Origin of the sequence: Pseudomonas sp. S36 (genome assembly GCF_016647875.1) — a bacterium.
In the GTDB taxonomy this organism is placed as follows: domain Bacteria; phylum Pseudomonadota; class Gammaproteobacteria; order Pseudomonadales; family Pseudomonadaceae; genus Aquipseudomonas; species Aquipseudomonas parafulva.
In genome coordinates, this window is sequence record NZ_JACVVG010000001.1 from 57192 (window position 1) to 114463 (window position 57272).

The window sequence follows — 57272 nt, forward strand, 5'->3', positions numbered from 1 at the left end:
GAGGGGTCACCATGAACAGCCCTTACCTACCCGGCCGGTACCCGGCTGTGCGCCTGCGCCGCACCCGTGCAGATGACTGGACACGGCGCGTGGTGGCCGAACACTCGCTGTCGGCAGACGACCTCATCTGGCCCATATTCGTCATGGACGGGGTTGGCAAACGAGAGCCCATTACGACCATGCCTGGGCAGTGGCGGGTGTCACTGGACCAGTTGGTCGCCCATGCCGAGGCGGCGGTGGCGCTGGGCATACCGGCCGTTGCGCTGTTTCCTTGCCTGGCCAGCGAAAGCAAGGATGCCGAAGGCACACAGGCGTTGAACCCTGACAACCTGATGTGCCGGGCAGCCAGGTTGCTCAAGGCCGCGTTCCCTGCCCTTGGCCTGATAGGCGATGTCGCGCTCGACCCCTATACCGACCACGGGCATGACGGTGTGATACGCGGTGGCACGGTGGCGAATGACCCCAGCGTGGAGCTGCTGGCAAAACAAGCGGTTGTGTTAGCCGAGGCTGGCTTCGATACCTTGGCCCCCTCCGACATGATGGATGGACGCATTGGCGTGCTCAGGGCTGCGCTGGACCATGCCGGCTTGCAGCACGTACGGCTTATCGCCTACGCAGCCAAATACGCCTCGGCCTTCTATGGCCCCTTCAGGGACGCACTGGGCAGTGGACAGGCGCTGCGTGGCGACAAGCTCACCTACCAGATGGACCCGGCCAACAGTGACGAGGCGCTCAGGGAAGTGGCCCTGGACCTGCAGGAAGGTGCCGACATGGTCATGGTCAAGCCGGGCATGCCCTATCTCGACATCATCCACCGGGTAAACACCACCTTTGGCGTGCCCACATTGGCGTACCAGGTCAGCGGCGAGTATTCCATGATCAAAGGTGCCATCGACAATGGCTGGCTGGACCCGGAACGCGCGGTGTTGGAAGCCCTGCTGGCCTTCAAGCGTGCCGGCTGCAGCGCAATACTGAGCTATTTCGCGGTGGATGCCGCCCGGCTGCTGGCACGCGACCGTCTTTCACTGCCAAAGACAAAGTCTTAATGCTTCAAGGCTATTTTTCTCTTTCAGCGACAGGAATACCCTGACCCTCTTTCCTATTGCTCAAGGCCAGCCCCATGAAATCTGTCGTTTACTCGCAACCCGGTCTCCCGATCGAGCATGCGCAATCGCTGTATGACGCAGACCTGCCCACCCCTACACCAGGCGCCCGTGACCTGTTGGTAGAAGTGAAAGCGATCGCGGTGAACCCGGTTGACACCAAGATCAGGGCCAGCCGTGGTGGCGACACGCCGCAGGTGCTGGGCTGGGACGCCGTTGGCGTGGTGCGCGAGGTGGGCGCTGATGTTTCGTTGTTCAAGGCGGGCGACGAGGTGTTCTACGCCGGTGCCATCGACCGCGCGGGCTGCTACAGCGAGTTTCACGTGGTCGACGAGCGCATCGTTGGCGCCAAGCCGCACAGCCTGACTGTAGCGGAGGCCGCCGCCCTGCCCTTGACCGCCATCACCGCCTGGGAACTGCTGTTCGACCGCCTGCGCGTCGAAGAGCAAGGCGGCCAAGGCCAGCGCCTGCTTGTCATTGGCGCCGGCGGTGGCGTAGGTTCGATACTGGTGCAACTGGCCAGGCGCCTGACCCAACTTACCGTAATCGGCACGGCCTCACGCCCGCAAACCCGGCAATGGATCAAGGACCTTGGCGCACACCATGTGATCGACCACAGCGCGCCGCTGGCGCCGCAGTTGCGCGAACTGGGGTTGGAGCCCATCGACCACGTGATCAGCCTGACCCACACCGACACCTATCTGGAGCAGTTGGTAGAGGTACTGCGCCCTCAGGGGCAACTGGCCCTGATCGATGACCCGGCACAGCTGGATGTGATGCCGCTCAAGCGTAAGTCGTTGTCGCTGCACTGGGAATTGATGTTCACCCGTTCGCTGTACCAGACCGACGACATGATCAAGCAGCACCAATTGCTGTGCCGTGTCGCGCAACTGGTCGATGACGGGGTGCTGAAGACCACCTTGGGCGAGCATTTTGGCAAGATCGATGCGGCCAACTTGAAACGCGCTCACGCGGTGATCGAAAGCGGCAAGGCGCGGGGCAAGATTGTGCTTGAGGGGTTCTAACCCTTAATCGATGCGCAAGCGCTCGCTGTGTACGCGCTCGACTGCAGCCACGATTTGCGCCACAGCCACATCGATGGGCCCGTCGTTGTGGCACAGCAGCCAGCCATGCTCTTGAGCGGCGAGTGTGAACGCGGCCGTGCACGCTGCCTGCTCCTCCAAGCTATGGATCACGGTGCTGCCCAGCCCACGGGTGCGTGAGGCAGCCCTGGCCCAGGAAACCTGCGGGGCCGTGACTACGGCGATGTGCAGGTCGGGTACCTGTACACCGTATTGCCGGTTCAGTTGCAGAATCTGGCTGAACGGCAGGGTTCGGCGAAACGCTGCGTCAGACGGGTACCAGCGGTCAATCAGGATGATGCTGTCTTGGGGTTGCCGGGGCAGGACGTGCCGGGTGATCCAGGCCCGGCTGTGCGCCAGGCGCTCGCACACACGCAGCTCCAGCTCGGCGCCGGGTTGCCGGGCAAGCTGATTGACCAAGGCCATGGTGTCGCCCCGTGCCGGGTCGCACTTGCGCTCACAGAGCCTGATTACCTTCCTGCCGCCTGCCCTCAGCGCTTGGGTCACGGCTTCCAGCAATGTGGTCTTGCCGGTGCCTTTGGGCCCGTCCATGGCAATGAAAAGCGGTCGGTTCATTAGGGTTACCCGTTGAGCAGTGGGCGGCATGAGACCACCGAACCCCGTGTTCAGACAAGCCAACCGTCCATTCAAACAGCTGACCGTCAAAAAAACCGCTAGCCCCGCAACCGTCAGCTATGCCCGGGCCAGCCGGCCTGCTAGGCTGACCAAGGCGGCCCAGCGGGCAGCCTTTACATTTTTCACAGGCCTGGCTAATGACCTCCGACCCACTGGTAAACCTGAGCAACTGCGACCACGAGCCCATCCAGATTCCAGGCAGCATCCAGCCCCATGGCTGCCTGCTGACCTGCGACGCGTCCGCAACCATCCTCCTGCGTCATTCGCTGAACGCCCCGCAACTGCTGGGGGTAGAGGGTGCCATCAATGGCCAGAAGCTGGACGCCGTCCTCGGTGCCGAACTTGCTCATACCCTGCGCAATGCCCTGGCACGCCTGCGCGAAGGCTCCCGCCCTGCGCTTCGCTTCGCAGAGGTGCTGCCCAACGGCGTGGCTGTGGACGTCACCGCCCACCTGTACAAGGGCAATGCGCTGCTGGAGTTCGAGCTGGCCGGCCAAAGTGGCGCCGAACCCGTCGAGCTGGCCCGCACCCTGATTGCCGAACTGCGGGAAATCGACAAGACCAACCGCCTGTTCCGTGATGCAGCGCGCTTTGTGCGGGCGGTGCTGGGCTATGACCGGGTGATGATCTACCAGCTGGACAGTGACGGTGCCGGCAAGGTCATCGCCGAAGCCAAGCGCAGCATTCTGGAGAGTTTTCTGGGGCAGTACTTTCCGGCGTCCGATATTCCGCCCCAGGCACGCTCGCTGTACCTGCGCAACCTGATCAGGGTCATCCCGGATGTGGGCTTCGAGCCAGTCGCCATTGAACCTGTGCTGGACGCTTCAGGTGAGCCGCTGGACCTTTCGTACGCGCACCTGCGCAGCGTCTCCCCCGTGCACTGCGAGTACCTGCACAACATGGGTGTGGGCGCCTCGATGTCGATTTCCGTCATCGTCAAAGGTGAGCTGTGGGGGCTGATTGCCTGTCATCACTATTCGCCGCGCACGTTGAACATGGGTCAACGCGTGGCAGCGGAGATGTTCGGTGAGTTCTTCTCGCTGCACATCGAGACCCTGCACAGCCGGCAAAAGCTCGAAGCCGCCGTGCAGGTGCACGAAACCCTCGACGTGATGCTGCGCGATGCCAACCATGCCGCCGATATGGACATGTTCTTCCAGGGGCGTCTGCCGCGCCTGATGGCGCTGATACCGTGCGATGGCATTGGCCTGTCGTTGCAGGGGCGCTGGTCGTCCTCCGGCACGGTACCGCCAAAAACCGCGCTACCCGAATTGTTGCGGTTTGCCGACGGCATCACCGAAGGCAGAACCTGGGCATCCCACCGCCTGGCAACGGCTCATCCGGCAGCCCAGGCGTACTTCACCGAGGTGTCCGGGGTGCTGATACTGCCTATATCGCAGCGCCCGCGAGACTACATCATCTTCTTCCGCAAGGAGGTGGTGGAAACCCTGGACTGGGCGGGCGACCCTAATAAAACCTACATCAGCGGCGCCTTGGGTGACCGCCTGACGCCACGCAAAAGCTTTGCCATCTGGAAAGAAACGGTCCACCAGCAGTCATTGCCCTGGACGGAGCAGGACCGTCAGTTCGGCGATGCCATCCGCACTGCCATCGTCGAAGTCGTGCTGCACAACAGCGAGTTGCTGGCGAGCGAGCGGTCCAAGGCCGAGGTGCGCCAGCGCATTCTCAACGAAGAGCTGAACCACAGGGTCAAGAACATCCTGTCGCTGATTGGCGCGCTGGTCGCCCACCCTACTTCCGAAAGCCAGACGCTCCAGGGTTATGTGGCCACGCTGCAGGGGCGGATCCAGGCACTGGCACTGGCGCACGACCAGGTGGTGCGCGGCGACGGCGGTGGGCGGCTGGCGATGCTGCTGGACGCGGAGCTGTCGCCCTACCGCACCGCCAGTGGGGTGATCGAGCTGCAGGGGCCGAACGTGATCCTCGATGCACGGGCCTATTCGGTGATGGCGTTGGTGCTGCATGAACTTGCCACCAACGCGGCCAAGTACGGGGCGTTGTCGCGCCCGGGCGGCACTCTGTCGGTCAGCTGGGCACTGGATGAGGCAGGCGCCTGCACCATCGAGTGGCAGGAACGCGGCGGCCCGCCCGTGCGCGCGCCCAGCCGCAATGGTTTTGGCTCGGTGCGGATCAGCCGCAGCATCCCCTTCGACCTGGGCGGTACCAGCCAGGTCGAGTATTGCCCGGAGGGGCTGCGTGGTTGTTTCACCATCCCCGATAAACACCTGGCGCTTGGCGAGGCGGAGGCTGCGGCGACAGCCGGCACAACGGCGGCATCGTCCGGGGAGCGCTTTGCGGCTCGGGCGGGTTTGAACGTGCTGATTCTGGAGGATCAGCTGGTGATTGCCGTAGGCCTGGAGCAGATTTTGACCGACGCGGGTGTGGACTGCGTAATGACGGCGAGTTCCGAGCACGAAGCCATGCAGTTGCTGACAGTGGGCCAGCCGGATGCAGCCATCCTGGATGTGAATCTGGGGCGGAGCACGTCGATTTCCGTGGCTGATGAGCTCACGCGCCGTGGGATACCCTTCCTGTTTGCCACCGGTTACGGCGACGGCATCAGCATCCCCGCGCACCTGAAGCACATCCCGGTCACGCGCAAGCCGTACGACACCACCACCATCCTGGCAAACCTGCAGAGCTTGTTGAAGCCACAGTAACCCTGTGGGAGCGGGTTCATCCGCGAAGCAGGCAGCGCGATACATGGCACCGGCTTCGCCGGTGTTCGCGGCTGAAGCCGCTCCCACAGAGCCTCCTAAAATCAATAGGTTATGTGAACTTCATGAGAACAGATCTAGCTGGCAACCCGGGCGCAGAGCACCCGGAAAGAGGCAGGCGGCGGGCCGCGTTCACCCACCACCTTGATCTCAGATAGCCAATGCGCGCTCGCGCAGTTCGCTGTTGAGAATGCGGTCGTTCTCGCTGTAGTCGACCGGGCAGTCGATCACATGCACGCCTGGGGTCTTGATGCAGTGCTCCAGCAACGGCAGCAAACCTTCAGCGCTTTCCACACGGTGGCCATTGGCACCGTAGGCCTCGGCATACTTCACGAAGTCCGGGTTGCCGTAGTCCAGGCCGAAATCGGTGAAGCCCATGTTCGCCTGCTTCCAGCGGATCATGCCGTAGCCGTCATCGCGCAGAATCACAACGGTCACGTGCATGCCCAGGCGTACGGCAGTTTCCAGCTCCTGGCTGTTCATCATGAAGCCACCGTCGCCACACACCGAAATCACCGGGCGGTCCGGGTACACCAGGTGCGCCGCCATGGCCGACGGCAAGCCGGCGCCCATGGTCGCCAGGGCGTTGTCCAGCAGCACGGTGTTAGGCTTGTGGGCCTTGTAGTTGCGGGCGAACCAGATCTTGTAGATGCCGTTGTCCAAGGCCACGATGCCTTCGGACGGCAGCACGCGACGGATGTCGGCCACCAGGCGCTGCGGGTAGACCGGGAAGCGGTCGTCGTCGGCGCCTTCGGCGGTCTGCGCTTCGTTGGCCTCGCGAATGGCCATCAGGCGCGCGAAGTCCCAGTGGCTGGTATCGGTCAGGGCCTCGCCAATCTGCCACACGGCGTTGGCGATATCGCCGATCACTTCCACCTGCGGGAAGTACACCGCATCCACTTCAGCCGAACGGAAGTTGATGTGAATAACCTCGGTGCCGCCGCGCACCATGAAGAACGGCGGCTTCTCGATCACGTCGTGGCCGATGTTGACGATCAGGTCGGCTGCTTCGACGGCGCGGTGCACGAAATCACCCGAAGACAACGCGGCGTTGCCCAAAAAGCGTGGGTGACGCTCGTCCACCACACCTTTGCCCATCTGCGTGGTGATGAACGGGATACCGGTCTTGTCGATCAGCTGCTTGAGGACCTTGGCGGTCATCTTGCGGTTGGCGCCGGCGCCGATCACCAGGATCGGGTTGCGGGCGTTCTGCAGCTTCTGCACGGCTGCCTCGATGGCCTTGTGCTCAGCCAGCGGGCGACGGTGCAGGCTGGGGGGAATCGGCAGGCTGTCGGTCTGCTCGGCAGCGATGTCTTCCGGCAGCTCCAGGTGCACGGCACCGGGCTTTTCTTCTTCTGCCAGGCGGAAGGCTTCACGCATGCGCGCCGGGATGTTGTCAGCCGAGGCGAACTGGTGGGTGTACTTGGTGATGGGGTCCATCATGCCGCACACGTCGATGATCTGGAAACGGCCCTGCTTGGACTTCTTGATCGGCTTCTGGCCGGTGATCATCATCATCGGCATGCCGCCCAGATAGGCATAGGCACTGGCGGTGACCAGGTTGGTAGCACCGGGGCCGAGGGTAGACAAGCTGACGCCGGTCTTGCCGGTCAGGCGGCCATAGGTGGCCGCCATGAAGCCTGCGGACTGCTCGTGGCGGGTCAGTACCAGCTTGATCTTCGACTTGCGCAGGGATTCGAGCAGGTCGAGGTTTTCCTCACCAGGGATGCCGAATACATACTCGACACCTTCGTTTTCCAGACATTGCACAACGACATCGGCGGCCTTGGCCATTTAGGGTACTACCTCGAAATCTTGGAGGAATTGCGGCTTGTTAAAGCGGCGTGACTGAGATGTTGCAGGATGTCTCAGTGCCGCGCATCGTAGGCCTTCGCGTTAATAATATTAAATATATTGTTATGATGCTCAGCATCACAAAACGTTATGAATGGTAAACCCCGCCGATGAACCTCAAAGCACTGCGCTGCTGCGTCGAAATCGTACGTCAGGGCAGCTTCACCAAAGCGGCCCAGCACCTGCACATCGCCCAGCCAGCATTGAGCATGGCGGTGACGCGCCTGGAAGAGGAGCTGGGCGTCAGCCTGTTCAACCGCACCACCCGCAAAGTGGTGCTCACGGCCGAAGGCGAGCAGTTTCTGCCGCGCATTGCTTCGGCCCTGCGGGAGATGGACGTGGCCCGCCAGGAACTGCGCGACATGGCCGACCTCAAGCGCGGTGAAGTGCGCCTGGGCATCCCGCCGATGTTCGGCCTGCACTATGTGCCCGGCCTGATGAATGCCTTCCGCCGCCTCTACCCTGGCATTGCCATGACCGTGTTCGAGGGCAGCGCCGAGGACATTGGCCAGCGCCTGGAGCAACGTGACATCGACCTGGCCTTGCTCGAATCCAGGCGAGTACCCCCTGACAAACAGTCGATCCTGCTGGGCAGCGACGAGATGCTGGCCTGCATGCACCCGGACCACCCCTACGCCGGTAAAGACAGCCTGACGGCCGAGGACCTGCGCAACACCGACATGGTGGTGTTCGACCGCACCTTCGTGCAGCGCCAACTGCTGGATGCGTTTTTTGCAGAACACGGCATCACCTACCAGGTAGCCCTGCAAAGCAACTTTGTGTCGCTGGTGGTGCAGGCGGCACTGGACAACCTTGGCGTCGCGACATTGCTGCGCTCGGTCCAACTGCGGACCCCCGGCATCGTCGGGGTGCCGTTCAAACCCGCGCAGCAGATGAGCTTTCGCCTGTGCTGGCGGGCCGGGGAGTACTTATCGCTGGCCAGTAAACGGTTCATCGACTTTGCCGCGCAAAGCCAATACCTGGAGCGTTGAGCGGCAAGAGCACATTTGTACTCCTATCTGCACTTCCCTCCTTTCCCACGGTCAGACCGTAGGCCTGCCGTTAGACACGCTCGACGTCAAGGCCCATGATTCTCTAAGATTAAACTTTATCGTTTCAGCTTGTTGCATTAAGGACCACGATGTCAGTTCAGCAATTACCCCCGCTGCCCACCAAAGGCACCGTCGCCAGGATGGAAGCCGCCATGGCCCTGGGCAGCTTTGCCATCGGAACCGGCGAATTCGCGATCATGGGCCTGATGCCCGATATCGCCAGCAACCTGCAGTTGAGCGAGCCCCAGGTTGGCCACGCCATCAGTGCCTACGCGTTGGGGGTGATGGTGGGCGCCCCGACCCTGGCGATACTGGGGGCCAAGTTGCTGCGCAAGCACATGCTGCTGCTGCTGATGGCGCTGTATGCACTGGGCAACCTGGCCACTGCCTTTGCGCCCTCCTTCGGTGGCCTGGTGGCGTTCCGCTTCGTCAGCGGCCTGCCCCACGGCGCCTATTTCGGCATCGCCGCCGTGGTCGCTTCGAGCATGGTGGCCAGCAACCAGCGGGCGGGGGCTGTGGCACGGGTCATGATGGGCCTGACGCTGGCCATGCTGCTGGGCAACCCGGTCGCCACCTTCCTGGGCCAATACTTTGGCTGGCGTTCTGCGTTCGTGCTGGTGGGCGTAATTGCCCTGTGCACCATCGCCATGGTCTGGCGCTTCGTCCCCCAGCGGCACGATGAAGTGCGCAGCGACCCGCGCAAGGAGCTCAAGGCCTTCACCCTGCCCCAGGTGTGGATGGCGCTGGCCATCGCGTCCATTGGCTTCGCCGGCATGTTCTGCGTGTTCAGCTACCTGGCACCCACCATGCTGGAAGTCACCCGGGTAGCCCCGCAGTGGATCCCTTTTGGCCTGGCCGCATTCGGGCTGGGCGGTATCATCGGCAACATTGCCGGCGGCAAGCTGTTTGACCGGCTGCAGTTCCGGGCGGTGGGGCTGGTGCTGGCCTGGTCCATCGCCGTACTGCTGTTCTTTACCGTCGCTGCCCACGCCCTGTGGAGCCTGCTGCTCGGCGTTGGCCTGGTGGGCACCATGATCGCCCTGGCAGCCCCGTTACAGATCCGCCTGATGGACATCGCCCACGAGGCGCCAAGCCTTGCCGCTGCCTCGAACCACGCGGCCTTCAACCTGGCCAACGCCCTGGGCCCCTGGCTGGGCGGTATGGCCATCACGGCAGGCATGGGCTGGACCAGCACCGGTTTCATTGGCGCGGCTACCGCCCTGGCAGGCCTTGGGCTGTACTTCATCGCCCGGCGGATGAAGGGCGGCCACTGAACCTTACCAGGGTCAGGCAGCCGTCCACGCAGCCTGACGCGCCAGTACCGATTCGGCGCGCTCCCCCACCAGTTCGGCATACACACCCGGGGCTGTGGCGCCCTCGGTACTGATCACAAGCAGTCGTGCTTCAGGGCCAAGGGCCAGGCCCGCTGCAACGTCGGGCGCTTGTTCAAGCAAGTGCATGGCGCCTGCCAGCCCGGCCACGGCGGACTCACCCGCCAACACCGGTATGTCACCTTCACTGCCGGCTGCCAGGCGGCGCATGGCAGCTACCGCTTCAGCATCACTGACGGTCATGAAGGCATCGACGCTGGGTTGCAAAAAGCGCCACGCCAGCGGGGATGTCTCGCCGCAGGCCAGCCCCGCCATCACCGAGTCTACCGACCCGGTAGCCCTGGCCGGTTCACCGCGCAGCGCGCTCTGGTACAGGCAGTCGGCCTGTTCGGGCTCAACCACCACGAACACCGGACGATGCTCCGCATAGAGTTCCCACAGGTAGCTGACAACGCCTGCCGCCAGGCCGCCCACCCCACCTTGCAGAAAGACATGGGTGAACGGTGGCTGCCCGGCGTTGGCTTCGACGACTTCTGCAGCAATGGTGGCGTAGCCCTGCATCACATCCCGCGGGATCACCTCATAGCCTTCATAGGACGTGTCGGACACCACGTGCCAGCCGTTGCTGGCGGCCAGCGCAGCGGCGTGTGCCACCGACGCGTCATAATTGCCGGCAATACGCACGATCAGGGCACCGTAGGCGGCAATGGCGCGCTCACGCTCGATGCTCACGTGCGCATGCAGCACGATCACACAGCGGCAACCTATGCTCTGCGCGGCCGCCGCCAGGGCCCGCCCGTGGTTGCCATCGGTTGCACTGACAACGGTGAACTCGCTGAGCAACTGAGCGTGGTGCCCCGCAAGCACGCCATACGGGTGCATGCGTTGCAGGGGGAAGCTACCCAGCACCAGGCGCAGCAGTGCGATAGGCGCACCCAGTGCCTTGAAGCTGCCCAGTTCCGAGCGCACAGACTCATCCTTGACCGCTACCTGGGCAACACCCAGTTCGGCGGCTAGGCCGGGCAAGCTGTACAGCGGGGTGGGCTTCTGGTTCAGGCGAGCCCACCCGCCCAGCCAGTGACGGCTTTGCTGGGCGATGGCGATGCTCATCACCGCTTGAAGGGCACGTGGGTAAGGCTGGCGGCAAGCGTTGGGGTTACGAACGAACATGCAGTACGGCTCCTGCTGGCAAGCCAGCGATAGCAACAGTCAGTGAAATACCCACACAGGCGTGGCTCAGGCCCTGCTCAGGCGCTGGACCACCACGTCCAGCAGCACGTTGGCGCCCTGGATCAACAGCGCGTCATCGGTGTGCTCGCGCGGGTTATGGCTGATACCGCCCTGGCTGGGCACGAAGATCATCGCTGCCGGTGCCGTGCGGGCGATCATCTGCGCGTCATGGCCGGCACCTGACACCATGCGGCGATGGCTCAAGCCCAGGCGGGCCGCTGATTGCTCGATGGCATCCGCCAGGCCTGCGTCGAACACCACTGGCGCAAACCGCGCCAGGCGCTCATTGCTGATGCTGACCTGCTCGCGTTCCGCCAGGTCGGCCAGCAGCTGTTCAAGGCGCGCTTCGGCAGCCGCCAGGCGGCCTTCGTCAGGATCACGCAGGTCGACCGTGAACGTTGCCTTGCGCGGGATGACATTGATGACGTTGGGTTCGAACTGCATGCAACCGACCGTTGCCAGCGTGGTTGGGCAGTCCGTTGCCAGGTCACGCAGCGCTGCCACCACCGCACAGGCGACGAACCCGGCATCATGCCGCAATACGGTAGGGGTGGTGCCGGCGTGGTTGGCGTGGCCCTTGACCTGCACCTGCTGCCACGAAATACCCTGCAGGCGCTCCACCACGCCAATCTGAACGCCTTCTGCCTCCAGGATCGGGCCTTGCTCGATGTGCAGCTCGACATATTCATGGGCAGCAATCGCCCCTGGCTCAAGCGGGCCGGCGTAGCCAATGCGTGCCAGTTCGTCGCCAAAGCGGGTTCCGTCACTGCCTACGGTGTCCAGCGCTTGTTGCAGCGCCAGCCCCCCAGCATGCACCAGCGAGCCCATCATGTCGGGCTGGTAGCGCACGCCCTCCTCGTTGGTGAACGCGGCGACGGTGAGCGGGCGCTCGGGCAGCCGCCCAGCCACCCGGTAGGCGCGCTGTACCGCAAGGCCCGCCAGCACGCCGTAGCAACCGTCCAGGGCGCCGGCGTTGGTGACCGTGTCGATGTGCGAGCCCATCATCAACGGCGCTTGCCCGGCGCCTTTGCCGCGCCCAGGCAACGTGGCGAAGATGTTGCCAATGCGATCCACCTGCACGTGCAGGTCAAGGGCCTTCATCCAGCCCACCAGCATGTCCCGCCCGGCCTTGTCTGCATCGGTCAGCGCGATGCGGGTGCGGCCGCCCTGGTAAGGGTCCGCGCCCACCTGGCCAAGCGCGTGAAGCTGCCGCAGCAGCAGTGCGCCATCCAGGCGCAGTGCAGGTTCCGTGTCCATACTGTTCTCCGCCCATGAGGATTTACTCGAATGGGGAGATTCTATTCACTGCCAGCGCAATAAAAGCTTGATTATCGAGTGCTTGACGCACTTTCATTACGCATTACCTTCAGTTTGACCTGGACGCGCATCATGCCCCTCGATCACTTCGACCTCGCCTTGCTCGATGCGGTACAGCAAGACGCTACCACCTCGCAAATGCAGCTGGGCACCCAAGTCAACCTGTCCTCGGCCGCGGTCAACCGCCGCCTGAAAAAAATGACCACCGATGGCGTGATCACAGCAACGGTGGCCCAGGTGGACCCCGTGCAACTGGGCTACGTACTGACCGTGATCACCGAGGTTGAGGTGGAGAACGAGCGCCTGGACCTGCTCGATGCCATGAAACGCACCTTCCTGGCCTGCCCTCAGGTGCAGCAGTGCTACTACGTCACTGGCGCCTACGACTTCGTGCTGATCCTGCTGGTGCGCAACATGGAGCAGTACACCCAGCTCACCCGTGAGCTGTTTTTCGAGAACAACAACGTCAAGCGCTTCAATACGCTGGTGTCCATGAGCAACGTCAAGACCGGTGTGCGCGTGCCGACGGCGTAACACCCTTCGTTTGCCACCTTCGGGGAATTTGCCTACAAGCCCGATGTCGGTACGCTGACCCCTCATTAGCGCCCCTGAAGGAGACAACGATGCAATACGTGAAGCTGGGTAGCACCGGGCTGGACATCTCCAGGCTGTGCCTGGGCTGCATGACCTTCGGTGAACCGGATGCCGGCACCCACCCCTGGACGTTGGGTGAAGAGGCCAGCCGGCCGATCATCCGCCATGCGGTGGAACAAGGCATCAACTTCTTCGACACCGCCAACAGCTACTCGGCCGGCACCTCGGAAGTGATCGTGGGCAAGCTGCTGAAGGAATTCACCCGCCGCGACGAAACCGTCATTGCCACCAAGGTGTTCTACCCCGCCAACATGTGGCAAGGCGCCAGCCGGCCCAACGAGCAAGGGCTGTCGCGCAAGGCCATCATGACCAGCATCGACGCCAGCCTGACGCGCCTTGGCACCGACTATGTCGACCTTTACCAGATCCACCGCTGGGACTACCACACGCCCATCGAGGAAACCATGGAAGCCCTGCATGATGTGGTGAAGGCCGGCAAGGCCCGCTACATCGGCGCCTCATCGATGTATGCCTGGCAGTTCGCCAAGGCGCAACAGGTGGCGGCCAGCCACGGCTGGAGCCGGTTTGTGTCGATGCAGAACTACCTCAACCTGCTGTACCGCGAAGAAGAGCGCGAGATGATCCCCCTGTGCCTCGACCAAGGTGTTGGCCTGATGCCCTGGAGCCCCATGGCACGCGGCCGCCTGACCCGGCCCAATGGCCAGCAGACCGAACGCACGCGCACTGATATTTCCGGCCAGTCGTTCTATGAAAAAACCGAGCTGGAGGACGGCCGGGTCATCGACGTGGTCGAGCAGATAGCCGGGGAACGCGGAGTGCCCATGGCACAGGTGGCGTTGGCGTGGGTGCTCGGCAAGGCCGGTGTGTCGGCGCCGATCGTCGGCGCCTCCAAGCCCGCGCACCTGGACGACGCCCTGGCCGCGCTGGCGCTGCACCTTGGCGAGGATGAAATCGCGCGTCTGCAGGCCCCTTACGTGCCCCACGGGGTAACCGGGTTCAAATAAGCCTGGTGCACAGGGCCCGCTGGCGCCTCGCGGCCAGCGGGCTGTTCAGCCAGACATAAAGCATTACAATGCGCGACCCTGTTAAAACCGCGTGTTGTTTAGCCATGAAATCATTGCGTTACGCCCTGAACCTCCTGCTGCTTCTGAGCTTCGCAGCTTGGGCAAACCCGCCCTCCACCTTCACCGAAGCCAAGGTTGTGGCCAAGCAGCGGGTCTATATGGACCAGGCCAGCAGCCCCATGGGCGAGTTGTACTGTGGCTGCCAGTGGACCTGGGTGGGCAAGTCTGGCGGGCGCATCGACGCCGCCTCCTGCGGCTACCAGACGCGCAAGCAGCAGAACCGCGCCGAGCGTACCGAGTGGGAGCACATCGTGCCCGCCCATACGTTCGGCAACCAGCGCCAGTGCTGGAGAAACGGCGGCCGTGAGCATTGCGTAGACACCGATCCGGTATTCCGCGCCATGGAAGCGGACCTGTTCAACCTGTACCCGGCCGTGGGTGAAGTAAACGGCGACCGCAGCAATTTCAACTATGGCATGGTCGCCGGTAATGCTGGCGAGTACGGGCGGTGCACCACCAAGGTCGACTTCGTGCAGCGCGCCGCCGAGCCCCGTGATGAAGTGAAAGGCCTGGTAGCACGCACCACGTTTTACATGTTCGACCGCTACCGGCTGAACATGTCGCGCCAGCAACAGCAGCTGCTGATGGCCTGGGACAAGCAACACCCGGTTTCGGCCTGGGAAAAGGAACGTGACCGGCGCATTGCCGCAATCATGGGGCACGCGAACCCGTTCGTGACTGGCGAACGCCAGTGGACCGCCAATTACCAGCCCGCGGGCGACGGCGTGGTGCAGGCTGTGCCAGCAGCACGCCAGCCAGCAGGCCAGGCCCGTGCCGTCGCAGTCGGCGCGGTGCTTGGCAACCGCAACAGCCATGTGTATCACCTGGCCTCTGGCTGCCCGGGCTATCACCAGGTCGCGTCGAAGAACCAGGTGAACTTCGCCAGCGAAGGCGAGGCGCAGGCCGCCGGTTATCGCAAGGCCGGCAACTGCCGCTGACCCGCCAAGCCCGTCACAGCCAGGGCCCGACGCTTAGCCATTCACCAGGTTGGCTGGCCGTTCGCCCCGCAACGCGCTGAGCAGGTTGTCTACCGCGCAGCGGGCCATGGCCTGGCGGGTTTCTTCGGTGGCCGAACCGATATGCGGTGTGGCCACTACCTTGTCCAGTTTCAGCAACGGCGAGTCGGCCGCCAATGGCTCGTGCACGAACACATCCAGGCCGGCGCCGCGCAAACGCCCGGCCTGCAACGCCTCGGCCAATGCTGCTTCGTCCACCACGCGCCCCCGGGAGATGTTCACCAGAATGGCCTCAGGCTTCATCAGGGCCAGCTCCCGCGCACCGATCAGCCCTTCGGTACTGGCACTGAGCGGCACCGTGAGGCACACGAAGTCTGCCTCGGCCAGCAGCGCGTCCAGGTCGCGCCGGTGGGCGTTGTATCGCGCCTGCACCTCAGGCTTGGGCCGCTGGCTGTGATACACCACGCGCATACCGAAACCCGCCGCTGCGCGCCGGGCCAGGGCCTCGCCAATACGCCCCATGCCCACGATACCCAGTGTCTTGCCGTGCACGTCGCAGCCGAAATGCGCGGGCCCCAGGCTCGCCTGCCAGTGGCCCTCGCGCACCCAGTTCGCCAGCTCCACCACGCGCCTGGCTGTTGCCAGGATCAGCGCAAAGCCCGTGTCTGCGGTAGTTTCGGTGAGTACGTCCGGGGTGTTGGTGAGCATTACCCCGCGCCGGTCGAGGTCAGCGATATCGTAGTTGTCCACCCCTACTGACACGCTGGCAATCACCTCGAGGTTGGGCGCGAGGTCCAGCAGGCTGGCATCCAGGCGCAGGCTTGCGCCCAGCAGCCCTTGTGCGCCCGGTAATGCCTCGCGCAGCCTGGCCAGCCCATCGGGCTGGGCCAAGTCTATGAAGGTCACCTCCACGTGCTGCTCAAGGCGCGCGAGCAAGTCTGGTGAAAGGCGTTTGTACAGCACGATGCGCTTGTTCATGATCGCTTCCTAGTGGTTCACCGCCAGCCGCGGACGCTGACGCTTGGCCCGGCCGGAGGTAGTTGAATTGTTGAGGGCCGCGGTGAGTGCCACGGCGCACAGCAGTGCACCGCACATGAACAGGTACGAAGCGCCCGGGCTGCCTGTGGCGCCGTTCAGATAACCCACCAGCCAGGAGCCGCCGAACGACCCCAGCGCACCCATGCTGTTGACCAGGGCCATGGCGCCGCCGGCCACGTTGGCCGGCAGGATTTCCGGCACGATGGCGAAGAACGGGCCGTAGGGTGCGTACATGCAGGCACCCGCCACCACCAGCAACCCATACGACAACCAGAAGTGCTCGCTGCCCAGGGCATACGAGCCATAAAAGGCGATGGCGGCGATCAGCAGCGGTGGCCAGACGAAGCACTTGCGCTTCTGCAGGCGGTCCGATGCCCACGACACACCCACCATGGCCAGTACCGCCGCCAGGTAAGGCACCGAGGCCAGCCAGCCGGCTTCGACGATATCCACGTTGGCAGCCTGCTTGAGGATGGAGGGCAGCCACAGCACGAAGCCGTACACGCCAATGCTCCAGCAGAAGTACTGCAGCGACAGGATGATCACTTGCCGCGACCGGAACGCCTCACGGTAGTTCTTCACCGGCGGTATGCCCTGCTGCTCGGCAGCCAGTGCGTGCTGCAGGTCGCGCTTCTCCGTGTCGCTCAGCCAAGTGACCTGGGCCGGGCGATCGTCCACCAGGTGCCACCAGCAGAACGCCCAGATCACCGCCGGCAGGCCTTCGATGATGAACATCCAGCGCCAGTCGAAATGCTTGATGAGGTACCCCGAAACCACCGACATCCACAGGATGGTCACCGGGTTGCCCAGCATCAGGAACGTGTTGGCCCGTGAGCGCTCGGCACGGGTGAACCAGTGGCACAGGTACACCAGCATCGCCGGCATCACGGCCGCCTCGACCACGCCCAGCAGAAAGCGGATGCCGATCAACATGTAGACGTTGCTGACCATGCCCGTGAGCGTGGCGAGCCCGCCCCAGAGGATCAGGCAGACAAAGATCAGCTTCTTGACGCTACGCTTCTCGGCGTAGATGGCCCCAGGCACCTGGAAAAAGAAGTACCCGAGGAAGAAAAGTGCCCCCAGCAGCGACGACAGCACGGGGGTGATGCGCAAGTCATCGGCCATGCCGGAGGCCGCTGCGAAGCCGTAATTGGCGCGGTCCAGGTAAGCAAGGCTATAGGTGAAGAACACGATGGGGATGATGTACCACCAACGGCGTGGGGCCAGGCTTTTGCTGTTCATGGGGTGGTTCTCCTGAGCTTCTTGTTTTTGTCGCGACAGGTGATTGGTTGGGGCAACTTCAGGGCTGTGGCAGCCGTTCGTAGGCCTCCAGTTCGTGGCGCCAGGGCAGGCCCTCCATATCGCCCCGCGACTGCACGGCGCGGCTGCCGCACCAGTTGCCACGGGCAACCGCCTGGCCGATGTCACGCCCTTCCAGCAGCGCGCTGAGCACGCCGACGGCAAATGCGTCACCCGCACCCACGGTGTCCACAACCTGGGGGGCGCGTACGGCCGCGACCTGGCCTTCGCTGCTGGCACTGCGGAAATAGGCGCCCGCGTCCCCCAGCTTGATCACCACCAGCTCGACGCCAAGGTCCAGGTAGAAGCCGGCGATGTCGGCCGGGGTCTGCTGGCCGGTGAGCAAGCGGCCCTCCTCAAGGCCCGGCAGCACCCAGTCGGCCTTTGCTGCCAGTGCATTGGTCTGCTGCACCATGGTGCGCAGGTCCGGCCACAGCGAGGGGCGCAGGTTGGGGTCGAAGGAGACGCTGCGCCCGGCACTGCGCATGGCATCCACCAACGTGTGCGACAGGCTGCGGCAGCCCTCGGACAGGGCCAGCGGAATACCGGTAGCGTGCAGATGCCGGGCCTGCAGCCAGCCCGGCTGCAGCAGGGCCGGGGTCATGTGACTGGCCGCCGAGCCCCGGCGGAAGTACTCCACCGCGGGGTCACTGCCATCGTCGCAGCGGCCCTTGAGCTGAAAGCCAGTGGGGTGAGCCGGGTCTATCTGTACGTCCGAGCAGTCCAGGCCTTCGCCACGCAGGTTGTCCAGCACAAAACGGCCCAACGAGTCGTCCCCTACCCGGCTCACCCATCGTACGCTGAAGCCCAGGCGTGCCAGGCCAATGGCCACGTTGCTGTCGGCCCCGGCAATACGCTTGTTGAAAAGGCTGACACTGGCGAGGTCGCCCAGTTGCTCGGCTACGAACATGGCCATGGTTTCACCAAAGCACAGCACATCGTGTTTAAGCATGGCTCACCTCCTCGGCCCGTGCGCCCAGCCCCAGCACGGCCAGGTGGCGCACCTGGTCGCGGGTCACCTGCAGCAGGTCATCGCCCACCAGGGGGTACTCCACGGCACGCACTACACCGGGGCTGAACTGCGCCAGCAGCCGGTCCCAGGCCTGCAGGTCGGCCACTTGCGGTGGCGCCGCTGCCAAACGGCCGTCGGCAAGCTGCCGGACAGCTTTGCAGTGCACGTACTGCACCCAGCGGCCCAGCTGGCTGGCAGCCTGTTCCACGGCTTCGCCCTGCCACTGCCAGTTACCGATGTCGAAGGTCATGCCCACCCCGAGCCCCGCTTCATCCGCCCGTTGGAAGAACGCCAGCAGCGCTGCGATGCGGCCACCTTGAGAAGTCTGGTCGTTTTCTACCAGCAACCTTGGCCCCTGCGCTGGCACCAGCTCACGCAAGGCCGCCAGGTCGCAGCCGGTGTGGTAATGCCCCAGGGAGACCTTGACCGCTGCTGCACCCAGTTCGTGCGCAATGTGCAGCTTCTGGGTCACTCGTGTATCGGGCTGGCCGTCTGGCGCCCACAGCTCCAGCGGCGTGGAATACACACAGTCCAGGCCGGCCCCGGCGATGACGGCGCCCAGGGCAAGTGGGTCTGGCAGGCAGGAGAACAGCTCTTCGCGCAACTCCACCCGTCTGGCGCCGGCCCGTGCCAGCAGATCGATGAATTGCTCCTGGCCACGCTGGCGAACATAGTCCGCGCCGTAGCTGGAGAGGCTGATTGAAACGGGGATCGGGTGCATTGTTATTGTCCTTGTGAAACCGGTTTCATTTTTCGCCAGCAGTATTCGCCGAAGCGGAGGCTGCCGGTAGTTAGCGTGGGGAAGTCGAGCCTCGTATCAGCAAGGAGGCTTTGAAGTCGATGCGCCTGGCGATGCCGCTGTCGCCCTGCAGCCGGCCCAGCAGGCTGTCGAACGCCGCCATGCCGATGCGTTCGGTGGGCTGGGCCAAGGCCGTGATGCCGCTGCCGACCAACGGGTACCAGTCCAGGTCGTCCAGGGCGATAAGGCCGACGTCTGCAAACAGATCACGGCCTGTAGCACGCAGGCTGCGAGTGACCTCCAGGGTGGCGACGCCGTTGCAGGTGAAGATGGCCTGCGGGCCATGGCCGCTCTGCGCAAGGAATGCTGCGAGGCCCGCATCGAGGCCAGGGCCTGTGTGCAGGACCTGCTGGCGCATGCCGGGGCGTTGACCGACACAGGTGCCGACGGCTAGAACCCGCTCCGCCCGCGAGCTGGTACCGTCCAGCGGCTCGGTAACGGCCAGGATGTCCCGGTAACCGCGGGCATGCAGGTGCGCGATGGCCTGCTCCACGGCGTCGAGGTTGTCCAGGCCAACCAGGTCCACCTTCAGCTCGGGCAGTTGTCGGTCCACCAGCACCATGGGCATGTCCCGCATGAGGTTGAGCAACTCGCCAGGCTGATGGCCGAGGGTGTTCACGATCAGCCCCTCGACGTTGTACGACTGCAACGCCCGCAGATGATGGCGCTCCTGTTCGTCGTCACGGTTGGTGTTGCACACCACCAGGCTGTAGCCGTGCTGGCGGCAGGCGGTTTCAACGCCATGCATCACCGCCACTGAATACGGGTTGAGGATGTCGGCAACCAGCATGCCGATCAACCGAGTCTGGCCCCGCTTCAGGCCACGGGCCATCTGGTTGGGCCGGTAGCCCAGCTGTTCGATGACCTGCGCCAGCCGCGCGGCAGTGGCGTCGGCCAGCAACTGCCGGTCGCCGCCGATATAACGCGACACGGTTGCCTTGGATACCCCGGCAACACGGGCGACTTCGCTGATGGTGACTCGTTCGCGGGCATGGGCAGGCGCGTCGGTCATGGCAGTTCCTGATCATTATTGTTAGGGCGATGAAACCGGTTTCAATACACCAAAAACCGGCCTGTTCGTCAATCTGCCATCTGTCGGGTCACACCTCGGAAGGGCCTAGTGGTCCGTCACCTGCCCCAGGTCATCGCCTGATGTCTGGCGCATGTCGCTGGTGCGCAGGTCAGCTACATCGCCGGGCTTGACGGTACCTGCCTGGTTGCCCCAACTGGTGCGGATGAAGTTGACCACGTCCGCCACCTGCTGGTCATTCAGCCGCCAGGCGTAGGCTGGCATGGTGAAACTGGAGGGTGCCGCATGGGTTGCCGGCAGCGTGCCACCCTTGAGCACCAGGTGAATCAGCGAGGTGGCATCGGCGGTCTGCACCACGGGATTGCCGGCCAGTGCCGGGAACACACGGGTGTAGCCCTTGCCGTCGGTGCGGTGGCAAGCCGCGCAGTTGTCGATGTACACCGCAGCACCTGCCTTGCTGTCATCGCCCTGCCACAAGGCATCGGCCACCTTGCTGTCGTATTGATGCGGTTTGTCGTTCGGGTTGCTTGGCGGCAAGGTTTTCAGGTAACGGGCAATGGCGGTCAGGTCGGCATCGGTCATGTACTGCATGCTGTGCTCCACCACGTCACTCATGCCACCGAATACCGCGCTGTTGTCACTGCGGCCGGTCTTGAGAAACTGCACCAACTGGGCTTCGCTCCAGCTGCCCAGGCCGTCCTTGTGATCACCGCGCAGGTTCTTGGCAATCCAGCCCTCCAGCGGCGCGCTGCCGGCCAGAAACGCTTCACCTTCCTGTGGGTTCAGGGCTTTCTCCTGCATGGTCAGTGCCCGTGGGGTGTGGCACGCGCCGCAGTGGCCCAGGCCTTCGACCAGATACGCCCCGCGGTCGATGACCGGGTCACTGGCCTGGGCCGCCTGCCAGGGCTTGGCATCTGGTGCGAACAGGCCACGCCAGATCGCCAGCGGCCAGCGCATGCTCAGCGGCCAGGGGATGTCGCTGTCCCTGTTGGGCTCGGCCACCGGCTGCACGCCGTGCTGGAAATAGGCATACAGCGCCTGCATGTCGGCTTCGGTCAGGCGCGCGTAGGACGGGTACGGCATGGCCGGGTAAAGCGTGCTGCCGTCCTTGGCGATGCCGCGGCGCAACGCCTGGTCGAAGTCGTCGAAGCTGTAGCGCCCGATGCCTTCGGGCGACGGCGTGATGTTGGTGGAGTAGATTGTGCCGATGGGGGTTTCCATGGGCAGCCCGCCCGCAAATGGCTTGCCGCCCTTGGCCGTGTGGCAGGCCACGCAGTCGCCCGCGCGGGCCAGGTATTCACCTTGCTGCACCTGTTGCGGGTCGGGCTGCGCCGCTTGCGCGCAGAGCCCGGTGCCCATCAGCAAAGTTGCGATCAACATTCTGTTCATGTTCATCGCTCCTTAAACCGCCACCAGCGGGCCGGGGTTCTTCAGGTACTGCTCCCGAATGGCCCGGGCGGACCAGTACGTCAGCGCGGCCACCAGCCCGGTCGGGTTGTAGCCAAGGCCCTGAGGGAACGCAGAGGCGCCCGGGACGAATACATTGTGCACATCCCAGCATTGCAGGTAGCGGTTCAGTGCACTGGTGGCAGGGTCGGTCCCCATGATCGCACCACCGTTCAGGTGGGTGGTCTGGTAGCTGGCGGTGTTGAAATGTTCTTTCACCTGCTTGCCCAGCACGGCGATGGATTTAGGGTTCATCGCTTGGGCGATTTTGCTCAGCTTGTCGACCATGAACTGGTTCATGCGAATGTCGTTTTCCTGCCAGTCGAAGGTCATGCGCAACAGTGGCAAGCCGTAGGCATCGCGGTAGGTCGGGTCCAGGTCCAGGTAATTACCCCGGTAGGACTGATGTGCGCCATGGGCGTCCATCGACAGTTGATGGGTGTAGTAGTCGGCGGTGGCCTTCTTCCAGGCACTGCCCCAGGCAGGTGTACCCGGGGGGTTGGCGACACCGGCAATCGGCCGCGAGCCTGCCTGGTTCACCCACATGGGTGAGCCGCCGATAAAGCCATGGGGGCCATGGTCGAAGTTGTCGGCATTGAAGTCGTCGATGGCAACGCCGTTGCCACCTGCACCGATGAAGTTGTTGGTGTGCACGTCCTTGTCGAAAAACGCTTTGACCGTGCCCATGTTCTGGTAAGCGAAGTTGCGCCCGACCACACCTTCGTTCTTCAGAGGGTCGTAAGGCTTGCCGATCCCGGACAGCAGCATCAGGCGCACGTTGTTGAACTGGAACGCGGCCAGGATCACCAGGTCGGCCGGTTGCTCCAGTTCACGGCCCTGGGCGTCGATGTAGGTCACGCCGGTTGCACGTTGCTTGCTGTCGTCCAGGTTCACCCGCAGCACGTGGGCATTGGCACGCAGCTCGAAGTTAGGCACCTGGCGCAATGCCGGCAGAATGTTCACGTTGGGTGAGGCCTTGGAATACATGTAGCACACGTAACCGCTGCAGAAACCGCAGAAGTTGCACGGTCCCATCTGCGCCCCGTAGGGGTTGGTGTAAGGGCCCGAGGTGTTGGCCGACGGCAGGTTGTAGGGGTGATAGCCCAGGGCCGAGGTGGCCTGCTGGAACAGCTGGGCGGATACCACGTTCTTCTGCGACACCAGCGGGAATGGGTTGGAGCGGTCCGGGGCGTATGGGTTGCCCCCCTTGCCCCGCCCTACCACTTCGCCCTTCACGGTCCAGGCTTGACCGGAGGTGCCGAAGACCTTCTCGGCAAAATCAAAATACGGCTCCAGTTCTTCATAGGTAACGCCGAAGTCCTGGATAGTCATATCCTGGGGGATGAACGACTTGCCATAGCGCTCTTCGTAATGGCTGCGCATGCGCAACTCGATCGGGTCTACACGAAAGTGCACACCGGACCAATGCAGCCCGGCACCGCCCACACCTTTGCCCGGCAGGAAAGCGCCCAGTTGCCGGTACGGCAAGGCTACATCGTTGACCGTGTGGCGTATGGTGACCGTTTCCTTGGACAGGTCCAGGAACAGTTTCTTGCGCACGCTGTAGGTGAGCTCGTCGATCACCTGGGGGTAACTGCCGTCTGGGTAGGTGTCCTGCATGGGGCCGCGCTCCAGGGCAACCACCTGCAACCCTGCCTCGGTCAGTTCCTTGGCCATGATGGCGCCGGTCCAGCCAAACCCGACGATCACCGCATCCACTTTCTTCAACGTGTTTGCCATGGTTCAGGCCCTCTCCCCACGAATGGACACCGGTGGGAACGGGTAGCGCTCGTTGCGCTCGGCCCAATCCATGAAATCGGCGCGGGCACCGGGGAACCCGATCTGCTTCCAGCCGACCATGCCTTTGTTACCGCCATGCACGGGGTCGCAGAAAAAACCCTCTCGGGTGTTTTGCAACAGCAGGCTGAAGAAGGCCTTGGCAGGTACGTCCTGCAATACCAGGTCGCCCGCCTCCAGCGCGGCGAGCACACGGTCCTGCTGGGCGGCGCTTTGTTCATGGAACGGCTTGTTGCCCTGGGCCTTGCACCAGCCCAGCACACCGGCGATACCTAACCTGTAGATCTGCTGCGGGTTGAGCTGCAACTGGTAACCCAGCTCGGGTGCGGCGTCTGCATTGAAGGGGCCTTGCATGTACCATAAGGCGCCGCTGGCGTAGGGAGTGCCCATCTGCCGGTCGATATACTCGGCGGCACCGGCCTCCAGGGCGCCGGCGCCCAGCTCGTCAGCCGGGATCAGGCGGCTCACCGCGGCTTGGAGGAAAGCGTATTCGTCCACGGTGAAAAATGCCGGCTGGTACTGGGCGGCGTCGGTTTTTTCTGGCACGTTGGGGCTGCGTGCTGGCTCAGCTATCACCGCACTGGCGCCCAAGCCCAGGCCGGTACTGGCGACCGTTACCACAGGTATCAGGGTCAAGGTCTTGCGCAGGAAGTCCCTGCGGGGGTTGTCCGGTACGTGCTCAGACATTTCTAATCCTCATCATCGGTAAGCGGCCTCGGCCGGGGCCAAAGATCAAGACCGCTCACTGACGAACGGCGTTCAGAAACATTTTGAGTTTAATGTCGCATTGACACCAATAGGTTTGCATGAACCGCGATATTGACTCGGCGGAGAGATTTGACCACTGATGATTCAGTCCGACCTTGACCTGTTCGGCCCACAGCCGCATCGCCTGGCCAGCCATACAGTGCTGTTGCCAGGCTTCGCCCTCCCCGACCTGGAGGCGATGTTGGACGCCCTGCGCCCGGTGCTGCGGGCTGCGCCGTTCCGGCACATGCGCACCCCCGGCGGCCTGCACATGGCGGTGGCGCTGACCAACTGTGGTGAGCTGGGCTGGGTCAGTGATGCCAACGGCTACCGCTACAGCCCCACCGACCCCGTCAGTGGCCAGCCATGGCCGGCGTTGCCCGATGTGCTCACTGCGTTTGCCTCGCGCAGCGCGGCTATCGCCGGCTTCGACGGGTTCGTTCCAGACGCATGCCTGGTCAACCACTACCAGCCAGGCACCCGCCTCACCCTGCATCAGGACCGCGACGAGCGCGATTTCGATCAGCCTATCGTGTCGGTTTCCCTGGGGCTTCCGGCCGTGTTTCTATTCGGGGGGCAACAACGGGCTGACAAGACCCAGCGCATCCCGCTCAGCCATGGTGATGTACTGGTTTGGGGCGGCGAAGACCGTCTACGCTTCCACGGTGTGCTGCCGATCAAGCCCGGGGTTCACCCGCGCATGGGCGAGCGCCGGATCAACCTGACCTTCCGCAAGGCAGGTTGTGGATAGTGCATTAGCCGAAACGTGTGCCACCTGGCACCACCGTCAGCTCACAGGAGACTGTCATGACCCAGCATCACGCCGTCCCGCCACTTACCACCAGAGGCAACCGACCATGAAGATGCCAGGCCGCGCCCCCAATGCATCGGTGCAACTGGATTACGTGCGCGACACGCTGTTTGGCCCGGTGGCGCTGAGTGTGGAGTGCCAGTGCCAGCTGGCACCGCTGAGCCTCCAAGGGCGACCTGCGTTGCGCATGCATATTTGCCCGCCGCTGCCAGACAAGGTCGACAGGGCGCACAGCGTTGCGTTCATGCTGGACGGGCGCAGCTACCACGGCGTAGTGCGCGACAAAGGCAAATGCGGAGACGGCGGCCTGAACCTGCTGCTGGAGCTGCGCTAGCGGCTAAAGCGCGTACATCAATCGGGCGTGATCAGGCAATCGCTTTCGCCCGCGCAGGGTTGTTGCAGCGCAGCGCATGCAGCTGCCCAACCAGGTTCACCAGGTCGCGGCAGCTGTTGAGGCTGTGCAGCGGTACACCGCTCAGGCTCACACCGCGCTCGAAGTTCTGGCCCTGGGCAAGGCGGATGGTCAGGTTGTTACCGTCAGCGCAGCTGATTTCACAACGATCAGGCAGGCAGGCATGCTCGATCATCTGCCGCATTTCCAGCATAGAAACGCCTATCAACGACATGGTACGACCCTCTCTGGCGATGGCCTGTTTAATGTAGTTACGCCTGTAGCAGGCTGAGCGCCAATTGATAATGAGCATCTTTGGCCAAACGTCGATGCGCTGCAGTGATGAGCATGCAGGGGTTCATCTAGCACCTTAGCTGAAGAACCCCTGGGGTGAGGTTAGGTTCGGGCAGAATCATCACCCTGCGACGAGCGGTGCATCAATGTGAAGCACCACCACGGTCGCCCTGCATTTGCCCGAATTTGCCGGCCTGGAAAGCCTCGAAAGACTCGATGATCTCGGCCTGGCTGTTCATCACGAACGGGCCGTAACCCACAATCGGCTCGTCGATCGGCTCGCCACTGAGCAGCAGAACGCTTGCAGTTCCTGCTGCTTCAAGCTGCAGATCCTGCCCTGCCGGGTCAAACAGCACCAGGCTCGAAGGCCCCGCCTGTTGCGCCCCGTTGATAGTGACCGTGCCCTGCAGCACCACCAGGGCTGCATTGCGGCCAGCGGCGACGGGTAGCGTGACGCTCGCCCCTGCCTGTAGGCGCATGTCCCATACATCCATCGGCGTGAACGTGCGTGCAGGGCCCAGAGCGCCCTGGTAGCTGCCGGCGATCACGCGCAGGCTCCCGGATTCGCCGCCCAGCGGCACCACCGGGATATCCTGCGCCAGCAGGGTCTGGTAGCCCGCTGCCGCGCGCTTGTCACGGGCGGGCAGGTTTACCCACAGCTGCACCATCTCCAGCGTTCCACCCGTTTGCGCAAACCGCGGCGAATGAAACTCTTCATGGATGATGCCGTCGGCGGCCGTCATCCACTGCACATCACCGGGGCCGATGAAGCCGCCAGCCCCTGTCGAGTCGCGGTGCTCAAGCTCGCCCTGGTACACGATGGTTACCGTCTCGAAGCCACGATGGGGGTGCTCACCCACCCCGCGCCGGGCCTGGGTGGGTGAAAAGGTGTGAGGGCCAGCATAGTCCAGTAGCAAAAACGGGCTTATATGGCTGGCCAGGTTGTCGTAGGTGAACAGGCTGCACACCGGGAAACCATCACCCACCCAGTGGGGTTGGGGGCTGCGGTGGATACCGAGAATCGTTTTCATGGGGAGGTCCTCATTGGCTGAGAACACCTTAGCAATGGTGCCTATGGCTGAGTAGCCTGCCGCTATGGCATGCATCGTCCCACTTATGGGACAGTGCCGAGCAAAAAACCGGTCGCCAGATCAGCAGCATTGCCTGGGTCTTCCTGCATGAAGCAATGCCCGCCCGCCACTTGCCGGGCACTCACATGCCTGTTGAGGCTCGCCAGCCGGTTTGCCGAGACCGGCACGAAGGGGTAGGTATGTTCCCCGTACAGAATGCGCGTGGGGACGGCGATGCGTAACAAAGTTGGCCACAGGCGCCGGGGGAATGAGCTGAAGATCTCCACCTCGCGGCTGGGCCGGCACTTAAGCACCACGCCCTTGTCGCATTCGCCCAAGGCATGGTCGATGTAGGCTTGCAGCGCCGCATCGTGCCAACCTTTGAAAATGCCCCGCCCCTGCAGCGACGCGTGCGCCGAAGGCCGGTCAGGCCAGAAGCTGCGCCGCCGCGCAGCCTGGCGTGCCATGGGGTGTTGACGGTGCAGGCCAACCACCCTTGCTGCACCCAGCACAGCCAACATGCGCTTGCTGAACAGCACCGGGTCCAGTAATACGGCGCGCTGGAACAGCTGGGGCTCAGCCGCCAGCATCAGGCTGGTAAGCACGCCGCCAAAACTGTGCCCGAGGGCCACGCGTGGTACCTCGCCATACTCGCCCCGCCCGCCTTCGAAGGCCTCGACGGCCAGCGCAGCGGTGCGGTTCTAACCGCGAAACACGCCACCGTGGTCGCTGTCGCCATGCCCTTGCGCGTCACTGAGCCACAAGTCGAAATGGCCGGCCAGGCGCGCCAGCATGGGTTGATAAGCCAGGCTGCAAAAGCCATTGCCGTGCAGAAAATGCAACAGCGGTCGCCCACTGGCTTCTGTGCGCCAGCCACGCAGGGTGAAGCCCTCGTCGCATTGATGGGACCATGGAATCAGCTGCATCGCGGCGCGCTACCTGTAGTGCTAGTGAAACGCCGATTCTACAAACAGCAGTGGGTACAGCGAAATCACCAGCAGCAGGGCCATCAGGACATTGAACAGCATCAGCCAGCGCGGGTTCTGCAACACGCTGCGCAACGCGCTGCCAAACATCACCCAGATGCCGACGCTGGGCAAGTTCACCAACGCAAACAGCGCTGCGATCACTACCACGTTGGTGACGTAGCCTTGAGCGGGTGTGTACGTGGTGATCGCCCCCACCGCCATCACCCAGGCTTTGGGGTTGACCCACTGGAAAGCAGCCGCCGCCCAGAAGCCTATTGGCTTCCTCCCTTTGCTGGCCGTTGCGCCCACAGGCCCGGCGTTAGCAATCTTCCAGGCCAGGTAGAGCAGGTAGGCCGCACCCGCGTAGCGCAGCACGGTATACAGGGACGGCCACGCCTTGAACACTTCGCCCAGGCCAAGCCCCACCGCCAGCACCATCGCCATGAAACCGATGCTTACGCCCATGGCATGCGGGATCGTGCGGCGCACCCCGAAGTTCACCCCGGAGGCCAGCAACATGGTGTTGTTGGGCCCCGGGGTGATGGACGAAACGAAGGCGAACAGGATAAAAGCAGCGAGCAGGTCGACAGAGGCAAACATGGCCAGGCATTCCAGTAGGTGCGGTATGCCGTCACACTACCGGAGTCCGCCACCCGAGCGACCGGTACAGTTACCTTTAATTAATGAGATACACCTCACTGTATTGCCAATTTCGAAACAGGGGTATTCACCATGAGCGTGGTCATTCGCCCGGCGGTGCGCACCGATGCGCAGCAGATTTTGACCTTCATCACCGAACTGGCGGAGTACGAGCGTGCCCGGCACGAAGTGCTGGCCACCCTGCAGGACATTGAACGCAGCCTGTTCGATGAGCACAGCACCGTGCAGTGCCTGATCGGCGAACGTGACGGCCGGGCCATTGGGTTTGCCGTGTATTTCCAAAGCTATTCCACCTGGCTGGGGCGCAGCGGCATTTACCTCGAAGACCTTTACATCACCCCGGATCAGCGCGGGGACGGTGCCGGCAAGCAGATGCTCAGGTACATCGCCCGGGAGGCCGTGGCCCATGGCTGGGGCCGCCTGGAGTGGAGCGTGCTGGACTGGAACGAGCCAGCCATCAAGTTTTATGAGTCGCTGGGCGCGCAGCCGCAGGATGAGTGGGTGCGCTACCGCCTGGAGGGGGAGCAACTGCAAGCGTTTGCCCGTGACGGCTTGCCGGTTTGACAGGCAATTGACGGCTGGCCCACCTCGTGCTTTTCTAATGCCCTGTGCAAGGTGCCCCCTATGGGGGTGAAACGGGAAACCGGTGCGTCACAGGCCTGCAACAGGGCCTTGACCAAGCCGGTGCTGCCCCCGCAACGGTAAGCGAGCGAAGCGTCTGTACCACTGTGCCATCACCCCTGGCATGGGAAGGTGACGTTTTCAAGGAGCCAACCTCCTCCTCGCCAGCCCGGAGACCGGCCTTGCGCCTATGAACACCCCGCGGTGGGCGGGCGCTGTCGCATTCCCCTGGGCCCCGCCCGGGGCTGCCGCGCTTGCCCGTTGCCCACAAAAAGCAGAGGAACGCGTCATGCCCGTCACCAGCGCCAACACCCCAAGTATCGCCACCCCCGTCACACTCAGCCAGCGCATTGCTGTTGCGGTAGGCGCCAGCCTGCTGGGGCTGTGCCTGGTCTACTTTGCCGGCTTTTCGCATATCGAAGCCGTACACAACGCTGCCCACGACACGCGCCACAGCGCCGCCTTCCCCTGCCACTGAGTAACCGCCAATGATCACGCGTATCGCCCGTACCGCGGGTTTCAGCGGGTTGCTTGCGGCCCTGTTGCTCACCCTGCTGCAAAGCTTCTGGGTCAGCCCGCTCATCTTGCAGGCCGAAACCTACGAAACCGCCGCCCCCGCCGAACAGCACACCCATGGCGAGGGCGCAGCGGCGCACGAACACAGTGCTGAGGCCTGGTCGCCGGAAGATGGCTGGCAGCGAGTATTGTCCACCACCGGTGGCAACCTGGTGGTCGCAGTGGGCTTCGCCCTTATCCTCGCTGCCCTCTACAGCCTGCGGGAGCCCAAGCGTGTTGGCACCGGTGCGCTTTGGGGCCTGGCCGGCTTCGCGGTGTTTTGCCTGGCACCCACGCTAGGCCTGCCGCCAGAACTGCCGGGCACCGCTGCAGCGGACCTGGGCCAGCGCCAGGCCTGGTGGGTTGGCGCCGCCAGCGCAACAGCCTTGGGCCTGGCATTGGTAGTGTTCGCCCGCCACTGGCTGCTGAAGGTGCTTGGTGTGGTGCTGCTGGCAGTGCCCCACCTGATTGGCGCACCGCAACCCGAAGTGCACGAGAGCCTGGCGCCCGAGGCGCTGGAAGCTCAGTTCAAACTGGCCTCGTGGCTGACCAACGCTGCGTTCTGGCTGGCGTTGGGCCTGCTTACCGCGTGGCTGTACCGCCGCAACAGCCAGGCCTGATGCCGGCAGTGTACGCGGGGTTTGGCTGCCGGCGGGGGTGCCCGGAGGGCGTTTTGCAGGCGCTTCTGCTCGCCGGCCTGGCCGAACGGGGCCTCGCCTTGAGCGACGTGCGCGGCATCGCCAGCATCGCACTCAAGGCTGGCGAACCCGGCCTGCACCAGCTGGCCGAGCGCCTCGGCCTGCCACTGGTGCTGTACCCTGCGGTGCAGCTGCAGGCCTACGAGCCGCTGCTCAGCCATCGCTCTGCCGCTGCGTATACCCACAGCGGTTGCTGGGGCGTCGCAGAAAGCACGGCCCTGGCGCTGGCCTGCCAGGCGGCAGGGCACGCCGAGCTACTGCTGCCGCGCCGGGTCATGGGCCCGGCAACACTGGCCATCGCAGGCTAGCCTGTTCATCTCTCTACATCCAAGGATTTTCATGACGGTCTACTTCATCGGCGCCGGCCCCGGCGACCCGGAACTGATCACAGTCAAGGGCCAGCGGCTGATCCGCCAATGCCCCGTGATCATCTACGCCGGTTCCCTGGTGCCTGCCGCCGTGCTGGACGGTCACCAGGCCGAAACCGTGATCAACAGCGCTGCGCTGAACCTGGAGCAGATCATCGCGGCCATGCAGGCAGCCCATGCCCTGGGCCAGGACGTGGCCCGGGTCCACAGCGGTGATCCAAGCCTGTATGGCGCCATCGGCGAGCAGATCCGTCATCTGCAGGCGCTGGGCATCGACTATCAGATCATCCCCGGCGTAACCGCCACCGCGGCCAGCGCCGCGCTGCTGGGGTGTGAACTGACCCTGCCAGAGGTCGCCCAGAGCGTCATCCTGACCCGCTTTGGCGACAACTCCCCGATGCCGGCCGGGGAACGGCTGGAAGACCTGGCACGCCACGGCACCACGCTGGCCATTCACCTTGGGGTCAAGCACCTGGCGCGTATCGTCGAGCTGCTGCTGCCGCACTATGGGCCACAGTGCCCCGTAGCGGTTGTGCACCGTGCTACCTGGCCCGACCAGGACTGGGTACGTGGCACGCTGGCGGACATCGTCGCAGGCGTCGCGGCCAAGGGCTTCCGCCGGACTGCGCTGATTCTGGTCGGCCACGTGCTGGGAGAAACGCCGTTCGCTGAATCCGCCCTGTATCGCGCCGGGCACGCACACCTGTATCGGCCAGCGGGGTGAGTGTTGCAAGGCACTGCAATCCGGTAGCAGACTGACCAACCCCTTCCTGTTACCGGACCCTCCCCCATGCTGGATTTGCGCCCCAACTGTGAATGCTGCGACGTCGACCTGCCCGGTGACAGCACTGACGCGTTTATCTGCTCGTTCGAGTGCACGTTCTGCCGCAGCTGCGCCGAAGGCCGCCTGCAACAGCGCTGCCCCAACTGCGGCGGGCAATTGCTCAGCCGCCCTGCAAGGGTGGGCCAGGCATTGGCAAACAACCCGGCCTCCATCCTGCGCGTCAATAAACATCATGCGACCTGCGCCTAAGACCGGCAGGTAGGCGCCAGCGCCTGCCTGGGCGCGCGCCGCCTAGTTTTGTAGGATTTTTCGACAGCACGGCCAAGGTTTATCAACACTTCTATACTCGGCATTACCAAACTTCCGTAATGGTCGTATCTTGCTGCGCTTCTGATTGACTCACTTGCAGAAGTATTCCTGGGTGCTCCAGGAAATGCACCACACCCTCACAGGAGTTTTCCTAATGACTACCGTGCTGATCGTCGACGATCACCCCATCGTCAGGCTATCCCTGCGCATGCTCCTTGAGCGTGAACGCTTCCACGTCATCGGCGAAGTCGGTAATGGCAGCGAAGTGGCGCAGGTAGCCCGTGAACTGAAGCCTGACGTGGTCATCCTCGACATCGGCCTGCCCGGCCTGGATGGCATGGAGGTGATCAAGCGCCTGCAGGCCATCGAGCCGGTGCCCAAGATCATGGTCCTGACAGGCCAGGCCACCGATCTGTATGTACGGCGCTGCCTGGATGCCGGCATTGGTGCCTTCGTGACCAAGGAAGAAGACCACGACGCCCTGCTGTTCGCCCTCAAGGCGCTGGTGAAGGGCTATTCAACATTCCCGCAGATGTCGGTCAACAGCAACTCGCTGGAAAGCGAGCCGGTACGCCTGGCCAGCCTGTCGAACCGCGAAATGGAAGTGTTGCGGCGCCTGGCACGTGGCGAGAGCAACAAGAACATCGGCAGTTGCATGAACCTCAGCGCCAAGACCATCAGCACCTACCGGGGCCGCATCATGGAAAAACTCAAGACCGAGTCGCTGGTTGAAATGGTCGACCTGGCCAAACGCAACAGCGTCTACTGAGCGGCGGGCGGCCATGAAACGACTGCTGGCTGGCGCCTTGCTGCTGCTCGCCCTGGCCGGCCCCGGCTGGCTGCTGGCCGCCAGCGAAACCCGCCAGCTGCTGGCCCGCTCGGTGAGCGCCACGCCACCCATGACGCTTACCCATGAAGAACGCCAGTGGCTGCAGCAGCGCCGGCGTATCGTGCTGGGTAGCTCAAGGCCCGACTACCCGCCGTTCGAGATCAACGTCAGCCCCCACGACTATGAGGGCATCAGCGCAGACTACGCCGGCATCATCGCCGAGCAGTTGGGGACGCCTATCGAGGTGCTGCGCTTCGACAGCCGCCACGAAGCCATCGCTGCGCTGCACGACGGGCGAATCGACCTGCTGGGCAGCTCGAACGGCTTTGAGGCCGCCGATGCGCAGCTCAGCCTGAGCGCACCTTACGCCGACGACTTGCCCGTGGTGGTCACCCGCGAAGGCCGCAACCTCAAGGACACGCCCGAACTGGCTGGCCTGCGCCTGGCCATGGTGGACCATTACCTGCCGGCCAACCGAGTGCGCGCACTGTACCCCAGTGCGCATCTGAGCCTGTATCGCTCTACCCAGGCCGGGCTGGCTGCCGTGGAGCTGGGTGAGGCGGATGCTTACCTGGGCGACGCCATCAGCACTGACTTTCTCATCGGCAAGACCTTTCAAGGCACTTTGAAAATTGACCACTTTTCCCAGGTGATTCCCGAGGCGTTTTCCTTTGCCATCGCCCGCGACACACCCCACCTGCGGCAGTTGGTAGACAGAGCCCTGGCGCGCATTGGCGAGAGCGAGCGCCTGAACATCCTGCGGCGCTGGAGCAGCGGTAACACCAGCCTGCTACTGCAGCGCCACCTCAGCGCCCTGTCTGCCGAAGAGGAAGCCTGGATCATCGCCCACCCCGTTGTGGATGTGTTGATCAACCCGGCGCTGGCCCCCCTCACGTTCAACGACGCCGAACAACGCCCCACCGGCATCACCCTGGAGCTGCTCAAGCAGATCGGCCTGCGCACCGGCTTGCAGTTCAACCCCGTCGAGGGCGCATCGGCGCAGGATATGGTCGAACGGCTGGCACGCGGTGAGGCGCAGATGATCGGGGCCTTGGGCTATGGCGCGCAGCGATCCCGGCAATTGCGTTACACCCGGCCCTACCTGGTCAGCCCGCGGGTGTTGATCACCCGCGCTGATGACGCCTCCTCGTCGCGGGTCAAGGACCTTGGCCAACAGCGCATCGCCCTGGTGCGGGGCTCACCCCAGCGCGACATGCTGCAACGCCGCTACCCCCACGCCACGCTGATCGAACTGGACAGCCCGCTCGACCTCATGGAAGCTCTGATCAAAGGTGCTGCGGACGTGGCACTCAGTAGCCACATCAATGCGGCCTACTACATCAGCCACGTGTTCAAGAACCGCCTGAAGATTGCCAGCGTCCTGGACGAAGACCCGGCCATTGCCGCGTTCGCAGTCGCGCCGGATCAGCCGCGGTTGCAGGCTATCCTCGACAAGGCATTGCTGAGTATCCCACCCGAGGAACTTGAGCGTTTGATCAACCGTTGGCGTACCAGCACGCTGGTCAGTGACAGCCCATGGCGCAACTACCGGGACCTGGCGCTTCAAGTGCTGGTACTGGCCGCCCTGCTGCTGGCCGGGGTGGTGTTCTGGAACAGCTACCTGCGCAAGCTGATCAACCAGCGCACCGAGGCACAGCACGCGTTGCAAGCCCAGTTGGCCCTGAGCCGCGGGCTATTGGAGCAGCTGCGGCACGCCAAGGAGGAAGCCGAACAGGCCAGCCAGACCAAAAGCACGTTCCTGGCGACCATGAGCCACGAAATCCGCACGCCAATGAACGCCGTCATCGGCTTGCTGGAGCTGGCCCTGGAAGACAGCCGAGACGGGCGTTGCGATACCCAGACCCTGCAAACTGCCCACGACTCGGCCCTGGGCCTGCTGGCGCTGATCGGCGATATTCTGGACATCTCGCGCATCGAGTCGGGGCACATCAGCCTGCAGCCGGTGCCGACCGACCTGGTCGAGCTGGTACAGGCCACGCTGAGGGTGTTTGAAGGCAATGCCAGGGCCAAGGGGCTGCACTTGCACGGCGCCCTGCCGCCGCTGCCGGTGTGGGTGTCGGCAGACCCGCTGCGCCTCAAGCAGGTGCTGTCGAACCTGCTCAGCAATGCCATCAAGTTCACCGAGCGCGGCGAGGTTCAGGCCAGCCTGATGCTGGCGGGCTCAGCTCCAGAAGGCCAGGTGCAGCTCGAACTGTGCGTACGCGATTCAGGGATCGGCATCAGCCCTGCCGACCAGGCCCGCCTGTTCAACGCCTTTGTCCAGGCCGACGGGCCACGTGCCCAGCAGGGTGCAGGCCTGGGGCTGGTGATCAGCCGGGCACTGGCAGAACTGATGGGTGGCACGTTGGCCCTGCACAGCGTGGAGGGCGTGGGCACCAAGGTGCAGGTCAGCCTGGCCTTGCCCGCGTGCGCTGCGCCGACAGCAACGGAGCCGCCGCACACAGCGTCGCAAAACAGCGGCGCTCCCCTGGACATACTGGTAGCCGACGACTACCCCGCCAACCTGCTGTTGCTCGAAAGGCAACTGCGCACGCTGGGCCACCGCGTCACCCTGGCGCAAAACGGTGAAGCGGCGCTGGAGCGCTGGCAGGCAGCACACTTCGACCTGGTGATCACCGATTGCAGCATGCCGGTGATGGATGGCCATGAACTCACCCGGCGCATCCGGGCCATAGAGCATGAGCGCGGGCTGCCACCTTGCCGTATCGTGGGCGTGACCGCCAACGCACAGGCCGATGAACGGGCGCGCTGCCTGGCCAGCGGTATGGATGACTGCCTGTTCAAACCCATCGGGCTGCGCACCTTGAAAGCCCACCTCCCCCAGGCCGACGCCGCTGCCATGGCCCCCCCTGCGGCCGCCCTCAGCAACAGTTTCAACTTAGCAGAACTGCACCACCTGACCCGCAATGACGCCCAGCTGACCCGCCATCTGCTCGAGCAACTGTCCCAGAGCGTAGCCGAGGACCTGGCCTCGTTGCGCGGCCTGGCGCCCGACGCCGCCGACGACTCGGTGCGGGCCTTGGTACACCGGATAAAAGGTGGCGCCAAGATGATCCGCGTGCGCACCGTGGTGGCTCGCTGCGAAGCGGTGGAGCAGGCTGTGGCCAACGGGCAGCCCACACGCGAGCAGCAACAACTGCTGCAAGCCAGCCTGCAAACCCTGCTGGATGAACTGGGCAGCGCGCTCAGTGCAACTGCAGTGTCGAGGTGATCTCGTCGATAGCATCGACCACGTGACGTGAGCCTTGCTGAATCTCCATGATCACCGTGCCCGCCTCGTTTGCCAGGGCAACGCCATGGCCGGTGCGTTCAAGGCTCGACTGCATGCTGGACACTGCGATACCTGACAGTTCATGGTTCTGCCGCACCACATCGACAATTTCCAGGGTTGCCTGGCTGGTCCTGGCGGCCAGGTTGCGTACCTCGTCGGCCACCACGGCGAAACCGCGCCCATGCTCACCGGCACGCGCCGCTTCAATGGCAGCGTTCAAGGCCAGCAGGTTGGTCTGATCGGCAATGCCACGAATGGTCAGCACGATCTGGGCGATCTCATCCGACTGCTTGCTCACGGCGTCCAGGCTGCGCGCCGCCTGGTTCAGCTCCTGGGAGATGTGCTCGATGACCTGCACCGCCTGCTGTACCACCTCGGTGCCTTTGCGCGCGCATGCATCGGCCTGCACAGAACTGGCATGAGCAGCATCGGCCGCCCGCTGCTGGGTGTTGACCTGATGGGTGATGTCGCTGGCGAACTTCACGACTTTGTACAAGCGGCCCTTGCTGTCGAAAATGGGGTTGTAGGACGCCTCCAGAAACACGGTCTGGCCCGACTTGCTGACCCGCTCGAAGCGGTGGGAGTGGTACTCGCCGCGGTTCAACGATGCCCAGAACTCACGGTAAGCAGGGGATTCGCGTTCAGCCGGCAGGCAGAACAGGCCGTGATGCCTGCCCACCACCTCGTCCAGCGTGTAGCCCATGGTGTCGAGAAAGTTCTGGTTGGCCTGCATCACCCGGCCTGCCGGGGTGAACTCGATCACGGCCATCGACCGGCCTATGGCGTTCAGCCAACGTTCGCGCTCATGCTCCAGTGCTGCGCGCTGGCTGATGTCTGCGGCCACCTTGATCACGCTCACTACCTGTTGCTGCGCATCGAGCACGGGCATGTAGCTGGCCTCGAGCCAGACCTCACGGCCCTGCTTGTCGATACGCTCGAAGGTGCCGCTGACAGGCGTGCCCTGCCCCAGGTCATGCCACAACTGCCGATACTGCGCGCTGTCGGCGTAATCGGGCGCGCAGAACAACCGGTGGTGGCGACCGAGCAGCTCCTCGGCGTCATAGCCCATGGCGTGGCAAAAGCGCGGGTTGGCATCGATGATGATGCCGTCAGGGGTAAATTCGATCATTGCCATGCACTGGCTGATGGCGGCGAGTTTGGCCTTGGCATCGGCCAGTGCCTGGTGGCTGCGCTGGATTTCTTCCAGGTCGGACTTGCGATGGAAATCGAACATACCCCGGCCTCCTTTCCGCTCGGTGTTCAGAGCATAGATCGCCGTTTGCACCGCGTGAGGCCCATGCACCGCCATGGGCGTCAGGTGCTTTCGCGCACCATCAGCTCGAAGCCCAGGTCCTGCTGGCTTGGCGCCACCGCTTTGCCATCAAGCAGCGCCAGCAATACCTGGGCAGCGCTCCGACCAACGGCAGCTCTAGGGGTACGAATGGACGTGAGCCTGGGCACCATGTGCGCCGACGCCGGCAGGTCATTGAAGCCGACCATGGCCACCCGCTGGGGCACCTGCACGCCCTGGCGCAGCGCCTGCAGCACCGCGCCCTGCGCCAGGTCGTCGTTGCAGAAGAAGATACCGTCCACATCCGGCGCCTGCTCCAGCAACTGGCTGAACAGCTCGCCGCCCAGCGCGATGGAGGACGGCTCAGGCGTCAGCACCTCCCGTTCGGCTACGTGAAGGCCGGCCTCAGCCAGGGCCTGGCGAAAGCCTTCGGCGCGCTGCATCACCCGTGGGTCCAGTTGGGCCGCTATAAAGCCAAGCCGGGTGCGGCCGCGCTCAATGAGGTGGTGCGCTGCCGCCCGGCCAGCCTGTTGCTGCGAGAAACCGACGGACAATGCCTCCGATGTTTCGTCGAGCTCCATCATGTGCACGCAAGGTACCCCACTGGCCGCCAGCATCTGGCGGGCAGCCTCGCTGCGCTCGAAGCCTGTAAGCAACATGCCGCAGGGCTGGTAGGCCAGGTAGTTGCGGATCAGGTTTTCTTCTTCGGCCAGGTCGTAGTGGTAGTTGCCGATCAGCACCTCGAGCCCACGCGGGCGCATGACCTCGTGGATGGCCTCCAAAGTGTCGATGAACAGTTGGTTGGACAGCGACGGGATCAGCACCACCACCGACTGGCTGCGTGCCGACGCCAAAGCACGGGCAGCCGGGTTTGCCACATAACCCAGGCTGGCGGCAGCAGCAGCGACCTTGGCCGCCAGCTCTGGCGCCACGGTACTGACGCCACGCAGGGCACGGGATGCGGTAATCGGGGAAACCCCGGAAAGCCTGGCCACTTCTGCCAGGGTAGGACGGCCGGTGGTGCGGGAGCCAATGCGGGACATGATGTTGTAATTTTACTACTTGCAAGGAGTGGGAACGGCCTCTAAGGTAGCGCTGTCCCAGGAAGCAGGCAACGTGTCTTTGGCCATCGCGCCGCACGCGCTTGCAGATGGGCGTCCATACTGCGTTTGCACAAGACCAATAACACCGGGGAGGTGGCGTTTCGTCCTCGACGAGACAGCGCTATCTCACCCCGCAGGAGGTACTGATGAACTCTTCCCTGCCCGCCATTGTGGTAATGGGAGTGGCCGGCTGCGGCAAAAGCAGCATTGGCGCTGCTATCGCTGCCAGAAGCGGCGGCCGCCTGATCGAGGGCGACGCCTTCCACCCCGCCGACAATATTCGCAAGATGAGCGCCGGCATTGCGCTGGATGACGACGACCGCGCCGGCTGGCTGGTACGCCTGGGCCAGGAGCTGCAAGCCAGCGCCCTGGCAGGCGAGCGGCCCATCCTGACCTGCTCTGCGCTCAAACAGCGCTACCGCGAGACCTTGCGCGCAGCCATGCCGGGCCTGGTGTTCGTGTTTCTGGAGCTGTCCCCCGCCCAAGCGGAACAACGGGTACTGGCGCGCCCCGGGCACTTCATGCCCGCCAGCCTGATCGACAGCCAGTTCGCGGCGCTTGAGCCGCCCCACGGTGAGCCACGCACGCTGGCACTGGATGCCACCCAACCCATCGCCGCCCTGGCCGACGCCGTAGACACCTGGCTAAAGCGCTGCGGTGATCAGGTATTGGCGCAAAGCGCCTGACGCGGCGTTTGCCTGATCACCAGAGACAGCGCTACCCCACCCTCGCCATAGGGTCGATTCAACAACAGCATTGCCAAAACAACGATAAGACCGAGGCCTTCACATCATGTTCGGACTGGCTACTGATACCTTCCTGCTGCTCGACGCGCTGGTCACCATCGTCGGGCTGATCCTGCTCATCACCCACTTCAAGGTTCACCCCTTCGTTGCCCTTACCTTGGCCGCAGGCTTTCTGGGCCTGACCTCCGGCATGCCAGTGGCGAAGGTCATGAAGTCGTTCCAGGACGGCTTTGGCGGCGTATTGGGTTTCGTCGGCATTGTGCTGGCGCTGGGCACCATGCTCGGCAAGCTGATGGCCGACTCCGGGGGGGCTGACCAGATCGCCCAGACCCTCATCCGCGCCTTCGGCAAGAAGAACGTGCATTGGGCCATGATGTTCGCCGCGTTCCTGGTGGGCATCCCGCTGTTTTTCGAAATCGGCTTCGTGCTGCTGATACCGCTGGTATTCATCGTGGCGCGGCGCTCCGGGGTCTCGCTGATCAAGATCGGCATCCCGTTGCTGGCCGGCCTGTCCGTGGTGCACGGCCTGGTCCCGCCGCACCCGGGCCCGCTGCTGGCCATCGGCATCTTCCATGCTGACATCGGCAAGACCATCTTCTACGGCCTGATCGTAGCGCTGCCGACCGCCATCATCGCCGGCCCGCTGTTCGGCAACTTCATCTCCCGCTACATCCCGGGCCAGCCATCCCAGGAGCTGATGGACCAGATTGCCAAGGAATCCGACCAGGGCAACCTGCCCAGCTTCGGCGTGACCCTGATCACCGTGTTGCTGCCGGTGGTGCTGATGCTGCACAAAACCTTCGCCGACGTGGTACTGCCCGCCGAGCATATCGTGCGTCAGTGGATGGACCTGATCGGCCACCCCATTACCGCGCTGCTGGCGGCACTGTTGCTGGCTTTCTACACCTTCGGCTCGGCCCGCGGCTTCAACCGCCAGCAGATCATGAAGATGCTCGACCATAGCCTGGCGCCCACCGCAGCCATTGTGCTGATCGTGGGTGCCGGGGGCGGCTTCAAGCAGATGCTGGTGGATACCGGCGTGGGCAACGTGATCGGGCAGATGGCCGTGCAGGCCGAAATCTCCCCGATTCTACTGGCCTGGCTGGTGGCGGCGGTAATCCGTATCGCCACTGGCTCCGCCACGGTGGCAACCATCACCGGGGCCGGCATCGTCGCGCCGGTGATCGACCTGGTACCCGGGGTGAACCGTGAGCTGCTGGTATTGGCGACGGGCGCGGGCTCGCTGATCCTGTCGCATGTGAACGATGCGGGCTTCTGGTTGGTGAAGCAGTACTTCAACATGACAGTCGCAGAAACCTTCAAGACTTGGAGCATGATGGAGACCATTCTGTCGGTCGTCGGCATCATCTTCATCATGTTACTGTCGCTGGTGGTGTGACCGTTGATCGGGGTAATGGCACCTTGACGCCGTGGGCAGGGCCAAACCTTGCGTAACCGCCCTGCCCTAAGCCAAGGAGACTGCCATGACCCGTTCGAGCTTCCTGCTGGTCGCATTGCTGGCCTCGCCGTTGACGTTCGCCGCTGGCACCGGCCCCACCTATCCGGACGACCCGCACAGCCAAGCGCCAAAACCCGGCGTGGACAGCACCCTGAACCCGATTGAAAAGCCCGTGCCTACCGACACCGACCCCCGCCTGCAGGGTCATGACCCGGACAGCCCGCCTGCCATACAGAACGACAACCGCGACTTGCCGGGCATGGATGCCACCGGTTCGGAAGGTGCAGGCAAGAGCGGCCAGGGTGCTGCCAAACCCTGACAATGGGTTGCATCACGGTGAATGAGCCGGACCTATCATTCGCCGTGATAATAAAGTTCAGCCCGTTCGATTCGTGCCCTACGCGTAACACACTCACACTCCGCCCATTACTAATAGGTTGGCGGAGTTCTCCATGGAACCATCACTCAAATCCCTGCGCTTGCCCCTCACTGCCCTGGCAGTCGTGGTGGTCAGCGCATGCGGCCGTACCCCCGACACCGCGCAGGCTCCGGCTGCGCCGAAGGTCACCGTCGCCAAGGTGATCGAACAGCCGATCAACGAGTGGGATGAGTTCACCGGGCGCCTGGAAGCGCCGGAAACCGTCGAAATACGCCCTCGGGTATCGGGCCAGATCGACCAGGTGGCGTTCACCGAAGGCGCCCAGGTACGCAAGGGCGACCTGCTGTTCCAGATCGACCCACGGCCGTTCCAGGCCGAAGTACGGCGCCTGGAGGCCCAGGTTCAACAGGCCAAGGCCACTGCCATTCGCAGTGCCAACGAAGCCCGCCGTGGCGAACGGCTGCGTGACAGCAATGCCATCTCTGCGGAATTGGCCGAGTCGCGCAGCAGCGCGGCCGCCGAGGCACGCGCCGGGGTTGACGCCATCCAGGCGCAGCTTGACCTGGCCCGCCTCAACCTCAGCTTCACCCGCGTGACCGCGCCCATCAGTGGCCGGGTCAGCCGCGCTGAATTCACCGCCGGCAACATCGTTACTGCCGATGTCACACCGCTCACCAGTGTGGTTTCGACCGACAAGGTGTATGCCTACTTCGATGCCGACGAGCGCGTCTACCTCAAGTACACCCAGCTGGCCCGCGACGGCCAGCGCGGCCAGGCCACGCCGGTGTACCTGGGGCTGACCAACGAAAACGGCAACCCACACCTGGGCCAGATGAACTTCGTTGACAACCAGGTCAACCCGCGCACCGGCACCATCCGTGGCCGCGCCGTGTTCGACAACAAGGCCGGCGGCTTCACCCCGGGGCTGTACGCCCGGCTCAAGCTGGTGGGCAGTGCCCAGTACGATGCTGTGCTGATCAACGATGAAGCCGTGGGTACCGACCTTGGCAAGAAGTTCGTGCTGGTCATGGACAAGGACAACAAGGCAGCGTACCGCGCCGTCGAACTGGGGCCCAAGCTCGAAGGCCTGCGCATCGTGCGCAGTGGCCTGGGCAAGGATGACCGCATCGTGGTCAAGGGCCTGCAACGCGTACGCCCGGGCTCCCAGGTAAGGCCAGAGGAGACGCCGATGGCCAGCGAGCAGACGCTGGCTGCACTCGCCCAGCAGCGTCAGGCCCTGGAAGCCAGCAACCCCACGCCCAAGGTGGCAGGCAATAACGCTAAAGCTGCCAGTGCCCAAGCGCCGCGCGGTTAAGGGAACACACCGATGAACTTCTCAAAATTCTTCATCACCCGGCCTATCTTCGCCGCGGTGCTGTCGCTGGTACTGCTGATTGCCGGCTCGATTTCACTGTTCCAGCTGCCGATCAGCGAATACCCCGAAGTGGTGCCGCCCACGGTGGTAGTGCGCGCCAACTTCCCCGGTGCCAACCCCAAGGTCATCGGCGAAACCGTCGCGGCGCCGCTGGAGCAGGCTATCACCGGGGTGGAGAACATGCTGTACATGTCTTCCCAGTCCACCGCCGATGGCAAGCTGACGCTGACCATCACTTTCGCCTTGGGCACCGACCTGGACAACGCTCAGGTGCAAGTGCAGAACCGCGTGACCCGCACCCAGCCCAAGCTGCCAGAAGAAGTGACCCGCATCGGTATTACCGTGGACAAGGCGTCCCCGGACCTGACCATGGTGGTGCACCTGACCTCACCGGACAACCGCTACGACATGCTGTACCTGTCCAACTACGCCATCCTCAACATCAAGGACGAACTGGCGCGCCTGGGCGGTGTGGGCGACGTTCAGCTGTTCGGCATGGGTGACTACTCACTGCGCGTCTGGCTGGACCCGAACAAGACCGCCTCGCGCAACCTGACCGCCAGCGACGTGGTGGCCGCGATCCGTGAGCAGAACCGTCAGGTGGCGGCAGGCCAGCTGGGCGCACCGCCCGCACCGGGCTCCACCAGCTTCCAGCTGTCGATCAATACCCAGGGCCGGCTGGTCAACGAAGAAGAGTTCGAGAACATCATCATCCGCGCTGGCGCGGACGGTGAGATCACGCGCCTGAAGGACATCGCCCGGGTGGAGCTCGGTTCCAGCCAGTACGCCCTTCGCTCGCTGCTGAACAACCAGCCGGCGGTCGCCATCCCGATCTTCCAGCGCCCAGGCTCCAACGCCATCGACATCTCGGACGAGGTGCGGGCAAAGATGGCCGAACTGAAAAAAGACTTCCCCGAGGGCATGGACTACAGCATCGTCTACGACCCAACCGTCTTCGTCCGCGGCTCCATCGAGGCGGTGGTGCACACCCTGTTCGAAGCGCTGGTGCTGGTGGTACTGGTGGTGATCCTGTTCCTGCAGACCTGGCGCGCGTCGATCATCCCGCTGCTGGCAGTACCGGTTTCGCTGATTGGTACGTTTGCCGTCATGCACCTGTTCGGGTTTTCGCTCAACGCGTTGTCCCTATTCGGCCTGGTACTGGCGATCGGTATCGTGGTGGACGACGCCATCGTCGTGGTGGAGAACGTCGAGCGCAACATCGGCCTGGGCCTGAAACCGCTGGAGGCCACCCAGAAAGCCATGAGCGAGGTCACCGGCCCGATCATCGCCACCGCGCTGGTGCTGTGCGCAGTGTTCGTGCCTGCCGCCTTCATTTCGGGCCTCACCGGGCAGTTCTACAAACAGTTCGCGCTGACCATCGCCATTTCCACCGTGATCTCGGCGTTCAACTCCCTGACCCTGTCTCCGGCCCTGGCTGCGGTGCTGCTCAAGGAACATCATGCGCCCAGGGACCGCTTCTCGCGCCTGCTCGACAGGTTGCTGGGCAGCTGGCTGTTCGCGCCGTTCAACCGCTTCTTCGACCGTGCCAGCCACCGCTATGTGGGCGGCGTGCGCCGGGTGATCCGCTCCAGTGGCATTGCACTGTTCGTGTATGCCGGGCTGATGGGCCTGACCTACCTGGGCTTCTCGTCGACCCCGACGGGTTTCGTGCCCGCCCAGGACAAGCAATACCTGGTGGCCTTCGCCCAACTGCCAGACGCCGCCAGCTTGGACCGCACCGAAGCGGTCATCAAGCGCATGAGCGAAATCGCCCTCAAGCAACCCGGCGTGGCCGACTCGGTGGCCTTCCCTGGCCTGTCGATCAACGGTTTCACCAACAGCCCGAACAGCGGCATCGTGTTCACGCCGCTCAAGCCGTTTGACCAGCGCAAGGACCCAAGCCAGTCGGCTGCGGCCATCGCTGCTGCACTCAACGCCCAGTTCGCCGACATCCAGGACGCCTACATTGCCATCTTCCCGCCACCACCGGTACAAGGCCTGGGCACCATCGGCGGTTTCCGCCTGCAGATCGAAGACCGCGGCAACCTGGGTTATGAAGCACTGTATAAAGAAACCCAGAACATCATCGCCAAGAGCCACGATGTGCCAGAGCTGGCGGGCTTGTTCACCAGCTACCAGGTGAACGTGCCTCAGGTGGACGCGGCCATCGACCGGGAAAAGGCCAAGACCCATGGCGTGGCGATCACCGATATCTTCGACACCCTGCAGGTGTACCTGGGCTCGCTGTACACCAACGACTTCAACCGCTTCGGGCGCACCTACCAGGTGAACGTCCAGGCTGAACAGCAGTTCCGCCTGGATGCCGAGCAGATCGGCCAGCTTAAGGTGCGCAACAACCTGGGCGAAATGATCCCGCTGGCCACGTTCCTCAAGGTCAGTGATACGTCCGGGCCTGACCGGGTGATGCATTACAACGGTTTCATCACCGCCGAGATCAATGGCGCCGCTGCCCCCGGCTACAGCTCCGGTCAAGCCGAGGCGGCCATCGAAAAACTGCTCAAGCAGGAACTGCCCAACGGCATGACCTACGAATGGACCGACCTTACCTACCAACAAATCCTGTCGGGCAATACGGCGTTGTTTGTGTTCCCGCTGTGCGTGCTGCTGGCCTTCCTGGTGCTTGCCGCCCAGTACGAGAGCTGGAGCCTGCCATTGGCGGTGATCCTGATCGTGCCCATGACGCTGCTGTCGGCCATCACCGGGGTGATCGTGTCGGGCGGTGACAACAACATCTTCACCCAGATCGGCCTGATCGTACTGGTGGGCCTTGCCTGCAAGAACGCCATCCTGATCGTCGAGTTCGCCAAGGACGAACAGGCCAAGGGCCTCGACCCGCTGGCAGCCGTGCTCGAAGCATGCCGCCTGCGCCTGCGCCCGATCCTGATGACATCGATCGCCTTCATCATGGGTGTGGTGCCGCTGGTGTTCAGCTCCGGGGCCGGCTCGGAAATGCGCCACGCCATGGGTGTGGCAGTGTTCTCGGGGATGATCGGCGTGACGGTGTTCGGCCTGTTCCTCACCCCGGTGTTCTTCTTCCTGATCCGCCGTTTCGTCGAACGTCGCCAGGCCCGCAAGGCCCAGCACGCGCCTTCGCTGGAGAGCCACGCATGAACCTGCTCAAACCCTTGACCCCAAGCCTGTTGGTATTGGCCCTGGCAGCCTGCGCCGTGGGGCCGGACTACAACGCCCCGGCCACAGCCCCTGCGCAATTGGCGGGGGGCAGCCAGGCCCAGGGCTATGACCGCAGCCGCTTCGAAACCCTGTGGTGGAAGCAGTTCGACGACCCGGTGCTGAACCAGCTGGTTCAGGCTTCGTTGCAGGGCAACCGCGACTTGCGGGTAGCCTTTGCTCGGCTGAAGGCTGCGCGCTCGATTCGTGAGGACGCCGAGAACGACCCGTTCCCGGTGGTCACCAGCCGCGCCAGCAGCGAGGTTGGCAAGGGCCAGGTGCCTGGCCAGACGGAGCGCCGGGTCAACACCGAGCGCTATGACCTGGGCCTGGACATGGCGTGGGAACTTGACCTGTTCGGCCGCATCCAGCGTCAGATAGAAGCCAGCCAAGCGCAGGAAGACGCGGCGGCGGCAGACCTGCAACAGTTGCAGGTCAGCCTGATTGCCGAGCTGGTGGATGCCTACGGCCAGTTGCGCGGGGCACAACTGCGGGAAAAGATCGCCTTGGCCAACCTCAAGACGCAGCAGCAATCACGCACCATCACCGAAACCCTGCGCGATGCGGGGGTGGGCAACGAGCTGGATGTGGTGCGTGCCGATGCCCGCCTGGCCGGTGTGGAAGCCAGCGTACCGCAACTGCAGGCGCAACAGGCCCGGGCACGGCACCGTATTGCCACGCTGCTCGGCCAGCGCCCCGAAGCGCTCAGCGTTGACCTGGCGCCCAAGGCGCTGCCTGCCATCGCCAAGGCCCTGCCGGTGGGCGACCCCGGCGAGTTGCTGCGCCGGCGCCCGGATGTCCGCAGTGCCGAGCGCCAGTTGGCCGCTGCCACGGCCAACGTGGGCGTTGCCACCGCCGACCTGTTCCCGCGGGTCAGCCTCAGCGGGTTCCTGGGGTTCACTGCGGCCCGGGGCTCGCAGATCGGCTCGTCGGCGGCCAACGCCTGGGCGCTTGGGCCCAGCATCACCTGGGCCGCGTTCGACCTGGGCAGCGTGCGTGCGCGGCTGCGGGGTGCCAAGGCCGACGCCGAGGGTGCCTTGGCCAACTATGAGCAACAGGTGTTGCTGGCCCTTGAAGAGTCGGCCAACGCCTTCAGCGATTACGACAAGACCCAGCAGCGGCTGCTGTCGCTGATGCGTCAGAGCGACGCCAGCCGCAAGGCTGCGGAACTGGCCTCGATCCGTTACCGCGAAGGCACGGTGGACTACCTGGTCTTGCTCGATGCCGAGCGCGAACGGCTGAGCGCGGAAGATGCCCAGGCGCTGGGTGAAATCGACCTGTACCGCGGCATTGTCTCCATCTACAAGGCCCTGGGTGGCGGCTGGCAACCTGAAACGCTCGCCAGCGCACACTGAGGTCCCTGTTCCAGGCTCCTTTGGTTGGCTCGTCCAGCCAGCGTTTGCCCCGCCGGCTCGTGCCGGCGGGGCTTTTTTTATGCTGGGTGTAACGCGAGTGTCCGTTGCGACGGGGTCTGCGGCGATTTGATTGAGCGCCGCTCGCGCGGCGCATCGCGAGCTGCGCTCGCTCCTACAGTGTTGCGTGCGCACCCAATGCCGAATGGCTCCTGTTCTCGGGACGCGGTTGCATTTCCCAATCTGCTGGCCCAAGCTCTGCCCTTCCGCCGCTACGGACCGTCCGATGCCCAGACGCAACCGCTACCTGATCGCCCTGCTGCTGCTGATCGTGGTGGTGGCTTCGTTCGGCTACCTGTGGCGCGACGTGAAGCCTGCGCAACCCTCGCTGCCGGCTCACAGCTATGTGAAAGCCCTGCGCCAGGCTCATGACGGGCAACCGGGGGCGGCACGTGTGCTGTATCAGCAACTGCAACGGGACGACCTGCAGCCCATCCGCCGCGCCGCACTCTATACCGAGCTGCCCAATTATCCGTCGCCGCAGGCGCTGAAACTTGCCCGCACAGACCTGGAGCATGAAGAACCGATGGTGCGGCGGGCAGCCATCGCGGGTATCCGCCGGCTGTTGCCCGCCGCACAGCGTAGCCTGGTGCTCGGCCCGCTGCTGGAGGACGGCGATCAAAGCGTCCGCTTCGCCGCAGTGGATGCGTTGGTAGGCCTCGACCCCGATGCCATTGGCCTGTACTTCGGCCCATTGCAAAAGGCCGTGGCGCAATACCAGCAGGTACTGGAGCAACAACCGGAAGATGTCGATGCCCAAGTGCACCTGGCACGGCTTTACCTGCACGAGGCGGACTACGCCCAGGCGAGCAAAGCCATCGACCGCGCGCTGGCCGCCGCCCCCAATGACCTCGACGCCCTGGCTACCCAGGTCCGCCTGCTGGAGCGCCAAGGGCAGCACGACGCCTCACGCCAGGTGCTGGGTAAGGCATTGGCCCTGAGGCCTGACTCAGCCTTCCTGCAGCACGAGCTTGGCCTCTGGCTGATCCGTCACGACCAACGTGAATACGCCCTGCTGGCCCTGTCCCGCGCCGTGGAGCTGGATGCGGACGATGCCGACTACCGCTATACACTCGCCGTGACCCTGCACGACCTGGAGCAACATGATGCGGCGCAAAAGCAACTGGAGGCCGTACTCACCCGTGAGCCGGCTAACCGCCGCGCCCGCGTGCTGCTGATCAAGTACTGGAAAGAATCAGGGCAATTGCAAAATGTGCAGGTGTTACTGGCCGAGCTGGAGCGGCAGAACCCTGACGACCCGTTCTTGCAACAGGGGCTATAGCAATCCGACTGTTTTGTTGAACCCTCCCTCTGGCACAAGGTCGAGAGCATATCGGGCTGCCATTTCAGGAGAGCCATCTTGGCCAGTACACCGGCGCTAGAACATCGTGCCTTGATACTGGCACCCCAGCCTGTGGCTGCGGAAACTTCACGCTTGCTCGCCTCGGCCGGTATCGACAGCCTGTGCGCAGTGGACCTGGCGAATTTGCACGCCTGCCTTGCTGAAGGGGCTGGCTTGGCAATCATTGCCGAGCAGGCGTTTGTGCAGGGGCCTTGCCTGCCGCTGCAAGCATTCATTGATGAACAACCGTGCTGGTCAGACCTGCCAATCGTCCTGGTGCTAGAGAACCAGGCGTCGTTGGGCGGGCAACCCAACCATCCTACGGGCAACCTCATCCCGCTGATTTCGCCCTTCGCAGAAGCCCAACTGCTGCAAGTCACGCAGTCTGCGTTGCGTCACCGCAAAAAGCAGTACAGCGCGCGGGACCAATTACGCGCCTTGCAGCTGCGGCTCGACACCCAGGATGCACTTGCACCCGAGGCCACATCTAGCAGCGACTTCGCGCGCCATCAGGCGCGCAAGATGGAAGCCATCGGCCAACTGGCAGGCGGCGTCGCCCATGATTTCAACAACCTGCTCACCAGCATAGGCGGCAGTTTCGAGTTGATTGACCGCCGTTTGAAGCAAGATCGCCGTGAGGGCCTGGGCGATGTGGTGAAGATGGGCCGCGACGCGGTAACGCGCGCGGCCCGCCTTACCCACCGTCTGCTGGCATTTTCTTCGCGGCAGTCTTTGCACAGCCAGCGTGTTGATTTGCAGGACATGCTCCAGCACCAGCCCCGGAATGTGAGCACGCCGCCGGCTGTGACGCTGTTCACCGATGTACCCGACGACCTTTGGCCGGTCGAAGTGGATGGCCAGCAGCTGCAGGAAGCCCTCGACAATCTGCTGCTCAACGCCTGTGAGGCCATGCCCAGTGGGGGCCGGCTGCGCATCGAGGCGAGCAACCAGCATGTCCAGGCCAGCCAGTTTTCTCCCGGCATCCTCAGCACGGGCGACTATGTTCACCTTCGCATCATCGACGATGGCCAGGGTATGGCCCAAAGCACGTTGGAACATGCCTTCGAACCTTTTTTCAGTACTAAGGCCATCGGCCAGGGCATTGGGCTGGGTTTATCAATGGTGTACGGCTTCAGCAAGCAGTCCCACGGCCACGCAACGCTGCGCAGCCGGGTTGGGCACGGTACCGAGGTAGGCCTCTACCTGCCCCGTTACCTCGAGCGTGATCCTGGCCATGCAGAATCGGCGCAGTCTCTGCAACCCAGTGGTGGCTACCATGTGCTGGTGGTCGAAGATGACCCGGATGTTCGCCAGCTGTTATGCCAGGCGCTGGAGGACGAGGGGTTCTCTTGCTGCACCGCCAGCAACGCCGCTGAGGGGCTGAGCCGCTTGCGCTCGGGGGAACCCGTGGACCTGTTGATCACCGATGTGGGTTTGCCCGGCATGAACGGCCGGCAGTTGGCGGAGATCGCGCGTAGTACGGACCCGCAACTGCCCGTGCTGTTCATCACAGGCTATGCAGAAACGGCAATGGCTCGTGAAGGGTTCCTAGGCCCAGGGATGCACCTGATTGGCAAGCCCTTCGAGTTGCAACAGCTGCAAGCCTACGTGATACAGATTCTCGGAAGGCCCTGAGCGCCCTCAGATATCAAGCATTCCAAGGGCCTTATCAGCGAGTTCAGCCAGCATGAACGGCTTGTTCATCAGTGCGGTACCTGGCTGCTCGAGAAACTCCGGCTCTACCTGCTGTTGGGCGTAGCCGGTGATAAACAGGATTTTCTGCTGTGGCAGCTCCATCCGTATCGCCTTGGCCACCTGCCTGCCACTGAAGCCGCCAGGCAAACCGATATCGGTGATCACCAGGTCAAACACATCGCCCTGATGAAATCGCTCCAGTGCCGTATTGGCGTCGGGCACGTCCGTTACCTCGAAACCACGCTCGGTCAGGTACTCGCGCATCACTGCACGCAGGTTCAGTTCATCATCGACAAGCAATACCCGCTCGCCGCTGGCCCTGCTCACCGAACGGCCCAGATGCGGTTGCTCCTGAGCAATGGCATGCAGACTCCGCGGGAACAGCATGCAAACCTTGGTGCCCTCGTTCACCGATGACTCGATCCAGGCATACCCTCCGGATTGACGGACAAAACCGTACACCATGGACAAACCGAGCCCAGACCCACGTCCCATAGGCTTGGTGGTGAAAAACGGCTCGAAAGCCCTGGCCACATCTCGCGCCGGCATGCCGTGCCCGGTGTCCTCGATGTGCAACGCCACATAATCACCGGGTGGCACCCCGGTTTCGTCGGGGAACCACGCCGTCAGCCGCTCATTGACGGTACGCACCGTAACGCTGCCACGGCCGAGGCAGGCTTCACGGGCATTGGCACAGAGGTTGATCAAGGCGTTTTCGAATTGGGGAACGTCAATGTTCACCGCCCACGGTGCGACATCCAACTGCCATTTCAGGCCTATCTCCGCGCCCAGGGTGCTCGCCAGCAGCGGTTCACTCTGGCGCAATTGGCGGTTGAAATAAATGGGTTTGGGGGCCAGCGGCCGCTCGCGGGAGAAGGCCAGCAGGCGGTGGGTCAACTCCATTGCTCGCTGCACCGAATCACGCGCCACCCTGACGTAGTCGTCGACCCGCTCAAGGCGTCTCTCGTTCAGCCGGCTCTGCAACAGTTCGAGGCTACCGCCGATACCTGCCAGCAGGTTGTTCATTTCATTACCCATACCACCCGCCAACTGGCCGACCACCTCCATGCGTTCGTTATTGCGTAACAAAGCTTCGGACTGGCGCATCGCGAGTTCGTGGTGCTCGGTAATGTCCTGCCCCACCACGGTCATCAAGCCTGCCTCAAAACGCGCGCGCCAGGTAAACCAGTGATAGTGGCCATCGCAGTGACGCAAGCGGGTCTCCACCTGGTCCGCATGCCTGTGCTGAAGCAGGCCGTCTACTGCCAGCTGCACCTCGGCGCGGTCGGCTGGGTGAACCAGCTCCAGGATCGGCATGCCTAGGACGTGTTCCTGGGCCCAGCCAAGGATCCGGAACCAGGTCGGGTTGGCGCCATGCAATTTGAGATCAGGGGTCAGGGTCATCATGGCATCGTGCGACAGTTGCCATATCTGTTCGCGCTCGGCCGCGTGGCGCTGGACGTCGCGCTCAAAACCCTCTGCAAGCCTGCGCCAGTGATCGCGCGCTTCGATGCTGGCCGTGGTTTCGACCACCGTATGCAAAAAGCCAGCAATCTCCCCGCGCTCATCATGCAAGGGTGTGTACCCGAACGTGCACCAGGTTTGTTCGGCACATTCCCCACAGTTGATGCGCACGGGCGGGTCTTCGACAAAGCTGCTGCGCCCGTTGAGTACGTCGAATACCCAAGGGCCTACGGCGTCCCACACATCAGCCCACACTGCGTCGAACGCCTTGCCCTGGGCGTCAACGGTTGGCCTCAGGGCGCGGTAGCCATCGTTGGGGACAACCGTCATGTCTGGCCCCCACACCACTGCACAGGGAAACGGGGACAAATGCGCCATGTCCACGGCAATGCGCAGCGACGCCGACCAGCGTGGGAGTGGCCCCAGAGAAGTGCGCGACCAATCGAACTGAGTAATCGACACCTGTGCCAGAGCGGCCGGGGCAGCGCGCTGAGCCTGCTGTACCGGGTGCGCCGCAGCCGCCCGCGGCTTGTCTTTTGCAACCACTGTCATCACTCCACTGGGTGGGCCGAAGGCATCCACGGCGCCAAGTGCGCGCAAGGGCTCGTTTGCCTGCAGTACTGACGTTAGCACAGCGTGGCCCCACCCTCCTTCAAAGGCTGTGACCCGGCCACCGGCCAGCGCACATCGCCAGCGAGAATTGACGCACGTACCGGGGATAGATCACAACCGAACACTCACCACTTTCCCCTGAGCTGTAGGCGGCTGCCCTACAGCCTGTACGCCCATGAACACTTAGGCTCGACGTTTGGCTGCTCATGTCGATCAGCAACAAGCCAGGGGCCCACCTCACCATGCACAGAATCATGAACGCCGGGCGCAGCATGCTGGAACTCGTGCTGTTGATGGCCGTAGGCCTGGTGCCTGTCTTTTCGGGCCTGTTGGTAATGATCTACCAAGTAGAGGTAAAACTTGCGGAGAATGCCGCCATCTCCGTGCAAGAGGCGGTTTTCAGCGTTGACCAGGCACTGGACCGCGTGCATGAGGTCGCGGCAAGGGCCCTGCCACTGGCTGGGCAAACCTGCGAACAGGCCAAAGAGGCGTTGCTGGACCAAGTCGCAAGCCGGTCCATGCTGAGGTCACTGACACTGGTCAGTGATGGCCAGGCCTACTGCAGTACCACGTCCGATCCACTCAGTGTGCTGTCTACCCTCGCCTCACCTGGGCGGCTGGTGACGCTTTCCAGCACGTTGCAGGATCGCAACGATCACCTTTTGGTGAACCTGTACCTGCCGCAGGGTCGCCATGGCGTTGTCGCCACTGTCTATACCACACAACTGCGAACTGAATTGAGCGCGTTTCAGGACGGCCTGACGCTGATGCTGGATTTCAATGAGCATTACCTGTGGAGCAATGGCGACAGCCTGAGCGGCATGCGCCCATCGCTCAGCGAGTTCAACCGTCAGGCTGATTCGGCCCAATACGAGTACCGGGTTGTCGGGGGCTACGCAGCGGGCTACACCGCGCGCGAGATCCGCGAATCGATGCTCAACATTCTTCCCTCGCTGATGCTGGTTGGGCTCATGACCGGCGCCGTGATTTACTTCGCGCTTGGCCGGGTTCGGAGCAGAACGCTGGAAGCCCCGGAGGGCCACCACTAAGCGCCCAGCCCCGGCCTTGGTCAATCAGTGCTCAATACACCCCGGCGCACTTGATCACGCTCGATGGACTCGAACAGTGCCTTGAAGTTGCCCTCACCGAAGCCGTCGTCACCCTTGCGCTGGATAAACTCGAAAAACACCGGGCCCAGCAACGTTTCGGAGAAAATCTGCAGCAGCAGGCGCTTGTCGCCGGACTGTGCGGCCCCATCGAGCAGAATACCGCGCGCCTGCAACTGATCCACCGGTTCACCATGCCCAGGCAGGCGCTCTTGCAGCATTTCGTAGTAAGTCTGCGGAGGGGCTGTCATGAAGCGCATGCCGAAGCTTTTCAAGGCATCCCATGTTTTGAGCAGGTCGTCGGTGAGGAACGCGACATGCTGGATGCCTTCACCGTTGAATTGCATCAGGAACTCTTCAATCTGCCCGGCGCCCTTGGATGATTCCTCGTTGAGCGGAATGCGGATCATGCCATCCGGCGCTGTCATCGCGCGGGATGTCAGGCCGGTGTATTCGCCCTTGATGTCGAAGTAGCGAATTTCGCGGAAGTTGAACAGCTTCTCGTAGAAGCCTGCCCAATAGGCCATGCGACCACGGTAAACGTTGTGGGTCAGGTGGTCGATGATCTTCAGGCCCGCCCCCGCAGGGTGGCGGTCTACCCCTTCGATGAAGTTGAAATCGATGTCATAGATCGAGCTGCCTTCTTCGAAACGATCGATCAGGTACAACGGCGCCCCGCCAATGCCTTTGATGGCAGGCAGGCGCAGCTCCATGGGGCCGGTTTCGATTTCGACCGGTTGCGCACCCAGTTCCAGCGCGCGGGCATAGGCCTGGTGAGCATTGCGAACTCGAAACGCCATGCCACACACCGAAGGGCCATGCTCAGCGGCAAAATACGATGCAACACTCTTGGGCTCATTATTCAAAATCAGATTGATGTCGCCCTGGCGGTACAGGTGCACATCCTTGGAGCGGTGGGTCGCGACCTTGGTAAAGCCCAGCATCTGGAAAACCGGCTCTAGCAGGCCGGGGGTCGGGGATGCCAGTTCGATGAACTCAAAGCCCATCAGGCCCATCGGGTTTTCGAAAATATCAGCCATGTTCGTGTCCTCATCTGCAGCGAAAATTATGAATTTCCAATGATTTTGAGGGAAAACGGCGGCGAGCACGGGATGCCCCGTACGCTGCGGGCGAGAAAATCACCGATGATCAATCTGAACCCATGGTCTGACATAGCGACGCATTCCGGGGGGCTTGGTCCTTCCCGAATGGAAGGACTTATTGTTCTTTTCGTAAATCGATTCTACACAGCGTAAAATCTTTTGTCGCCATCTGGTTCCTCAGCCAGGCAGACCAAGGCTATGCTCTTGAGACTGCCGCGCGGATAGGCCAGAGCATGCCCCTCACCCGAAAAACCCGGCCAGGCTTCGGCTGGCGTTCGTTGTTACCTTGGTTCGTAGGGGCGTTGCCGGCCTTGTGCGGGTTCGCGGTGATGAGCTGGCAGGTCGAGCGCGAGATGCAGGCCAGCAGCCAAGCCACCACTCAACAGGCCATGGTGCACATCGAGCGTATCCTCGACAGCCTGTCGAGCGCTGCCCATACCCTTCTCCCCCTGGCCAGCACCCCGTGTTCCCAAGCGCAGTTGCGCTTGCGCGCCGAAGTGACCCGCAACGCTTACGTGCGCTCCACCAACCTGTTCCACTACAACCGGCTGTATTGCACGTCATTGCTCGGGGACTACGACGAACGCGTCAACCCTGACGATTACGCCGACGGCCAATTGTGGCTGATGACCGGCAATTCGGTAACGCCCGACCATCCGTTGCTGCTATACCGCGCAAGCGAAGGTGACCGAGGCGTCATCAGCACCGTCGATGGTGAGCACCTGCTGACGGTGTTGCGCCTGATTGGCCCGGACCAGGCCCTGATCCTGCGCGTGGGCGATGCGTGGATGGGCCAGGACGGCGCAGTCCACCGGGGCGCCCCTGCACCTGCGGCCAAGGCCTACGTGGTGCAGGGCTCGGCTCGCTACCCGTTCAGCGTGGCAGGGGGTTACCCCGCCGATCAACAGGGCCGGCTGTTGCGCAGCCACTACCTGGCCCTGCTCGGGCTGCTGGTGGTGTTTGGCGTAGGTGCCGGCCTTGCCTGCCACTGGCAGATCCGCAGGGCCAACTCACCACGGGCCGAACTGCGCAGGGCGCTGCAGGCCGATGAGTTCGTGCCCTACTTCCAGCCAGTGGTACGCCGAGGGGACTACCGATGGGCCGGTGTTGAAGTGCTCATGCGCTGGAACCACCCGCAGGAGGGGCTGGTAAGCCCTGACCTGTTCATTCCCTATGCCGAACACAGTGGCCAGATCGTGGCCATGACCCGGGCGCTGATGATGCACACGGCGCAAGGCCTGGCCCCTTATGCCGGGCTCATGGAAGACGGCTTCCATATCGGCGTGAACATCACCGCCGATCACTGCCGCGACCTTGGCCTGGTGGAGGACTGCCGCACATTCCTGCAACATTTTCCGCCTGGTCGAGTGACCCTGACGCTGGAGCTGACCGAGCGCAAGCTGATCGAGCCTACCCCCGCCACCCTGGAACTGTTCGAGAAGCTGCACGACATGGGCGTGATGATTGCCCTGGATGACTTCGGCACCGGCCAGTCCAGCCTCAACTACCTGCGCCAATTCAAAGTCGACTACCTGAAGATCGACCGCAGCTTCGTGGCGTTGATCGGCGCTGACGCACTGTCGGTTCACATTCTTGACAGCATCATCGAGCTCTCGGCCAAGCTGGGGCTAGGTCTCGTGGCCGAAGGGGTGGAAACCCCCGCGCAGCGGGACTATCTGGCGCGCCATGGCGCGCACTTTCAGCAAGGCTACCTGTTCGCCAGGCCCATGCCCGCCGACCAGTTTCTGGAAGCCCTGGCCGCACAACCTGGCCCCACCCGGTTGCCGCAAGGCGCGGCCCCTGAGATCATGCGCGGCTGATTCCACCGCTCCTATCCTGTATTCGAGGCACTCGTGTCAAAAGGAATTGTTTCATCGGTCATGGCATCCTGCTTGTTTGCCGTGATGTACTTCTATACGTCCCTGCTCAAGCCGTTGGATGGCGAAGAGATCTTCGGCTGGCGCACCCTGTTGACGCTGCCATGCCTTACCCTGTTCATGCTGATTTCCCGCGACTGGGCCAGGGTGGGCGAGTTGCTCGGCCGCGTGCGGCGTACACCTGTGTTGCTGCTGGGCATGCTGGGCACGTCCTGGCTGATGGGCGTGCAGCTATGGTTGTTTCTCTGGGCACCGCTGCACGGGCGCAGCCTGGAGGTGTCGATGGGTTACTTCATGCTGCCGCTGGCCATGGTCCTGACGGGGCGCATGGTGTACGGCGAACAACTGTCGCGGCTGCAAAAAATAGCGGTGGGCTGCGCCGCGCTCGGCGTGGTACACGAGTTCTACCAGCACGGCAGTTTTGCCTGGGAAACCCTGGTTGTAGTCATCGGCTACCCCATCTACTTCGTGCTGCGCCGCCGCTGCCGTACAGACCACCTGGGTGGGCTGTGGTGCGACATGTGCCTGCTGCTGCCCTGGGCGCTGTACTTCGTTGCCCAGGGGCCGCTGTCCAGTGCCGACCTGCAGGCTCACCCCGGCCTGTACCTGCTCATTCCGGTACTTGGGGCGATCAGCGCCTCGGCCCTGATCGCCTACGTACTGGCCAGCCGGCTACTGCCCTTCAGCCTGTTCGGCCTGCTCAGCTACGTCGAGCCCGTGTTGCTGGTGGGCGTAGCCTTGCTGCTGGGTGAAACCATCGGCCCGGACCAGTGGCTCACCTACCTGCCCATCTGGGCGGCGGTGCTGGTGCTGGTGCTTGAAGGCTTCAAGCACCTGATGCGTCAGCGTCGTCGCTCGGTATGAGCCGTACCTGACGTACCCGCCGTTCTTCCACGGCTTCGACCACCAGCGTCCAGCCGTTCCATGCCAGGCGGTCGCCGACCATGGGCAGGCGGTCCAGCAAGCTCATGACCAGCCCCGCCAAGGTCTGGTAGTCCTCGGTGGCCCGGGCGCTGAAGCCGGTGCGGGCGTGGACCTGGCTGAGGTTCATTGCACCGCTGATCACAAACCCCTGCCCGTCCTGGACAAAGCCCGGGCCTTCGACCTCGCTGGCGTCCGGCAACTCGCCGGCGATGGATTCGAGGATATCGGTCATGGTCAGCAGGCCGGTGAAGTCACCGAACTCGTTGACCACGAACGCGATGTGAGTGGACTTGCCACGCATCTGCTCCAGCGCGTTGAGGATGCTGAAGCTCTCCAGCA

At 63.5% G+C, this 57272-nt stretch carries 50 protein-coding genes, 2 pseudogenes and 1 riboswitch (2 of these 53 cut by a window edge); of the genes and pseudogenes, 30 read left to right on the forward strand and 22 right to left on the reverse strand.

The window, feature by feature from the left end:
- The 3 genes from IAE36_RS00250 to IAE36_RS00260 all read left to right on the forward strand — a co-directional run.
- Positions 1 to 2 carry a 2-nt sliver of a DUF4440 domain-containing protein gene (locus tag IAE36_RS00250; protein ID WP_201209552.1) on the forward strand. It extends 436 nt beyond the left edge of the window, so just 2 of its 438 coding nucleotides fall inside the window; its start codon lies beyond the left edge, outside the window; the stop codon is cut by the window's left edge — 2 of its three bases fall inside, at positions 1 to 2.
- Between the two features lie 9 nt (positions 3 to 11).
- Positions 12 to 1046 (forward strand): porphobilinogen synthase, encoded by a 1035-nt coding sequence (hemB, locus tag IAE36_RS00255; protein ID WP_201209554.1) that lies wholly within the window; start codon positions 12 to 14, stop codon positions 1044 to 1046.
- 74 nt (positions 1047 to 1120) lie between these two features.
- Positions 1121 to 2128 (forward strand): zinc-binding alcohol dehydrogenase family protein, encoded by a 1008-nt coding sequence (locus tag IAE36_RS00260; protein WP_201209556.1) that lies wholly within the window; start codon positions 1121 to 1123, stop codon positions 2126 to 2128.
- 3 nt (positions 2129 to 2131) lie between these two features.
- Here the strand turns inward: IAE36_RS00260 and IAE36_RS00265 are convergent, their stop codons facing one another.
- Complete coding sequence (locus IAE36_RS00265; protein ID WP_201209558.1) at positions 2132 to 2761, reverse strand: dTMP kinase; 630 nt, start codon at positions 2759 to 2761, stop codon at positions 2132 to 2134.
- Between the two features lie 197 nt (positions 2762 to 2958).
- On the opposite strand from IAE36_RS00265, the gene IAE36_RS00270 reads away from it, so the two are divergent.
- Positions 2959 to 5502, forward strand: a complete 2544-nt coding sequence (locus IAE36_RS00270; RefSeq protein ID WP_201209559.1) for an HWE histidine kinase domain-containing protein — start codon at positions 2959 to 2961, stop codon at positions 5500 to 5502.
- Between the two features lie 207 nt (positions 5503 to 5709).
- Here the strand turns inward: IAE36_RS00270 and IAE36_RS00275 are convergent, their stop codons facing one another.
- Positions 5710 to 7353 (reverse strand): acetolactate synthase large subunit, encoded by a 1644-nt coding sequence (locus tag IAE36_RS00275; RefSeq protein WP_201209560.1) that lies wholly within the window; start codon positions 7351 to 7353, stop codon positions 5710 to 5712.
- Positions 7354 to 7523: 170 nt separating this feature from the next.
- On the opposite strand from IAE36_RS00275, the gene IAE36_RS00280 reads away from it, so the two are divergent.
- Complete coding sequence (locus IAE36_RS00280; RefSeq protein ID WP_201209561.1) at positions 7524 to 8405, forward strand: LysR family transcriptional regulator; 882 nt, start codon at positions 7524 to 7526, stop codon at positions 8403 to 8405.
- A gap of 149 nt (positions 8406 to 8554) precedes the next feature.
- The gene (locus tag IAE36_RS00285) at positions 8555 to 9739 is read left to right on the forward strand and encodes an MFS transporter (protein WP_201209562.1); all 1185 of its coding nucleotides are present in this window, start codon (positions 8555 to 8557) and stop codon (positions 9737 to 9739) included.
- Positions 9740 to 9751: 12 nt separating this feature from the next.
- Here the strand turns inward: IAE36_RS00285 and IAE36_RS00290 are convergent, their stop codons facing one another.
- A complete protein-coding gene (locus IAE36_RS00290; RefSeq protein ID WP_201209563.1) occupies positions 9752 to 10966 on the reverse strand; it encodes a diaminopropionate ammonia-lyase in 1215 nt (404 codons plus the stop codon).
- A 66-nt stretch (positions 10967 to 11032) separates the two neighbouring features.
- Positions 11033 to 12283 carry a Zn-dependent hydrolase gene (locus tag IAE36_RS00295; protein WP_201209564.1) on the reverse strand — a complete coding sequence of 417 codons (1251 nt, stop codon included), beginning with the start codon at positions 12281 to 12283 and terminating at the stop codon, positions 11033 to 11035.
- Between the two features lie 132 nt (positions 12284 to 12415).
- On the opposite strand from IAE36_RS00295, the gene IAE36_RS00300 reads away from it, so the two are divergent.
- The 3 genes from IAE36_RS00300 (at position 12416) to IAE36_RS00310 (ending at position 15020) form a co-directional block, all read left to right on the forward strand.
- Positions 12416 to 12877 (forward strand): Lrp/AsnC family transcriptional regulator, encoded by a 462-nt coding sequence (locus IAE36_RS00300; protein ID WP_060481021.1) that lies wholly within the window; start codon positions 12416 to 12418, stop codon positions 12875 to 12877.
- Between the two features lie 89 nt (positions 12878 to 12966).
- The gene (locus IAE36_RS00305; protein WP_201209566.1) at positions 12967 to 13962 is read left to right on the forward strand and encodes an aldo/keto reductase; all 996 of its coding nucleotides are present in this window, start codon (positions 12967 to 12969) and stop codon (positions 13960 to 13962) included.
- Between the two features lie 104 nt (positions 13963 to 14066).
- The gene (locus IAE36_RS00310; RefSeq protein WP_201209568.1) at positions 14067 to 15020 is read left to right on the forward strand and encodes an endonuclease; all 954 of its coding nucleotides are present in this window, start codon (positions 14067 to 14069) and stop codon (positions 15018 to 15020) included.
- A gap of 33 nt (positions 15021 to 15053) precedes the next feature.
- On the opposite strand, the gene IAE36_RS00315 is transcribed toward IAE36_RS00310, so the two are convergent.
- From IAE36_RS00315 to IAE36_RS00350, 8 genes are all read right to left on the reverse strand, one after another.
- Positions 15054 to 16016, reverse strand: coding sequence for a 2-hydroxyacid dehydrogenase (locus IAE36_RS00315; protein WP_201209570.1), 963 nt, complete (start codon positions 16014 to 16016; stop codon positions 15054 to 15056).
- Between the two features lie 9 nt (positions 16017 to 16025).
- Positions 16026 to 17318, reverse strand: a complete 1293-nt coding sequence (locus tag IAE36_RS00320) for an MFS transporter (RefSeq protein WP_201209572.1) — start codon at positions 17316 to 17318, stop codon at positions 16026 to 16028.
- A 58-nt stretch (positions 17319 to 17376) separates the two neighbouring features.
- Positions 17377 to 18327 carry a sugar kinase gene (locus IAE36_RS00325; RefSeq protein ID WP_201209574.1) on the reverse strand — a complete coding sequence of 317 codons (951 nt, stop codon included), beginning with the start codon at positions 18325 to 18327 and terminating at the stop codon, positions 17377 to 17379.
- Entirely contained in the window at positions 18320 to 19108 is a 789-nt protein-coding gene (locus IAE36_RS00330; RefSeq protein WP_201209576.1) for a sugar phosphate isomerase/epimerase family protein, read from the reverse strand. Before IAE36_RS00330 ends, IAE36_RS00325 begins: the two co-directional genes overlap by 8 nt.
- A 70-nt stretch (positions 19109 to 19178) precedes the next feature.
- Positions 19179 to 20198: a LacI family DNA-binding transcriptional regulator gene (locus tag IAE36_RS00335; RefSeq protein WP_201209578.1), complete on the reverse strand. Its 1020-nt coding sequence runs from the start codon at positions 20196 to 20198 to the stop codon at positions 19179 to 19181.
- Positions 20199 to 20303: 105 nt separating this feature from the next.
- Positions 20304 to 21605 (reverse strand): cytochrome c, encoded by a 1302-nt coding sequence (locus IAE36_RS00340; RefSeq protein WP_201209580.1) that lies wholly within the window; start codon positions 21603 to 21605, stop codon positions 20304 to 20306.
- A gap of 12 nt (positions 21606 to 21617) precedes the next feature.
- Positions 21618 to 23402 carry a GMC family oxidoreductase gene (locus IAE36_RS00345; protein WP_201209582.1) on the reverse strand — a complete coding sequence of 595 codons (1785 nt, stop codon included), beginning with the start codon at positions 23400 to 23402 and terminating at the stop codon, positions 21618 to 21620.
- Positions 23403 to 23405: 3 nt separating this feature from the next.
- Positions 23406 to 24146, reverse strand: a complete 741-nt coding sequence (locus IAE36_RS00350; protein WP_201209584.1) for a gluconate 2-dehydrogenase subunit 3 family protein — start codon at positions 24144 to 24146, stop codon at positions 23406 to 23408.
- Positions 24147 to 24306: 160 nt separating this feature from the next.
- On the opposite strand from IAE36_RS00350, the gene alkB reads away from it, so the two are divergent.
- Both alkB and IAE36_RS00360 read left to right on the forward strand, forming a co-directional pair.
- Positions 24307 to 24957: a DNA oxidative demethylase AlkB gene (alkB, locus tag IAE36_RS00355; protein ID WP_201209585.1), complete on the forward strand. Its 651-nt coding sequence runs from the start codon at positions 24307 to 24309 to the stop codon at positions 24955 to 24957.
- 106 nt (positions 24958 to 25063) lie between these two features.
- Positions 25064 to 25351 carry a hypothetical protein gene (locus IAE36_RS00360; RefSeq protein ID WP_028633936.1) on the forward strand — a complete coding sequence of 96 codons (288 nt, stop codon included), beginning with the start codon at positions 25064 to 25066 and terminating at the stop codon, positions 25349 to 25351.
- A 31-nt stretch (positions 25352 to 25382) separates the two neighbouring features.
- On the opposite strand, the gene IAE36_RS00365 is transcribed toward IAE36_RS00360, so the two are convergent.
- From IAE36_RS00365 to IAE36_RS00380, 4 genes and pseudogenes are all read right to left on the reverse strand, one after another.
- On the reverse strand, positions 25383 to 25643 hold the full coding sequence (locus tag IAE36_RS00365) for a DUF1652 domain-containing protein (RefSeq protein ID WP_201209586.1): 261 nt from the start codon (positions 25641 to 25643) through the stop codon (positions 25383 to 25385).
- Between the two features lie 202 nt (positions 25644 to 25845).
- Positions 25846 to 26733: a pirin family protein gene (locus IAE36_RS00370; protein ID WP_201209587.1), complete on the reverse strand. Its 888-nt coding sequence runs from the start codon at positions 26731 to 26733 to the stop codon at positions 25846 to 25848.
- Between the two features lie 83 nt (positions 26734 to 26816).
- Positions 26817 to 27698, reverse strand: a pseudogene (locus IAE36_RS00375) (alpha/beta fold hydrolase).
- Between the two features lie 21 nt (positions 27699 to 27719).
- Positions 27720 to 28340, reverse strand: a complete 621-nt coding sequence (locus tag IAE36_RS00380) for a LysE family translocator (protein WP_201209588.1) — start codon at positions 28338 to 28340, stop codon at positions 27720 to 27722.
- A gap of 132 nt (positions 28341 to 28472) precedes the next feature.
- Here IAE36_RS00380 and IAE36_RS00385 point away from each other — a divergent pair, with 132 nt between their 5' ends.
- The 8 genes from IAE36_RS00385 (at position 28473) to IAE36_RS00420 (ending at position 35796) form a co-directional block, all read left to right on the forward strand.
- Positions 28473 to 28964: a GNAT family N-acetyltransferase gene (locus IAE36_RS00385; RefSeq protein WP_201209589.1), complete on the forward strand. Its 492-nt coding sequence runs from the start codon at positions 28473 to 28475 to the stop codon at positions 28962 to 28964.
- Between the two features lie 32 nt (positions 28965 to 28996).
- Positions 28997 to 29220: riboswitch (cobalamin riboswitch) on the forward strand.
- Between the two features lie 90 nt (positions 29221 to 29310).
- On the forward strand, positions 29311 to 29499 hold the full coding sequence (locus IAE36_RS00390) for a CbtB domain-containing protein (protein WP_201161684.1): 189 nt from the start codon (positions 29311 to 29313) through the stop codon (positions 29497 to 29499).
- A gap of 10 nt (positions 29500 to 29509) precedes the next feature.
- Positions 29510 to 30196, forward strand: coding sequence for a CbtA family protein (locus IAE36_RS00395; protein WP_201209590.1), 687 nt, complete (start codon positions 29510 to 29512; stop codon positions 30194 to 30196).
- Complete coding sequence (locus tag IAE36_RS00400) at positions 30196 to 30582, forward strand: cobalamin biosynthesis protein (RefSeq protein WP_201209592.1); 387 nt, start codon at positions 30196 to 30198, stop codon at positions 30580 to 30582. The genes IAE36_RS00395 and IAE36_RS00400 overlap by 1 nt, the downstream gene beginning before the upstream one ends.
- Before the next feature lie 31 nt (positions 30583 to 30613).
- Entirely contained in the window at positions 30614 to 31366 is a 753-nt protein-coding gene (gene cobM / locus IAE36_RS00405) for a precorrin-4 C(11)-methyltransferase (RefSeq protein ID WP_201209593.1), read from the forward strand.
- Between the two features lie 66 nt (positions 31367 to 31432).
- Entirely contained in the window at positions 31433 to 31675 is a 243-nt protein-coding gene (locus IAE36_RS00410) for a DUF1272 domain-containing protein (protein ID WP_201209594.1), read from the forward strand.
- 214 nt (positions 31676 to 31889) lie between these two features.
- On the forward strand, positions 31890 to 32504 hold the full coding sequence (locus IAE36_RS00415; protein ID WP_028633925.1) for a response regulator transcription factor: 615 nt from the start codon (positions 31890 to 31892) through the stop codon (positions 32502 to 32504).
- Between the two features lie 13 nt (positions 32505 to 32517).
- Positions 32518 to 35796, forward strand: coding sequence for a transporter substrate-binding domain-containing protein (locus tag IAE36_RS00420; protein WP_201209595.1), 3279 nt, complete (start codon positions 32518 to 32520; stop codon positions 35794 to 35796).
- Here the strand turns inward: IAE36_RS00420 and IAE36_RS23950 are convergent.
- From IAE36_RS23950 to IAE36_RS00430, 3 genes and pseudogenes are all read right to left on the reverse strand, one after another.
- Positions 35771 to 36265: a methyl-accepting chemotaxis protein gene (locus IAE36_RS23950; protein WP_442967434.1), complete on the reverse strand. Its 495-nt coding sequence runs from the start codon at positions 36263 to 36265 to the stop codon at positions 35771 to 35773. The genes IAE36_RS00420 and IAE36_RS23950 overlap by 26 nt on opposite strands.
- Before the next feature lie 39 nt (positions 36266 to 36304).
- Positions 36305 to 37165: pseudogene (locus IAE36_RS23955) on the reverse strand (PAS domain-containing protein); the annotation flags it as partial.
- Between the two features lie 5 nt (positions 37166 to 37170).
- Positions 37171 to 38190 (reverse strand): LacI family DNA-binding transcriptional regulator, encoded by a 1020-nt coding sequence (locus IAE36_RS00430; protein ID WP_201209597.1) that lies wholly within the window; start codon positions 38188 to 38190, stop codon positions 37171 to 37173.
- Positions 38191 to 38396: 206 nt separating this feature from the next.
- Here IAE36_RS00430 and IAE36_RS00435 point away from each other — a divergent pair, with 206 nt between their 5' ends.
- The 8 genes from IAE36_RS00435 to IAE36_RS00470 all read left to right on the forward strand — a co-directional run bounded on the left by IAE36_RS00435 (position 38397) and on the right by IAE36_RS00470 (position 49787).
- Positions 38397 to 38936: a gluconokinase gene (locus tag IAE36_RS00435; RefSeq protein ID WP_201209599.1), complete on the forward strand. Its 540-nt coding sequence runs from the start codon at positions 38397 to 38399 to the stop codon at positions 38934 to 38936.
- A 106-nt stretch (positions 38937 to 39042) separates the two neighbouring features.
- Complete coding sequence (locus IAE36_RS00440) at positions 39043 to 40395, forward strand: GntP family permease (RefSeq protein ID WP_201209601.1); 1353 nt, start codon at positions 39043 to 39045, stop codon at positions 40393 to 40395.
- An 85-nt stretch (positions 40396 to 40480) separates the two neighbouring features.
- Positions 40481 to 40774 (forward strand): hypothetical protein, encoded by a 294-nt coding sequence (locus IAE36_RS00445; protein WP_028633919.1) that lies wholly within the window; start codon positions 40481 to 40483, stop codon positions 40772 to 40774.
- A 133-nt stretch (positions 40775 to 40907) separates the two neighbouring features.
- Positions 40908 to 42149, forward strand: coding sequence for a multidrug efflux RND transporter periplasmic adaptor subunit MexE (gene mexE, locus IAE36_RS00450; protein WP_201209603.1), 1242 nt, complete (start codon positions 40908 to 40910; stop codon positions 42147 to 42149).
- Positions 42150 to 42161: 12 nt separating this feature from the next.
- The gene (locus tag IAE36_RS00455; RefSeq protein ID WP_201161673.1) at positions 42162 to 45341 is read left to right on the forward strand and encodes an efflux RND transporter permease subunit; all 3180 of its coding nucleotides are present in this window, start codon (positions 42162 to 42164) and stop codon (positions 45339 to 45341) included.
- Complete coding sequence (locus IAE36_RS00460) at positions 45338 to 46753, forward strand: efflux transporter outer membrane subunit (RefSeq protein WP_201209605.1); 1416 nt, start codon at positions 45338 to 45340, stop codon at positions 46751 to 46753. The genes IAE36_RS00455 and IAE36_RS00460 overlap by 4 nt, the downstream gene beginning before the upstream one ends.
- Before the next feature lie 283 nt (positions 46754 to 47036).
- Positions 47037 to 48092, forward strand: coding sequence for a HEAT repeat domain-containing protein (locus IAE36_RS00465; protein WP_201209607.1), 1056 nt, complete (start codon positions 47037 to 47039; stop codon positions 48090 to 48092).
- A gap of 78 nt (positions 48093 to 48170) precedes the next feature.
- Positions 48171 to 49787: a response regulator gene (locus tag IAE36_RS00470; protein ID WP_201209608.1), complete on the forward strand. Its 1617-nt coding sequence runs from the start codon at positions 48171 to 48173 to the stop codon at positions 49785 to 49787.
- 6 nt (positions 49788 to 49793) lie between these two features.
- Here the strand turns inward: IAE36_RS00470 and IAE36_RS00475 are convergent, their stop codons facing one another.
- A complete protein-coding gene (locus tag IAE36_RS00475; RefSeq protein WP_201209761.1) occupies positions 49794 to 51863 on the reverse strand; it encodes a hybrid sensor histidine kinase/response regulator in 2070 nt (689 codons plus the stop codon).
- A 302-nt stretch (positions 51864 to 52165) separates the two neighbouring features.
- Here IAE36_RS00475 and IAE36_RS00480 point away from each other — a divergent pair, with 302 nt between their 5' ends.
- Positions 52166 to 52972 (forward strand): CSS-motif domain-containing protein, encoded by an 807-nt coding sequence (locus IAE36_RS00480; protein ID WP_201209610.1) that lies wholly within the window; start codon positions 52166 to 52168, stop codon positions 52970 to 52972.
- 20 nt (positions 52973 to 52992) lie between these two features.
- Here the strand turns inward: IAE36_RS00480 and hppD are convergent, their stop codons facing one another.
- Positions 52993 to 54069: a 4-hydroxyphenylpyruvate dioxygenase gene (gene hppD / locus IAE36_RS00485; protein ID WP_201209612.1), complete on the reverse strand. Its 1077-nt coding sequence runs from the start codon at positions 54067 to 54069 to the stop codon at positions 52993 to 52995.
- 296 nt (positions 54070 to 54365) lie between these two features.
- Between hppD and IAE36_RS00490 the strand changes: the two genes are divergently transcribed.
- On the forward strand, positions 54366 to 55952 hold the full coding sequence (locus IAE36_RS00490) for an EAL domain-containing protein (RefSeq protein ID WP_201209614.1): 1587 nt from the start codon (positions 54366 to 54368) through the stop codon (positions 55950 to 55952).
- Between the two features lie 33 nt (positions 55953 to 55985).
- The gene (gene rarD / locus IAE36_RS00495; protein WP_201209616.1) at positions 55986 to 56873 is read left to right on the forward strand and encodes an EamA family transporter RarD; all 888 of its coding nucleotides are present in this window, start codon (positions 55986 to 55988) and stop codon (positions 56871 to 56873) included.
- On the opposite strand, the gene IAE36_RS00500 is transcribed toward rarD, so the two are convergent.
- Positions 56836 to 57272 carry the end of a TerC family protein gene (locus tag IAE36_RS00500; protein WP_060481052.1) on the reverse strand. Its footprint extends 1135 nt past the window's final position, so only the last 437 of its 1572 coding nucleotides appear in the window; its start codon lies beyond the right edge, outside the window; the stop codon is at positions 56836 to 56838. The genes rarD and IAE36_RS00500 overlap by 38 nt on opposite strands.

Coding starts and splice junctions, on each gene's coding strand:
- IAE36_RS00310 (WP_201209568.1), top strand. CDS start 14,067: ATGAAATCATTGCGTTACGCCCTGAACCTCCTGCTGCTTCTGAGCTTC.
- IAE36_RS00280 (WP_201209561.1), top strand. CDS start 7,524: ATGAACCTCAAAGCACTGCGCTGCTGCGTCGAAATCGTACGTCAGGGC.
- IAE36_RS00285 (WP_201209562.1), top strand. CDS start 8,555: ATGTCAGTTCAGCAATTACCCCCGCTGCCCACCAAAGGCACCGTCGCC.
- IAE36_RS00290 (WP_201209563.1), bottom strand. CDS start 10,966: ATGTTCGTTCGTAACCCCAACGCTTGCCGCCAGCCTTACCCACGTGCC.
- IAE36_RS00475 (WP_201209761.1), bottom strand. CDS start 51,863: ATGACAGTGGTTGCAAAAGACAAGCCGCGGGCGGCTGCGGCGCACCCG.
- IAE36_RS00390 (WP_201161684.1), top strand. CDS start 29,311: ATGCCCGTCACCAGCGCCAACACCCCAAGTATCGCCACCCCCGTCACA.
- IAE36_RS00440 (WP_201209601.1), top strand. CDS start 39,043: ATGTTCGGACTGGCTACTGATACCTTCCTGCTGCTCGACGCGCTGGTC.
- IAE36_RS00480 (WP_201209610.1), top strand. CDS start 52,166: ATGCACAGAATCATGAACGCCGGGCGCAGCATGCTGGAACTCGTGCTG.
- IAE36_RS00305 (WP_201209566.1), top strand. CDS start 12,967: ATGCAATACGTGAAGCTGGGTAGCACCGGGCTGGACATCTCCAGGCTG.
- IAE36_RS00365 (WP_201209586.1), bottom strand. CDS start 25,643: ATGTCGTTGATAGGCGTTTCTATGCTGGAAATGCGGCAGATGATCGAG.
- IAE36_RS00415 (WP_028633925.1), top strand. CDS start 31,890: ATGACTACCGTGCTGATCGTCGACGATCACCCCATCGTCAGGCTATCC.
- IAE36_RS00260 (WP_201209556.1), top strand. CDS start 1,121: ATGAAATCTGTCGTTTACTCGCAACCCGGTCTCCCGATCGAGCATGCG.
- IAE36_RS00265 (WP_201209558.1), bottom strand. CDS start 2,761: ATGAACCGACCGCTTTTCATTGCCATGGACGGGCCCAAAGGCACCGGC.
- IAE36_RS00370 (WP_201209587.1), bottom strand. CDS start 26,733: ATGAAAACGATTCTCGGTATCCACCGCAGCCCCCAACCCCACTGGGTG.
- IAE36_RS00465 (WP_201209607.1), top strand. CDS start 47,037: ATGCCCAGACGCAACCGCTACCTGATCGCCCTGCTGCTGCTGATCGTG.
- IAE36_RS00360 (WP_028633936.1), top strand. CDS start 25,064: ATGAAGATGCCAGGCCGCGCCCCCAATGCATCGGTGCAACTGGATTAC.
- IAE36_RS00300 (WP_060481021.1), top strand. CDS start 12,416: ATGCCCCTCGATCACTTCGACCTCGCCTTGCTCGATGCGGTACAGCAA.
- IAE36_RS00345 (WP_201209582.1), bottom strand. CDS start 23,402: ATGGCAAACACGTTGAAGAAAGTGGATGCGGTGATCGTCGGGTTTGGC.
- hppD (WP_201209612.1), bottom strand. CDS start 54,069: ATGGCTGATATTTTCGAAAACCCGATGGGCCTGATGGGCTTTGAGTTC.
- IAE36_RS00460 (WP_201209605.1), top strand. CDS start 45,338: ATGAACCTGCTCAAACCCTTGACCCCAAGCCTGTTGGTATTGGCCCTG.
- alkB (WP_201209585.1), top strand. CDS start 24,307: ATGATTCAGTCCGACCTTGACCTGTTCGGCCCACAGCCGCATCGCCTG.
- IAE36_RS00430 (WP_201209597.1), bottom strand. CDS start 38,190: ATGTCCCGCATTGGCTCCCGCACCACCGGCCGTCCTACCCTGGCAGAA.
- IAE36_RS00275 (WP_201209560.1), bottom strand. CDS start 7,353: ATGGCCAAGGCCGCCGATGTCGTTGTGCAATGTCTGGAAAACGAAGGT.
- cobM (WP_201209593.1), top strand. CDS start 30,614: ATGACGGTCTACTTCATCGGCGCCGGCCCCGGCGACCCGGAACTGATC.
- IAE36_RS00410 (WP_201209594.1), top strand. CDS start 31,433: ATGCTGGATTTGCGCCCCAACTGTGAATGCTGCGACGTCGACCTGCCC.
- mexE (WP_201209603.1), top strand. CDS start 40,908: ATGGAACCATCACTCAAATCCCTGCGCTTGCCCCTCACTGCCCTGGCA.
- IAE36_RS00455 (WP_201161673.1), top strand. CDS start 42,162: ATGAACTTCTCAAAATTCTTCATCACCCGGCCTATCTTCGCCGCGGTG.
- IAE36_RS00330 (WP_201209576.1), bottom strand. CDS start 19,108: ATGCACCCGATCCCCGTTTCAATCAGCCTCTCCAGCTACGGCGCGGAC.
- IAE36_RS00400 (WP_201209592.1), top strand. CDS start 30,196: ATGCCGGCAGTGTACGCGGGGTTTGGCTGCCGGCGGGGGTGCCCGGAG.
- IAE36_RS00270 (WP_201209559.1), top strand. CDS start 2,959: ATGACCTCCGACCCACTGGTAAACCTGAGCAACTGCGACCACGAGCCC.
- IAE36_RS00295 (WP_201209564.1), bottom strand. CDS start 12,283: ATGGACACGGAACCTGCACTGCGCCTGGATGGCGCACTGCTGCTGCGG.
- IAE36_RS00420 (WP_201209595.1), top strand. CDS start 32,518: ATGAAACGACTGCTGGCTGGCGCCTTGCTGCTGCTCGCCCTGGCCGGC.
- IAE36_RS00385 (WP_201209589.1), top strand. CDS start 28,473: ATGAGCGTGGTCATTCGCCCGGCGGTGCGCACCGATGCGCAGCAGATT.
- hemB (WP_201209554.1), top strand. CDS start 12: ATGAACAGCCCTTACCTACCCGGCCGGTACCCGGCTGTGCGCCTGCGC.
- IAE36_RS00350 (WP_201209584.1), bottom strand. CDS start 24,146: ATGTCTGAGCACGTACCGGACAACCCCCGCAGGGACTTCCTGCGCAAG.
- IAE36_RS00320 (WP_201209572.1), bottom strand. CDS start 17,318: ATGAACAGCAAAAGCCTGGCCCCACGCCGTTGGTGGTACATCATCCCC.
- IAE36_RS00435 (WP_201209599.1), top strand. CDS start 38,397: ATGAACTCTTCCCTGCCCGCCATTGTGGTAATGGGAGTGGCCGGCTGC.
- IAE36_RS00490 (WP_201209614.1), top strand. CDS start 54,366: ATGCCCCTCACCCGAAAAACCCGGCCAGGCTTCGGCTGGCGTTCGTTG.
- IAE36_RS00335 (WP_201209578.1), bottom strand. CDS start 20,198: ATGACCGACGCGCCTGCCCATGCCCGCGAACGAGTCACCATCAGCGAA.
- IAE36_RS00445 (WP_028633919.1), top strand. CDS start 40,481: ATGACCCGTTCGAGCTTCCTGCTGGTCGCATTGCTGGCCTCGCCGTTG.
- IAE36_RS00325 (WP_201209574.1), bottom strand. CDS start 18,327: ATGCTTAAACACGATGTGCTGTGCTTTGGTGAAACCATGGCCATGTTC.
- IAE36_RS00380 (WP_201209588.1), bottom strand. CDS start 28,340: ATGTTTGCCTCTGTCGACCTGCTCGCTGCTTTTATCCTGTTCGCCTTC.
- IAE36_RS00340 (WP_201209580.1), bottom strand. CDS start 21,605: ATGAACAGAATGTTGATCGCAACTTTGCTGATGGGCACCGGGCTCTGC.
- IAE36_RS00315 (WP_201209570.1), bottom strand. CDS start 16,016: ATGAACAAGCGCATCGTGCTGTACAAACGCCTTTCACCAGACTTGCTC.
- IAE36_RS00395 (WP_201209590.1), top strand. CDS start 29,510: ATGATCACGCGTATCGCCCGTACCGCGGGTTTCAGCGGGTTGCTTGCG.